This is a genomic window from Pseudomonas sp. NFACC45 (assembly GCF_900113505.1).
GTDB lineage: Bacteria > Pseudomonadota > Gammaproteobacteria > Pseudomonadales > Pseudomonadaceae > Aquipseudomonas > Aquipseudomonas tehranensis.
In genome coordinates this window covers 1-57671 of sequence record NZ_FOPO01000018.1, presented here as the reverse complement: position 1 = coordinate 57671, position 57671 = coordinate 1, and the positions used below count along the sequence as shown (strand labels likewise).

Sequence of the window (57671 nt, the reverse complement as noted above, 5' to 3'; positions counted from 1 at the left end):
TCTTGGAGATGGACGCCGGGTCGATGTCGATATGGATGATCTTGGCATTCGGGCAGAATTTCGCCGGGCCGTTGATGACACGGTCGTCAAAACGCGCGCCGACCGCCAGAATCACATCGGCATGGTGCATCGCCAGGTTGGCGGTGTAGCTGCCGTGCATGCCGAGCATGCCGATGAACTGACGATCAGTGCCCGGGTAGGCGCCCAAACCCATCAGCGTATTGGTGACCGGCAGGTTAAGCATTTTCGCCAGTTCGGTCAGCGGCGCGGAGCCACCACCGAGGATAACGCCACCACCTGAGTACAGCACCGGACGCTTGGCCGCCAGCAGCATTTCGGCTGCCTTGCGGATTTGCCCGGAGTGACCGCGCACAGCCGGGCTGTAGGAACGCAGCTTGGCTTTCTTGGGGAAAATGTATTCGAACTTCTCGGCCGGGTTGGTCATGTCTTTCGGGACATCGACCACAACCGGGCCCGGACGACCGGATTCAGCCAGGTAGAAAGCCTTCTTCATGACCTCCGGGATCTCCGAAGCGTGCTTGATCATGAAGCTGTGCTTCACGATCGGCCGGGAAATACCGATCATGTCGGTTTCCTGGAACGCGTCGGTGCCGACCATGGTGCTGGGCACCTGACCGGAGATGATCACCATCGGGATGGAGTCCATGTACGCCGTGGCGATACCGGTGATGGCGTTCGTGGCGCCAGGGCCGGAAGTCACCAGGACCACACCGGCTTTACCGGTGGCACGGGCATAACCGTCAGCCATATGGGTCGCCGCTTGCTCATGACGAACCAGGATGTGGGTCACTTCCGGTTCTTTGAACAGGGCATCATAGACATGAAGAAGAGCACCACCGGGGTACCCGTAGATATATTTGACGCCTTCGTCACGCAAAAAGCGGACGAGCATCTCACCGCCAGATAAAAGCTCCACGTTGTTCACCTCTAAAACGCCAGAATACCGGCCCACACAAAGGGACGGGTCTTAATAGGTTTACTTCTCGGCAGAGCATGAGCGACGGTGGTCGCCGACTACGTCAGCACTGACTGAGCAAGTATTGGGATCGTCCCAAGTGTTGCGGGCCTTTCCCACCCAGCGCGAGGTAACGCGTTGCGGGTGTAACAGGTCGGCGCGGATGTGCGCCTCATGATCTGCCGAGTGGGCCTGCTTCTGGCAGTCCCTCTACAGCGGACTTTGGATTCTTCTGTTTCGCCCTCTGCAAGTCAAGCCGTCAATGCGCTTTATTCGAAGTAAGCGCATGAGAACGCAAGAAAAAACCTTTAAACAGCAACTGTGTTAGCTTCAATTGCGCAACCCACGACAAGGAAACAGCATGCGAATGTTCTTCTTGACGGCCAGCCTGCTGGTTGGCCTGAGCCCGATGTGCATGGCCGGTCAGGTCTATAAATGGGTGGATGCCCAAGGGGTTACCCACTTTGGCTCTCAGCCACCGCCGGGAGGACAGGCCACGACGGTGATCAAGCCCTCCCCTTCCGCCGCCAAGCCAGCAGCCCCCCCGCCTGCCGGGGTCATTGGCGACCAGAAGGCGATTGACCAACAGGTCAAGCAACAGATTGCCGAGCAGCAAGCCCAGCTCAAGGCCTTCTGCGAACAGACTCGGACCAATCTGGCGCAACTGCAGAACAACCCGAGGGTACGCGAGGATGTGGAAGGGGAAATGCGCCGCCTCACAGAAGAGGAGCGGCGCCAGCGCATCGACGAAACCCGTAAGCAGATCGAGGAGCACTGCCAATAAATGGCAGTCAGTTGACGTCGCTGATCAATTGGTCGAACTGCGCCAACAGTCGCTGCAACTCGATACCCTGCCCCGGCCGCTGGGCATAGACCATTTCAGCCATCGCCAGGATGCCGGAGGCGTTGGGCAGCGGCAGGTCATTTTCCAGGATGGCTTTCATGCGTGGCAGGAAAATCCATTGCAGCCATTGCTCGAAGTCCAGCGTGTCGACCGCGAACGGCTCGACACTGGCCAACGCCTCGGCTGACGGCGAAACGCTGCTCCACCAGCCCTGGACCCGCAACTCCCGCTCAATCAGCAGCAACTGATCGGCGATCTTGGGAAAACGCGTATCCATCAGAGCGAAACCTTGGCCTTCTGACGGGCCAATGCCGCGCCGGCGGAGTCGCCTTGTTTCTCACGGGCCTGAGCGATCAATTCCCACAGGCTGGCCTGAAGCGCAGGACGACCGTTGGCGAATGTCAGGCCACGGCGGGCCAGCTGCTCGGCTTGCGGCGCATCGCCCTGGGCCATGCGTACCTGGGCCAGGCGATAGAGAACCTGGGGCTCGCGCGGCGCAACACGCTGGGCTCGCTCCAGGCTGGAGGACGCACCATTGAGATCACCACCGGCCTGTTGCTGTTGAGCGGTGGTGAGCAATGCCAGTACTGGACCGTCCAATTGTTCATCTGCGGACAGACCTCCCGAGCTGGTCGAGGGAATGCTGCTTGGCGCAGAAGGCATGCTGTAGCTGCCCTGGTCGATCGGTGAGGTATCGATAGGTCCTGGCGTAATCGGCCCCGGCGTGATCGGTGTGCTGCTGATCGGCGCCGACGTCGTGGCGCCGCCACCGGGCACCATCACCACGACACCGGTATCGCCCTGGGGAATCGCCTGGACCTGTCCCTGTCCCTGTACCGGCCGCTGCACCGTCGTTTGACGGAAACCGCCATTGGCCGAGACCCGCTCGCTATTGGAAACGGCAGTGCCGGAATCGACAACCGGAATCGACCCGCGCTGTACGGTAGAGCAACCGCTGAGCAATGCCACGGCCGTTACCGCTGGAATCAACCACTTGTTCACTTGAAACCCTCTTTGCTTAATTCATCCAGTCCTTGACCCAATCCATGACCGATTCGGCGGGATTTGGAATGCCACAGGCTGCACCGGGTGGTGGTTCGCTGCCGCGAATATACGGCATCTGCACCGCGCCCGGGCAACTGGCGTCGGAGCCTTGGCCGGTGCGCGAATCCACCCAGGCCTGAACGATATTGTCTGGTTGCGGCATGTCCAGCGGCAACGGATCGGCCTTGCGCATGAAACTGGTCCAGACCTGCAATGCACCGGTGGCGCCAGTGAACGGGGTCTTGCCATTGTCGTCACGGCCGAGCCAGACCACCGCCAGCAGATCCTGGCTGAAACCGGCAAACCAGCTGTCGCGCGAGTCGTTGCTGGTACCGGTCTTGCCCGCCAGGGTCAGGTTACGCGGTAGTACGTTATAAACCGAACTGCCAGTGCCTTCACGCATGACCCGTTGCATGGCGCTCTGGATCAGATAAATGGACGCTGGATCAAAACGCTGCTGGATCTGGAACGGATAGCGCTTGAGCGGCTCGCCGTCGGCGGTCAGCACGCTGCGAATGCCGCGCATCGGCGTATTGAAACCGCCGTTGGCCAGCGTCTGATACATGGCTGCCACTTCAATCGGCGTGAGACCACCGGCCCCCAGCAGCATCGATGGGAATGCCGGGAATTCGCGACTGACACCCAGGCGGGCCAGGGTTTTGAGGACGTTCGGCACGCCGATTTCAAGCCCGAGGCGAGCCGTCGACAGGTTGTAGGAATGCGCAAGGCCCTGGTACAGGAACACCGTACCGTGGGACCGGCGATCATAATTCTGCGGTTTCCACACCTGGCCATCCGCGCCCTTGACCGAGAACGCCTCGTCGGACAACCAACTGGTCAAGGTGTACTGGCTCGGCTTTTCCAGGGCGGTGAGGTAGACCGCCGGCTTGATCAGGGAGCCGATCGGGCGGACCGCATCGAGCGCCCGGTTGAAACCGGCAAAACTGGCCTGCCGACTGCCGATCATGGCCTGGACTTCCCCCGTTTCCGGGTTGGTCACCACCATCGCGGCTTCCACTTCATCAGAGCCCTTGCGCCCGGCCAGTCGCTTGAAGGTGTCATTGACCGATGCTTCGGCCTTCATCTGCAGGATCGGGTCGAAACTGGTGAAGATCCGCAGGCCTTCTTCGGTCAAGTCTTCATCGCGGTAGTCTTCACGCAGTTGACGCTTGACCAGGTCCATGAAACCCGGAAACGAGCTGTCTGCCAGACTGCCGCGCTTGGTCACGCCCAAAGGCATCTTCTTTGCTGCTTCGACTTGCTCGGCCGTCGCCACGCCTTGCTGTTGCAGCAAGTCGAGTACCAGATTGCGCCGCTCGAGGGCGCGCTCCGGATTACGCCGCGGGTTGTAGGAGGAAGGCCCTTTCACCATCCCCACCAGCAACGCCACCTGATGCAGTTTGAGCTCGGACAGCGGCTGGCTGAAGAAGAACTGGCTGGCCAGGCCGAAACCGTGAACCGCTCGCTGACCGTCCTGGCCGACGAAGACTTCGTTGAGATACGCCTCGAGAATCTCTCGCTTGTCGTAGTGCAGCTCCAACAACAGCGCCATCATGGCTTCGGTAAGCTTGCGGCTGAGGCTGCGCTCGTTGGTCAAATAGAAGTTCTTGACCAATTGCTGGGTCAGGGTACTGCCGCCCTGGCGCATACGGCCCGAGGATGTGTTGACCCAAATGGCTCGGGCAATCGACTTGGGCGAAACGCCGAAGTGATGATAGAAGTCGCGGTCCTCGACAGCGATCAGCGTATCGAGCAGGAACGGCGGCACCTGGTCGATCTTGATCAGGATCCGGTCTTCAAGGTTCTTGGGGTACAGGCCACCGATCAGCAGCGGTTCAAGGCGCACCACTGACAGCTTCGCATTGTTGGCACCGGTCAGCGCAGCGACGTAGTCGCCGGAGAAACGCACTCGCACCGCCTGCGCCTGCTCCATGCCCTCATAAAATTGGAAACCGCGGGTATTGAGGTCGACGGTATTGCCATTGACGGACGCAGCACCCGGGCCATTGGCAACGCTTTCACGGCGATAGCCCAGGGCATCGAGCTCGGTCAGGAAATCGTCCCGACTCAGCTTTTGTCCGACGAACAGCTCCAGGGGCCTGGCGTAGACCTTGGCCGGGATGGTCCAGCGCTTGCCGGAGAACTTCTCCTGGACCACGGCATCGAGATAGACCGCAAAGCCAGCGAGCACGACGAGGCCCACCAGGCTGAGTTTAAGGGCCCAGCCCAGCCAGGGCCGCAGGCGACTGGCGGGTGGTTTCTTGGGGGTACGGGGGGATCGGGTACGAGTCATGGCGGCGGATTATACGCACTTTGCCGCGGTTCAACATGACCACACAACGGGCCCTCCTGTTTGCGTTAACGCGGCTTGCCGCCATAATGACGGCCTTGAATTTTCCCAGTCTCTGAAGGATCGCCCGTGAGCCAGTCCCTGATCGCTGCCCTGCAAAACCCGGCCCTCTATCCGCATCCCGTCGAAGGGTTCCAGGTCATCGAGACCCACATTTCCTGGGTATTGCTCACTGGGCCATATGCCTACAAATTCAAAAAACCGGTCAATTTCGGCTTCCTTGATTTCACCAGCCTCGAGGCACGCAAGCATTTCTGCGGGGAAGAACTGCGCTTGAACCAGCGCCTGACCCAGGATCTGTACCTGGAAGTCATGCCGATTACCGGCACCGAGCAAGCGCCACAATTGGGTGGCGAAGGCCCGGCCATCGAATACGCCCTGAAGATGCGTCAGTTTCCCCAGAGCCAACTGCTCAGCACGCTACAGGCCAATGGTGAACTGACCACTGCGCACGTCGACGAAATGGCCGCGCAGATCGCCCGCTTCCATCTCTCCACGCCCACAGTGCCTGCCGAAAACGCCGCCGGCACCCCCGACAGCGTCATGGCGCCGGTGCGGCAGAACTTCGAACAGATTCGTCCGTTCCTCAGTGACAAGGCTGACCTGTTGCAGCTCGAAGCCCTGCAAGCCTGGGCCGAAAGCAGCTTCGAACGCCTCAAACCGCTGTTCAGTCAACGCAAAACCGAAGGTTTCATCCGCGAATGCCACGGTGACATCCACTTGGGCAACGCCACGGTGATCGATGGCAAGGTCGTGATTTTCGACTGCATCGAGTTCAACGAGCCCTTCCGCTTCACCGATGTCTATGCCGACACCGCTTTCCTGGCCATGGATCTGGAAGACCGGGGTCTGAAGTCCTTGGCGCGACGTTTCGTCAGCCAATACCTGGAGCTGACCGGCGACTATCAGGGGCTGGAGCTGCTGAACTTCTACAAAGCCTACCGCGCCCTGGTCCGCGCCAAGGTCGCGCTGTTCAGCATGCCGGCCGAAGCCGACCCAGTGCAGCGCGCCACAACCCTGCGTCAATACCGCAACTACGCGAACCTGGCCGAAAGCTACAGCACCATTCCCTCGCGCTTTCTGGCTATCACCCACGGCGTTTCGGCCGTTGGCAAAAGCCATGTCGCGATGCGCCTGGTGGAAGCCCTGGGCGCCATTCGCTTGCGCTCGGACGTTGAGCGCAAGCGTCTGTTTGGTGAGCAGCAAGTGCCCAATGATCCACAAGCTGGCATCTATAGCAGCGACGCCAGCGATGCCACTTATGCCCGCTTGCATGAAATCGCTGGTGTCATCCTGCATGCCGGGTTCCCAGCAGTGATCGACGCCACGTACCTCAAACACGATCAGCGCGATGCGGCGGCGAAAGTTGCCGAGGCCACCGGCGCTCCGTTCCTGATCCTCGATTGCAACGCGCCACAAGCGGTTATCGAAAGCAGACTTGCGCAACGTCAGGCCGATCAAACAGATCCCTCCGACGCAAATCTGGCCGTTATCGCCGCCCAACAGGCCAGCCGCGAAGCACTCACCCCGGCGGAAATCCTCTGCAGTAAACGGGTCCAAACCAATGAAAGCGGCACGCTCGACATCGTGGTCGCGCAGATTCGTCAACGCTTGCCAGGCTTGTAAAAAACTATTTCGGCCGTGGAGTCTGCGCACCCTTCACGGCCGCCAAACAGTGGCACTATACTGGCGTCATAAAACCAACAGGTGATATGAAATGAGCCACCCCAAGCCTCTTAGTACCCCGCTTTATGCTTTGCTTCGCAAGGACGACATTGCCGGTTTCAACAGCGAACGCCCTCAAGGGCCGGTCGATTTGAGTGGCGGCGACTTTCGCGGCCTGGACCTGCGCGAGCTCAATGCCGACGACGTGGATTTCACCGACGCTTACTTTCGCTCCGCGGATTTGCGCGGTATCGATTTTCGCAAGTCTTCCCTGGAAGGTGCCAGCCTGGCCCATGCGCAGATCTCAGGCGCCTATTTCCCCGCGGAGCTGTCTGCCGACGAGATTCTGATGTCGATGAACTTCGGCACCCGGCTGCGCTACCGCACCCGCTGAATCGGGCCGAATCTACCGTAGCCCCATTGATCTCCAGCGCCCCTGCCTGCGCTGGACGACGCATCCTGCCGCGCCTCCCCACCCTATCGTGCGTAATGCATTAGAAGCTTTTGCTTCAAATCCCACCAAAGAATCACGTTTTTCCTACTGACCGCTACACTGCTGAGAAGCTTGCCCACTGCACCAATCGGCCGTCGCAAGGAGGCTCGATGAATGATGAACTGCAACACCTGAAGAACCTGGGCAAGACATCCGCCCAGTGGCTGCATGCCGTGGGCATCCACAGCGCCTCGGATCTGCGCCGCCTCGGAGCGGTTGATGCCTATCGCGCGGTACGCACCCGCGGGTTCCGGGCTTCGAAGGTGTTGCTCTATGCCATTGAGGGCGCATTGATGGATGTGCACTGGAATGACATCCCCGCCGAACGCAAGGAAGCCTTGAACAAGCAGTTGGACGCTGTTTCGACGCGTCACAAAGCCTGACCATTCTCCTTGTTTGTCGCCACACGGCCTTCGCGTGAAAGTTATTTAGGCAAATTCCCAAAACAACGTTTGACATGGTAATGAGAATCGCTATGATTAGCGCATCCGGTCGCGAGACTGGTCGATATTTGAAAAGCCCTTGGTTCGGACTCTCAGATATCTCCTCATCAGGCTAATCACGGTTATTTGACCCGACTTTTGTCGGGTCTTTTTTTGTCTGAAAGAATGCACCCTTCTCCACATCGCCCCCTGTAGGAGCTGTCGAGTGCAACGAGGCTGCGATCTTTCCCAGACCTGACTCTCAAGCGAAAGATCAAAAGATCGCAGGCTTCGTCAGCGCCTACGGGGCTCGCATGTGTTCGCGCATCTGGGCACAGTAATCCTGCGGCGGCGTAGCCTTGGTGTACCACACGTAATCTGCCATGGCCGATGAAACCTCGCTGCCCTCCTCGGCCAGCATCAGCACGATCGGTGCCTCACTGGCCCCCAAATCCAGCACATGCAGCGGCACCCCGACGTCCTTTCGGCCATGCCAGGCACCGGCGAACAACAATGCAGGTGACGGCGCATCCAGCAGACGTTCGGCCATGCGTCGGTCACGTTGTTGCTGGACGGCCAGCATCGCCGGCATCTGTGATTCGGGCAGCAGGCCGCAATGGGATTGGCGGATCTGCTCCAGCAACTGATCCTTCACCCCGACTGCATTCGCACGGGCGCCTCGCAAGTCCGGTGCTTGCCGGTAGACGCGCTGGATCTCGGCGGCGTCCAGATTGGCGGCCAACAATGGATAGCGTTGCGCCAAAGCGAACTCGACGACCGGCCCATACAGGCTCCAGTCCCATCCCGGCGACCAATCCAGGGCTGCGGGCAGATCAGCGGGCAAGGCAGGTAACTGGCGGACCGCGTCAACCCGAGGCTGCTGGAGGGGCGTCAACATTTCCAGCAGAAGGCTGCCTTGGGTCCGTTGCGCGGCCAGGGCCTGAAGCAGCCATAGCTGCAGCGCGTGGTGATCGCGATTATCGTGCTGCTCGCCCACCACCACTCGCGGCGCCCGTGCCAGGCGCTCGATCAACGCTTGAGGCGTGACGGCCCGGCCATTGTGCAAATCAAGGATCTGCCCGTCGACCGGTGGCGGCGCGACACTCTGACACGCCGTCAGCACACTCAATGCCAGAATCAGGATCAGGCGCACGTCTACATCCTCAGGCAACCCTCAGCGGGCGATGATCAATGGATGTCCGCGCTCCGGGTGGGGTTGCACCAGCACTTCCAGGCCAAACACCGCTTTGAGCGGTTCCGGGCGCAGCACTTGCTGCGGCGTGTCCAGGGCCACCGGCCGGCCAGACGCGAGCAACAACAGGCGATCACAATAACGCGCCGCCAGGTTCAGGTCATGCAGGATCACCAATATAGCCGCGCCGCGATCGGCAAACTCACGCACCGCTTGCAGGATGGTGTGCTGGTGCAGTGGATCGAGCATTGAGGTCGGCTCGTCCAGCAGCAGGGTCTGCCCCGCTTCCCCTGGCCACAACTGTGCCAAGACCCGTGCCAGGTGCACCCGCTGACGCTCGCCTCCCGACAGCGCCAGGTAACTGCGGCCCTGCAGATGCGCCGCGTCTGCAGCGTGCAACGCCAAGGCAACAATTTGCTCGTCACGCACTCGACCACTCTGATGAGGCAGGCGCCCCATGCCGACTACTTCTTCGACGCGGAAGGCAAAATCCAGGGTCGATGACTGCGGCAATACCGCCAGGCAACGGGCACGCTCGGCCCCCTCCCACTGGGACAAAGGCCGATCATCGAGCCAGACCTGCCCCTGCGCGGGAGGCAATTGACCGCACAGCCCCGCCAGCAAAGTACTTTTACCTGCACCGTTGGGCCCGAGCACGCCCAGCACCTGGCCGGGATGAAGCTCAAGATTGATATCAGCCAACACGGTCTTGCGACCCCGCTGGATGTGCAAGTTCTGCGCTCGTAACATCAGGCGCGCCCTCGCAGCAATAAATAGAGGAAGAACGGCGCCCCGATGAATGCCGTGACGATACCGATCGGCAGCTCCGCCGGTGCCAGCGCCAGACGCGCCACCAGGTCGGCGAACAGCAGCAGGCTCGCCCCCGCCAGCACCGAAGCCGGCAACAGAACTCGATGATCGGGGCCGGCCATCAACCGTACCAGATGCGGTACCACCAGCCCGACAAACCCGATCATGCCCGCCGCTGCCACTGCCGCGCCAACCCCCAGGGCCGTGCAAAACACCAATTCACGCTTGAGCCCTTCGACATCAACGCCCAAATGGGCAGCTTCGGACTCACCCAGCAACAGAGCATTGAGCACCCGGGCCCGTCGTGGCAGCCAGAGTGCTACGCCAACGCTGACCAGCAACAGCGGCCACAACCGCGCATAACTGGCGCCATTCAGGCTCCCCAGGTTCCAGAACGTCAAGGTACGCAGGGTTGCGTCGTCCGCCAGATAAGTGAACAGGCCCACCGCCGAACCGGACAGCGCGGTCAGGGCGATACCGGCCAGGAGCATGGTCGCGACATGGGTCTGGCCGTTGCGCCGGCCGAGGCGATAAACCAATGCCGTGACCCCAAGCCCGCCGAGAAACGCACACAACGACAACACATAGGGACCGAACGCTTCGGGCAAGCCGCCCAGCGCCGAGCCGCCAACAATGGCGAACGCCGCGCCCAGCGCCGCACCGCTGGACACTCCCACCAGTCCCGGGTCGGCCAACGGGTTGCGGAACAGCCCCTGCATCGCCACCCCGGATAATGCCAATACCCCGCCCACCGCCAACCCCAGCAACGTGCGCGGCAGACGGATCTGACCGAGGATCAGTTCGGCCTGCTCCAGACCCTCGGCGGCCACTGGCAAGCCCATCAGACGCAACGCGGCGCGCAAGGTATCAAACAGGGGCAAACTCACCGGCCCCAGCGCCAGGGACAGCCAGATCGCCAGCAGACACAACACTCCGAGGCCAATGAACAAGGTGCGCGGCTTGACCAACGGGGTCATGGTGCCTTGGCCGGCTCGGCTGGGTAAAAACCGTTCGTCAGCTTCACCAGACTTTGCGGCAAGCGCGGACCCAGTCCGCCGACCAACAGCGTCGGGTCAAGCTCGATAACGCGCCCGGCCCTGGCGGCGCGGGTGGAGGAGAGAATCGGGTTTTCCCGGAACAACGCCGCACGTGCTTCCTCGCCACTTAACGCGCGATCAGCGAACACCAGGACTTCGGGATTCAGGCCGGCCAAAGTCTCCACCGAAAATGACTTGTAACCTTTGTGTGTCGCCAGGTTGTGACCACCGGCCTGCTGCACCAGCCAATCGGCGGAGGTGCCTAGGCCTGCGACCATCGGCTTGCCGCCGGCGCTCCCGATCAGCAGCAACACCCCGGGGGCCTTTTGCTTGAGCTGGATTTTACTCACCCGAGCTTTTTGTTGGCTGAGCTGCTGTTGATAACGGTCGAACAACTGCGCGGCTTGGTCCTCGGCGCCCAGCAGTTGACCCAGGTGTCGCAGATTGCCCTGGAGAGTCGGCAGGTCCGGCGTGGCCGAGAACAGTTCAACCTGTACCCCGGCGCTGCGGATCTGCGACAGCACCGGTGGTGGCCCCATTTCTTCGGTGCCTACGAGGATCTGCGGACGCAGGCTCAATATCCCCTCGGCCGACAGCTGTCGCTGATAACCGATACTGGGCAAGCCTCGCAAGGCTTCGGGATGCTGGCTGGTGGTGTCCACGCCCACCAGTTTCGACTCACCGCCCAGCGCGCTGACCCATTCGGACACTGCCCCGCCGGCACTGACCCAGCGCTGCGGCAATTGAGCCGCCACCAAGCCCTGGCTGGCCAACATGACGACACAGAGCGTGACAACACGGATATTCAGGCGCATCGGGCTGCTTCCTCGAAGAAATATTCACAGGGCCGGGCATGAACCCCTCAGGCAAAGTATCCTCAGCCCCCTGCGAAGGAGGCGCCATTTGATAATTGTTTTCATTTGACCGTCAAGCATGAACCTTTTGGTGTGACCTCTGTGGAAGCGAGCCTCCTCGCGATAGCGGTGTGTCGACTACATTGCTGCTCACTGATTGCTATCGCGAGCAGGCTCGCTCCCACATAAACTCGATCACTCATAACCATAGAGACCCACATGAAGTTTCTTTGTACCGGCGCCGAATTGCCCGACAACAGCAGTCGCGGTTTCGACATCAATGGGCGCAGGTTGCTGGCCGTGCGTCGCACAGGCCAGGTTTATGTTTATCTCAACCGCTGCCCGCACCGTGGTGTGCCGCTGGAATGGCGGCCCGACGAGTTTCTCGACGCCAGTGCCAGCCTGATCCAGTGCGCCACCCATGGCGCACTGTTCCTGATCGAAAACGGTGAGTGCGTGGCTGGTCCCTGCGCCGGACAGTTCCTGGCTGCGTTAGACAGTCGGGAGGACCAGCAGGGGATCTGGGCTGAGCTGTAGCGGTTCGAGCAACACCGGCAACGGGCGGTCCACCCACATCTGCTCGGGCGTCAGCGTCACCCCGTAGGCCAGCACTTCCACACCCGCGGCCACAGCGTCGCGCAAGGCCGCCGCGTACACCGGATCGATTTCCTGTGCCGGACGCACTGCGTCAACCCCGCTCAGGTTGACGCAATACAACTGCACCGCCCGCACGCCGTCCCGGGCCAAGTGAGCGAGTTCGCGCAGATGCCTGGCTCCCCGCTGGGTCACCGCATCGGGAAACGCCGCCACGCAGGTACCGTCAAAACCCAACGTGACACTTTTGACTTCGACCCAGGCGCAGCCTTCGTCATAGTCCAGTCGAAAATCGATACGACTGTTTTCCTGACCGTAGGCCACTTCACGCTTGAGCCCGGTAAAACCGTTCAGCTCGCTGATGACCCCGGCCCGTAGGGCCTCCTCGATTAACGGGTTGGCTCGCGCGGTATTGATGCAGGCCAACCGCCCCTGGGGGGTCTCGCCTATTTCCCAGGTGCCGGGCAATTTGCGCTTGGGGTCGCTGGAACGACTGAACCAGACTCGCGCACCTTCGGCCATGCAATTGAGCATCGACCCGGTGTTGGGGCAGTGAATCGTCAGCAGTTCGCCATGAACGGTCTCGATATCGGCAAGAAAACGCTTATAACGTCGAATCAGCCGACCTTCTTCCAGCGCAGGTGAAAAAAGCATCAGCCTTGCCAACTCCGCAGTCCGCGCTCGATTCGCTCCACCGCTTCCTGGAGCCGCGGCAGGCTCTGGGTGTAGGCGAAACGCACATGGTGCCCAGCCTGATGGCGGCCGAAATCCAGCCCGGGCGTGAACGCCACATGTTCGGTTTCCAGAAAGTGCTGGCAGAACGCAAAAGCATCGCCGCCGAATGCACGAATGTCGGCATACAGGTAAAACGCGCCTTCTGGCTCCACCGCAATGCCGAAACCCAACTCACGCAAGGCCGGCAGCAGAAAGTCGCGCCGCAGCGCGAACTCGGCACGACGCTGCTCGAATATCTCGATTGTCGCCGGTTCGAAACAGGCCAACGCCGCGTACTGGGCCATGCTCGGCGCACTGATGTAGAGGTTCTGCGCCAGCTTTTCCAGCTCACCGACAGCCGCCGAAGGGGCCACCAACCAACCCAGCCGCCAGCCGGTCATGCCGAAATACTTGGAAAAACTATTAAGGACGAAAGCTTCGTCATCGACTTCCAGCACGCTCGCGGCGTCGGTGCCATAAGTCAGGCCATGATAGATCTCATCTACCACCAGGTGACCGTTGTGGCCCTTGATTGCCTTGGACAGACCGGCCAGTTCGTCCCGGCTGAGAATCGTCCCGGTCGGGTTGGCCGGCGACGCGACCAGCGCCCCCACGCTGTTCTGGTCCCAGTAGCGGTTCACCAGGTCCGGGGTCAGTTGATAGCGAACGTCCGGGCCGACCGGCACCAATTGAGCCGCACCCTCCACCAGCCGCAGGAAGTGGCGATTGCAGGGGTAACCGGGATCCGCCAACAGCCAGTGCTTGCCCGGGTCCACCAGCAACGCGCTGGTCAGCAGCAACGCGCCGGATCCGCCAGGCGTGACCAGGATGCGCCGTGGGTCTATGTCCACACCGTAGCGCTGCCCATAGAAACCGGCGATGGCTTCGCGCAGCTCGGGGATGCCACGGGCCGCCGTGTAACGGGTCTTTCCCGCCGCCAGCGCGGCCTGGCCGGCCTGGATGATCGGCTCAGCCGTGGTGAAGTCCGGCTCGCCGATCTCCAAATGGATGACATCGTGCCCGGCGGCCTGCAGCTCATTGGCACGGGCCAGGAGCGCCATCACATGGAAAGGTTCGATGGCGCGGCTACGCGCACTGTAGGGCTGAGCCATTAGCCTTCCTTCTGGTAAAAAAGAACCGATTCTACCTAACTCTCCGGCCAACCCAGAAACAACTGCGCAAGCGAGCACGAACTCAGGGTTCGGCTGCCTGCAGCAAATGTCTCCTGCGATTGGCCCAGGCTTGACTAGAATCAAGCATTGAGCAGGTTTGTCACTCCACCGGACTGAACTTGACCACGCTTTGCAAGCCCCGGCCACCGCAGGCTCGACAACCGGGAGTAGCGCGGCCCGATTTGATCTGGTAAGTTCGCCCGCTTGCAGCCGCAGGGCCGGCAGGTGTCGGTGATGGAGCAATCCTGCGTAGTGGATTACAAGAGTAGAGGCGGTCCATTCATGCCCACCCAAGCAAAGCAGAATCAAAATCAGTCGCTCAGCGGGTTTGAGCCGTACGTCCCGCAAGCTGGCGAAGAGTACATGGGCGCCCCCATGCGCGCGCACTTCACCAAGATCCTGAACAAGTGGAAACAGGACTTGATGCAGGAAGTCGACCGCACCGTGGATCACATGAAAGACGACGCGGCGAACTTCCCCGACCCGGCCGACCGGGCCAGTCAGGAAGAAGAATTCAGCCTCGAACTGCGCGCCCGCGACCGTGAGCGCAAGCTCATCAAGAAAATCGACAAGACGTTGCAGCTGATCGAAGATGAAGAATACGGTTGGTGCGAGTCCTGCGGCGTCGAGATCGGCGTCAAGCGGCTGGAAGCACGTCCGACCGCCGACATGTGTGTCGACTGCAAGACCCTGGCGGAAATCAAGGAAAAACAGGTCGGCAAGTAATTGCCTGGGCTGTAACAAAAACGGAGCGTTCACACGCTCCGTTTTTTGTTTCTGAAACTTCCCACTCACCCGGTTCCCTTGTGGGAGCGAGCCTGCTCGCGATAGCGGTGGGTCAGCCACATCAATGCCCACTGATAAGACGCTATCGCGAGCAGGCTCGCTCCCACAGAGGGGTGGCTTCGTCAGCAGGATATGTATTCCAATAGCCCGGACCCAGTACCATTCGCCTTATGACCGCCACTGCCCCCTACATCGGCCGCTTCGCCCCCACGCCCAGTGGCCATCTGCACTTCGGCTCGCTGGTCGCCGCGCTGGCGTCCTATCTGGATGCCCGGGCCGCCGGCGGGCGCTGGTTGCTGCGCATGGAGGACCTTGACCCACCACGGGAAGAGCCTGGCGCACAAGCGGCCATTTTGCAGGCGCTGCAAAGCTACGGGTTTGAATGGGACGGCGAGATGGTCCGCCAGAGTGAACGCCATGAGGCCTACGACCAGGTCATCAATCGCCTGCTCAGCCAGGGTCTGGCCTATGCCTGCACCTGCTCGCGCAAACAACTGGAGCCGTACCAGGGCATTTATCCAGGCCTGTGCCGCAACGCCGGACACGACATCAAAGACGCGGCCATCCGCCTGCGCGTTCCTGAGCTGGCGTATCACTTCAGCGACCGCGTACAAGGCCAGTTCCGTCAACACCTGGGCCGTGAAGTCGGCGATTTCGTGATTCGCCGTCGCGACGGACTCTATGCTTATCAACTGGCGGTGGTGCTGGACGACGCCTGGCAGGGGGTCACCGATATCGTGCGCGGCGCCGACCTGCTGGACTCCACGCCACGTCAGCTGTACCTGCAAGAGCTGCTTGGCTTGCCACAACCGCGCTACCTGCATGTGCCGCTGATCACCCAGCCGGACGGGCATAAACTCGGCAAGTCCTATCGTTCGCCACCGCTGGCGGCCGATCAGGCCACGCCAATGTTGTTGCGGGCACTGCGCGCGCTGGGCCAACAGCCGGGCCCCGAACAGGTCGACGCCAGCCCCCGGGACCTGCTGGACTGGGGCATTCGCCATTGGGATGCCGGGAAGATCCCGCGCACGTTGACCCTGCCAGAGGCGCAAATACGTTGACGGCGCTTGCAGCTTGGCCGCCATCCGTTACCATCGCCGCACGTTTTCGGGCACGCGTTTAAAAAAGAGAGGCCGGGATGTACATCTATCGCTTGGTCCTGCTCCTGGTAGTGGGGATTTATCTGTTCTCCCCGGCCATCATGGATTGGTGGATAGACGCCACGGGTGCCTGGTATCGGCCCTATCTGCTTTGGCTGATCCTGATCGTCGTGACCTTCATCCTGCAGAGCCAAAAAGATGCCGATGAGCTTTAGCCTGACCCAGATGATCCTGATCAGCGCCGCCTACCTGGCAGTGCTGTTCGGCGTCGCCTGGATCAGCGAACGGGGCATGATCCCCCGGGCGATCATCCGCCACCCGTTGACTTACACCCTGTCGCTGGGCGTCTACGCCAGCGCATGGGCGTTCTATGGCACGGTCGGACTGGCCTATCAGTACGGCTACGGTTTTCTGTCCAGTTACCTGGGTGTATCGGGGGCATTCCTGCTGGCGCCGGTGTTGCTCTACCCGATCCTGAAAATCACCCGCACCTACCAGCTATCATCCCTGGCCGACCTGTTCGCCTTTCGCTTTCGCAGCACCTGGGCCGGCGCGCTGACCACGATTTTCATGCTGGTGGGCGTACTGCCGTTGCTGGCCCTGCAGATCCAGGCGGTGGCCGACTCCATCAGCATCCTCACCCGCGAACCGGTGCAGCACCGGGTCGCACTGAGTTTCTGCGCGCTGATCATTCTCTTCACGATTTTCTTCGGTTCCCGCCATATCGCCACCCGGGAGAAACACGAAGGCCTGGTGTTCGCCATCGCCTTCGAATCGGTGATCAAACTGATCGCCATCGGCGGCGTCGGCCTCTATGCCCTGTACGGCGTCTTCGATGGCCCGCAACAACTGGAGCTGTGGCTGCTGCAGAACCAGACCGCCCTCGCCGCCCTGCACACACCTCTGCAGGAAGGCCCGTGGCGCACGCTGTTGCTGGTGTTCTTCGCCTCAGCGATCGTCATGCCGCACATGTACCACATGACCTTTACCGAAAACCTCAACCCGCGCTCGCTGGTGAGCGCGAGTTGGGGGCTGCCGCTCTTCCTGCTGCTGATGAGCCTGGCGGTGCCACTGATCCTTTGGGCCGGACTGAAGCTGGGCGCCAGCACCAACCCTGAGTATTTCACCCTCGGCATCGGCATCGCCGCCAACAGCAAGGCCCTGGCATTGCTGGCCTACATCGGTGGCCTGTCGGCGGCCAGTGGCCTGATTATCGTCACCACGCTGGCACTGTCGGGCATGGCCCTCAACCATCTGGTGCTGCCGCTCTACCAGCCGCCGGCCGAGGGCAATATCTACCGCTGGCTGAAATGGACCCGCCGGGCACTGATCGTCGCCATCATCATGGCCGGCTACGGCTTTTACCTGATGCTGGGAGACGGACAGGACCTGGCCAACCTCGGCATTGTCGCGTTCGTCGCCACCTTGCAGTTTCTTCCCGGCGTACTGTCGGTGCTGTATTGGCCAACTGCCAACCGCCGTGGCTTTATCGCCGGTCTGCTCGCGGGGATTCTGGTGTGGCTGGTCGCCATGCTGTTGCCACTGCTGGGCAACATGCAGGGCTTCTATATCCCATTGCTGAACATGATCTACGTGCTCGACGACACCAGTTGGCACATGGCGGCCATCGCCTCGCTGGCGGCGAACGTGCTGATGTTCACCCTGATTTCACTGTTCACCAACGCCAGCAGCGAAGAGGCCAGCGCCGCCGAAGCCTGCGCGGTGGACAATGTCCGCCGCCCCCAGCGTCGGGAACTGCACGCCGCCTCGCCCCAGGAGTTCGCCACGCAACTGGCCAAGCCCCTGGGCGCCAAGGCCGCGCAAAAAGAAGTCGAGCAGGCGCTGCGCGACCTCTACCTGCCCTTCGATGAACGCCGTCCGTATGCCTTGCGTCGCCTGCGGGACCGGATCGAAGCCAACCTGTCCGGCCTGATGGGCCCCAGCGTGGCCCAGGACATGGTCGAGACGTTCCTGCCCTACAAGGCCGGCGGCGAGAACTATGTCACTGAAGACATCCACTTCATCGAGAGCCGTCTGGAAGACTACCACTCGCGCCTCACCGGCCTGGCCGCCGAACTCGACGCCTTGCGCCGCTACCACCGCCAGACGCTGCAGGAACTGCCGATGGGCGTGTGCTCCCTGGCCAAGGACCAGGAAATCCTGATGTGGAACAAGGCCATGGAAGAACTGACCGGAATCGCCGCCCAGCGTGTGGTCGGTTCGCGCCTGAGTACCTTGAGTGAGCCGTGGAAAGGCCTGCTTCAAGGCTTCATCGACCTGCCGGATGAGCATTTGCATAAGCAGCACCTGGCCCTTGACGGCCAGACGCGCTGGTTGAACCTGCACAAGGCGGCGATCGACGAGCCGCTGGCGCCGGGTAACAGTGGCCTGGTGTTGCTGGTGGAAGACCTCACCGATACTCAGATGCTCGAAGACAAGCTGGTCCACTCCGAACGGCTGGCAAGCATCGGTCGGCTGGCCGCCGGGGTCGCCCACGAAATCGGCAACCCGATCACCGGCATCGCCTGCCTGGCGCAAAACCTGCGCGAAGAGCGCGAGGACGACGGCGAACTGACGGAAATCAGCGGTCAGATCCTCGAACAGACCAAGCGTGTGTCGCGTATCGTCCAGTCGCTGATGAGCTTCGCCCATGCCGGCGGCCACCAGCACAACGATGAGCCCGTCTGTCTGGCCGAAGTGGCCCAGGACGCCATTGGTCTGCTGGCCCTTAACCGGCGCAATTTCGAGGTGCAATTCTTCAACCTGTGTGACCCGGACCATTGGGTCGACGGCGACCCCCAGCGGCTCGCCCAGGTACTGATCAACCTGCTGTCCAACGCCCGCGACGCCTCACCTGCGGGCAGCGCGGTGCGGGTCAAGAGCGAAGCCAGCGAGCACACGATCGACCTGATCGTCGAAGACGAAGGCAGCGGTATCCCACAGAACATCATGGACCGATTGTTCGAACCTTTCTTCACCACCAAGGACCCGGGCGAAGGCACCGGTCTGGGCCTTGCACTGGTCTATTCCATCGTTGAAGAGCATTATGGACAAATCACCATCGACAGCCCGGCCGATGTACAAAGCCAACGCGGCACCCGTATACGGGTGACCTTGCCGCGTCATGTCGAAGCGACGTCCGCTGTGAACTGAGACCGTCGAGAGAATCGAATCAATGCCGCACATTTTGATCGTCGAAGACGAAACAATTATCCGCTCCGCCTTGCGCCGCCTGCTGGAACGCAATCAGTACCAGGTCAGCGAAGCCGGTTCAGTGCAGGAAGCACAAGAACGTTTCAGCATCCCAACGTTTGACCTGATCGTCAGCGACCTGCGCTTGCCAGGCGCCCCCGGCACCGAACTGATCAAGCTCGGCCAGGGCACGCCGGTGCTGATCATGACCAGTTACGCCAGCCTGCGCTCGGCGGTAGACTCCATGAAAATGGGCGCAGTGGACTACATCGCCAAGCCGTTTGACCACGACGAGATGCTCCAGGCCGTGGCCCGCATCCTGCGCGATCGACAGACGGCGGCCAGCCATGCGCCGGAACCCGCGAGCAAGGCGACAGCCTCCGCCAAAGGTGGTGCCGGCAACCATAACGGCGAAATCGGCATCATCGGCTCCTGCCCGCCCATGCAGGACTTGTACAGCAAGATCCGCAAAGTGGCGCCCACCGACTCCAATGTCCTGGTCCAGGGCGAATCCGGCACCGGCAAGGAACTGGTCGCCCGAGCGCTGCATAACCTGTCCCGACGGGCCAAGGCCCCGATGATTTCGGTGAACTGCGCGGCGATTCCGGAAAGCCTGATCGAGTCCGAACTTTTCGGTCACGAAAAGGGCGCGTTCACCGGTGCCAGCGCCGGGCGCGCCGGGCTGGTGGAAGCGGCGGACGGCGGGACGCTGTTCCTCGATGAAATCGGTGAACTGCCCCTTGAAGCCCAGGCACGTTTGCTGCGGGTGCTTCAGGAAGGCGAGATCCGGCGGGTCGGGTCGGTGCAGTCGCAGAAAGTCGACGTGCGCCTGATCGCGGCCACGCACCGCGATCTCAAGAGCCTGGCGAAGATCGGCCAGTTCCGTGAAGACCTGTATTACCGTTTGCACGTCATCGCCTTGAAGTTGCCGGCCCTGCGCGAGCGTGGCGCTGACGTCAACGAAATCGCCAATGCTTTCCTTGCCCGCCAGAGCGCGCGGGTCAACCGCACCGATCTCAAGTTCGCCCCGGACGCTGAACAGGCCATTCGTCACTACGCCTGGCCGGGTAACGTTCGAGAGCTGGAAAACGCGGTAGAGCGAGCAGTGATCCTGTGCGAGAGCCCGGAGATCTCGGCCGACCTGCTGGGCATCGACATCGAGCTCAGTGACCTGGACGATGACGAGTTCATCGGCCTGGCCCCGCAACAGGGTGGCGCCAACAACTCCAGTCACGAGCCTACCGAAGACTTGTCCCTGGAAGATTACTTCCAGCATTTTGTCCTCGAACACCAGGACCACATGACTGAGACCGAACTGGCGCGCAAGCTGGGGGTTAGCCGCAAATGCCTGTGGGAACGCCGCCAGCGTCTGGGTATCCCACGCCGCAAGACCGGGGTCGCCAGCGAAAGCTGAGGTGCGCGGGTAACACCGCCCAATGTGAAAAAACTGTTACCTCAGCTTTTTCACGTAACAGAAGCCGGGGTTTACGGTAACGAAACCCCGGCTTTTTTTCGCCCCGAAAAAACCAGCAACCCCACCATTCCCCCGGTTTTGCTGGGCTTCGCAAAAGTTGGCACGCACCCTGCTATAGCTTTGGTACAAGAACAATAACAAGCCGTATAAACGACAATAAAAATAAGACGAATCGACTCACGCACAATAAAAACAAGACGGCGAGAGGCGCAGCTAACTGATTCTTTTGGAGAGGCGTTGTATTTGGGGCTCGCCCCACAACCAGGCCGAGAACAATAAAAACTGTCTCAAGACAGGTGCCTGAACTGGTTGGATCGATTGATCACTGCAACACAGCGACCAAAGCAATCCGTTTGCTCTTGACTCCCGAATGGGAGGGTCACGCAGGGAAAACCTCGTGGCGCGGGCACTCAACAAAAACAAGAAGCCCGAAATCAATAATAAAAACAGAGCACGCAACTAATTCTGGGGGAGCTTCGGCTCCCCCTGTGGTTTCCGGCATTCCCCTTCCTTGAAGCCTACAAGGCTTGTCGCTCAAGCTTGCAGCTCAAAACTGCTCCGTCCTACACCATCCCTCGACTAAATGCTAGAATCCCCGCCCATCATGCGGTCACTCTTCGTTTTTGGCCGAATATTCCTTCAAACAGTGCATCCCATGCTGAAGAAGCTGTTCCAGTCATTCCGTTCTCCCTTGCGTCGTACGCAACACATTCGCAGCACGCCTGAAGTGCTCAACAGTGGCCAGCACTCGTTGCAAAAGGCCCAGTTCAGCCGTTACGCGGTGAACATCGTCGAACGCCTGCAGAACGCCGGTTACCAGGCTTATCTGGTGGGCGGGTGTGTGCGTGACATGCTGCTCAACATCACACCCAAGGATTTCGACGTCGCCACCAGCGCCACGCCGGAACAGATCCGCGCCGAGTTTCGCAACGCTCGGATCATTGGCCGGCGCTTCAAGCTGGTCCACATCCACTTCGGCCGCGAAATCATCGAAGTGGCAACATTCCGCGCCAACCACCCGCAAAGCGATGAAGAAGAAGACAGCAACCAGTCTTCACGCAACGAGAGCGGGCGCATCCTGCGCGATAACGTCTACGGCACGCTGGAAGAAGACGCGCAGCGCCGCGACTTCACCATCAACGCCCTGTATTACGACCCGGTCAGCGAACGCATCCTAGACTACGCCAATGGCGTACACGACATCCGTAACCGCCTGATCCGCCTGATCGGCGACCCCAAACAGCGTTACCAGGAAGACCCGGTGCGCATGCTGCGAGCCGTGCGTTTCGCCGCCAAGCTGGATTTCGGCATCGAAAAACACAGCGCCACGCCGATTCGCGAACTGGCACCGATGCTGCGGGAGATCCCGTCGGCGCGCCTGTTCGAGGAAGTGCTCAAGCTGTTCCTGTCGGGCAACGCGGCGGACACCTTTGAAATGCTGGTGGACCTGCAACTGTTCGACCCGCTGTTCCCGGCCAGCGCCGAAGCGCTGGAGTACAACCCGACCTACACCCACACCCTGATCAGCGAAGCGTTGATCAACACCGATCTGCGCATCAAGCAGAACAAACCGGTGACCCCGGCCTTCCTGTTTGCCGCACTGCTCTGGCCTGCTCTCCCGGCCCGGGTGCTGCGCCTGCAGGAGCGCGGCATGCCGCCGATCCCCGCCATGCAGGAAGCCGCCCACGAGCTGATCAGCGAACAGTGCCAGCGCATCGCGATTCCGAAACGCTTCACGATGCCGATCCGCGAAATCTGGGACATGCAGGAACGCCTGCCACGGCGCAGCGGCAAACGTGCCGACCTGCTGCTGGACAATCCGCGTTTCCGGGCTGGCTACGACTTCCTGCTGCTGCGTGAAAGCGCCGGCGAACAAACCGATGGCCTCGGTGAATGGTGGACCGACTACCAGGACGCCAACGACAGCGAGCGCCGCGACATGATCCGCGAGCTCAGCGGCAAGGACGATGGCGCCAGCGGCCCGCGCAAGCGTCGTCGCAGCAGCGGCGCCAAGCGCAAACGTGCCGGTGTCCCGAGCGCTTCGGACGAGTAGTCGATGGAACACATCTATATCGGCATGGGCAGCAACCTCGCCGAGCCCGCCGAACAATTGCGCAGCGCTATCCAGGCGCTGGCGCAACTGCCCGATACACACCTGACGGGCGTGTCAGCGTTCTACCAGAGCGACTCCCTGCTGCCCGGCCAGCCACGCTACACCAATGCGGTCGCGGCGCTGGACAGTCGCCTGGCGCCGCTGGACCTGCTCGATGCGCTGCAAGCCATCGAAACCGGGCAAGGTCGCGAACGTCTGGAACGCTGGGGTCCGCGCACCCTGGACCTGGACATCCTCCTGTTCGGCGATCGCCTGATCGACGAACCCCGCCTGAAAGTCCCTCACTACCACATGCACGCCCGGGCCTTCGTCCTCTATCCCCTCGCAGAACTGGCACCCACCGACCTGCGCCTGGCCGACGGGCGTCTGCTCAAGGATTTGCTCGCAGCGTGCCCGTTTGTCGGCCTGGAACGCTTGCCCTCCCACTGACGTAGATAGCCTGTGGGAGCGAGCCTGCTCGCGATAGCGGTGATTCAGCCAATGCAAATGTCGACTGACACACCGCAATCGCGAGCAGGCTCGCTCCCACAAGACTCGGACCCTACAGTCACTTTCGAGACTCTCCCCCACGCTGAAACGCATCAGTAACCCCGGTAACACCCGGCGGTAACACATCCAATTGACTTCCCGGGTACTCCTCACGACTATAGGCGTCCCGTTGCCGCCAACGCGGCGCTAAAGGGCGCAATCCAGGCCTTACAAGCACCACGCATAGAAGGTGCGCCTGTATAAATGACCCATCATGCGCGTTACTCGCAGTAGATCACGAGCGCCTAATGAGGACTTTTTCATGCCAGCTATTACCCTGACCACGCTGCAAGGTCTCAAGCAAAAAGGTGAAAAAATCACCATGCTGACCTGCTATGACGCAACCTTCGCCCACGCCTGCAATGAGGCCGGTGTCGAAGTGCTGCTGGTGGGCGATTCCCTCGGCATGGTGCTGCAAGGTCACGACAGCACACTGCCGGTGACCACCTCCGAGATGGCCTACCATGTGGCCGCCGTCAAACGCGGTAACACCGATGCGCTGATCCTTGCCGACCTGCCATTCATGGCCTACGCCACCCTCGAACAAACCATGACCAACAGCGCCATGCTGATGCAGGCCGGCGCCCACATGGTGAAAATAGAAGGCGCGTTGTGGCTGGCCGATTCCATTCGCCTGCTGGCCGAACGCGGCATCCCGGTGTGCGCACACCTGGGCTTGACGCCCCAGGCGGTGAACATCCTCGGTGGCTACAAGGTTCAGGGCCGCAATGAAAACCAGGCCCGTCAGATGCGCGCCGATGCGATCGCGCTGGAGCAGGCGGGTGCCGCGATGTTGCTGCTCGAATGCGTGCCCAGCGAACTGGCGGAGGAAATCACCCAGGCGGTGAAGATCCCGGTCATCGGCATCGGCGCCGGCAGCGCCACCGACGGCCAGGTACTGGTGCTGCACGACATGCTCGGCTTGTCGATCACCGGTCGCGTACCCAAGTTCGTGAAGAACTTCATGACCGGGAAAACGACCATTCAGGCCGCCCTGGGCGCCTATGTTGCCGAAGTCAAGGCGGCGACTTTCCCTGGCGTCGAGCACGGATTTTCTGCATGAACACCGTCAAAACCGTACGCGAACTGCGGGCTGCCGTGGCCCGCGCCCGCAGCGAAGGCAAACGCATCGCTTTCGTGCCGACCATGGGCAACCTGCACAGCGGCCATATGGCGCTGGTCACCAAAGCGGCGCAGCGGGCCGACTTCGTGGTGGCAAGCATTTTCGTCAACCCGCTGCAGTTCGGTGCCGGCGAAGACCTGGACAAATACCCGCGCACCCTCGCCGCCGATCAGGAAAAGCTGCTCCAGGCCGGCTGCCATCTGCTGTTCGCGCCAACCGTCGAAGAAATGTACCCCGACGGCATGGCCGGGCAGACCCGGGTCAGCGTCCCGCAAGTGTCCGAAGGCCTGTGCGGCGCCAGCCGTCCGGGGCATTTCGAGGGCGTGGCGACGGTGGTCAGCAAGCTGTTCAACATGGTCCAGCCCGACCTTGCGGTGTTTGGCCAGAAGGACTTCCAGCAACTGGCGGTGATCCGCGCGCTGGTCCATGACCTGAACATGCCGATCCAGATCATCGGCGAGCCCACCGTTCGCGCCGAAGACGGCCTGGCGCTGTCGTCGCGCAACGGCTTCCTCAGCCCGGAACAACGCGCGGTGGCACCCGTGGTCTATCGCAGCCTGAGCCAGATTGCCGAGGCGATCAGGTTGGGCCGCCGGGATTTCCCGGCGCTGGTGGCCGAGCAGATCACGCAACTGAAAACTGCCGGCCTGCGTCCTGATTATCTGGAAATCCGCCACGCCCGTACCTTGCGTCCGGCCACGGCAGAGGATCGTGACCTGGTGATTCTGGTTGCCGCTTTCCTGGGCACCACCCGGTTGATCGATAACCTGCACCTGGACCTCGACACGCCCGCCTGAATACCACAAAACCCTGTGGGAACGGGCTTGCTCGCGAAAGCGGTGTATCTGTCACATCGATGTTGAATGTGCCGACGCCTTCGCGAGCAAGCCCGCTCCCACAAGGGTACTGCAGTGTTATTGCCGCTTCAGTAGCCTTCGGGCAAACTGCCCGCCGTTCGGACCCGACCAGAGGAAACATTCATGCACGCCATCATGCTCAAGGCCAAGCTGCACCGCGCCGAAGTCACTCACGCCGTGCTCGACTATGAAGGCTCCTGCGCCATTGATGGTGAGTGGCTGGACCTGTCGGGTATTGGCGAATACGAACAGATCCAGATCTACAACGTCGACAACGGTGAACGCTTCACCACCTACGCGATCCGTGGCGAAGAAGGCTCGCGAATGATTTCGGTCAACGGCGCTGCGGCGCACAAGGCCAAGGTGGGTGATCGGGTGATCATCTGCGCCTACGCCCATTACAGCGAAGCCGAACTGGTCAACTTCAAGCCCCGCATGTTGTACATGGCTCCAGGCAACGAATTGAGCCATACCAGCAATGCCATCCCGGTGCAGCTCGCCTGATCAATCTGATAAACCCCTGTGGGAGCGGGCTTGCTCGCGAAAGCGTCGGTACATTCAATATTGATGAGACTGACACTCCGCCTTCGCGAGCAAGCCCGCTCCCACAGCGAAAGCACCTCTTCGACTAGCCTCGCCGCACTTCCGTCTGTTGGACCAATCCCGCCCCTGTTGTATAAAAAAGTACCGGGCAACGGTCTGACAAAGCCAAGACAGATCGCGACGCGAGGTTTACTGTAGTCGCCCTGTGTCCATAGATCGTGTCGACGCAGTTGTCCGGCCGCCCACCTGAGGCCATGCCGGAATTTTTAGTGTACAAAAGGTCGTTCAAGTAAAAAGGAAACCCGCAGCGATGGCGTACTACCGAACCCCTCACGACGTGACCGCTCTGCCTGCCTGGCAAGCGCTGAATGACCACCGCAAAGCCATGCAGGATTTCAGCATGCGCGAAGCGTTCCATGCCGATCCGCAGCGTTTCAATCAATTCACCCTGTCGAGCTGCGGCCTGTTTCTCGACTACTCAAAGAACCTGATCAACGCCCAGACCCGTGACCTGCTAGTGTGCCTGGCCAATGAAGTCGACCTCAAGGGCGCGATCAAGGCGTTGTTCGAAGGCGAAATCGTCAATGCCTCCGAGAACCGCCCGGCCCTGCACACCGCGCTGCGCCGGCCGGTAGGCGATAAACTGCTGGTGAACGGCGTCGACGTCATGCCCGACGTACACAAGGTGTTGAACCAGATCACTGATCTGGTGGGCCGCATCCATGACGGCCTGTGGCGCGGCTACACCGAGAAACCGATTACCGACGTGGTGAACATCGGCATCGGTGGCTCTTTCCTCGGCCCGGAACTGGTCTCCGAAGCGCTGCTGTCTTACGCGCAAAAAGGCGTGCGCTGTCACTACCTGGCGAACATCGACGGCAGCGAGTTCCATGAACTGACCATGAAGTTGCGCGCCGAGACCACGCTGTTCATCGTCTCGTCGAAATCCTTCAACACCCTCGAAACCCTGAAGAACGCCCAGGCTGCCCGTGCCTGGTACCTGGCCCAGGGCGGTTCCGAAGCGGAGCTGTACCGCCACTTCATCGCCGTATCGAGCAATAACGCCGCCGCCGTGGCTTTCGGCATCCGCGAAGAAAACATCTTCCCGATGTGGGATTGGGTCGGCGGGCGCTACTCGCTATGGTCGGCCATCGGCTTACCGATCGCCTTGGCCATCGGCATGTCGAACTTCAAGGAATTGCTCTCCGGCGCCTATTCCATGGACCAGCATTTCCAGAGCGCGCCGTTCGAACAGAACATGCCGGTACTCCTGGCGCTGCTGGGCGTGTGGTACGGCAACTTCTGGGGCGCGCAAAGCCACGCGATCCTGCCGTACGACCACTACCTGCGCAACATCACCAAGCACTTGCAGCAACTGGACATGGAATCCAACGGCAAGAGCGTGCGCCAGGACGGCACGCCGGTGTCTACCGACACAGGGCCTGTGATCTGGGGCGGCGTCGGTTGCAATGGTCAGCACGCCTACCACCAGTTGCTGCATCAGGGCACCCAGTTGATCCCGGCAGACTTCATCGTGCCGATCGTCAGCTTCAACCCGGTTTCCGATCACCACCAATGGCTGTACGCCAACTGCCTGTCCCAGAGCCAGGCACTGATGCTGGGCAAGACCCGCGCCGAAGCCGAAGCTGAACTGCGTGACAAAGGCGCGAGTGAAGAAGACGTACAGAAACTGGCCTCCCACAAAGTGATCCCGGGCAACCGTCCGAGCAACACCCTGGTGGTCGAACGCATCAGCCCACGTCGCCTTGGCGCCTTGGTAGCGCTGTATGAACATAAAGTGTTCGTGCAAAGCGTGGTCTGGGGTATCAACGCTTTCGACCAATGGGGCGTGGAGCTGGGCAAGGAATTGGGCAAGGGCGTCTACAACCGTCTGGTGGGCAGCGAAGAAAGCGCGGCCGAAGACCCTTCGACCCAGGGTTTGATCAACTACTTCCGCGGGCGTCATCGCGGGTGATAGTCTGACAGGGCGGCTCACCCGCCCTGTCGCTTTTCGTTCAGGACAGTTCCTACGGCTCGGGTTACCCGCACACCGTGGGGTACACGGCACTGTAGGAGCTGCCGAAGGCTGCGATCTTTTGATCTTGATCCTCCACTTGGTATTCAAGTGTATTGAGAGAAAAGATCGCAGCCTTCGGCAGCTCCTACGAGGGTCGTGCCGCTCCCCTCTTGTCGCAAAAACAAGAATAAGGAACCGTCATGTTCGATATCAGCCAGTACCCCCAAGCCGATGCCGTCCGCCGGGCTGCGCAACTGAGTCAGGACGAGTACACGCGGCTCTACAAAGAATCCATCGAACACCCCAGCGCTTTCTGGGCCGAGCAGGCCACGCGCTTTCTCGACTGGATGACGCCTTGGCAAACCGTCCAGCGCTATGACCTCAAGATCGGCGACGCCACCTGGTTCGCCGGGGGCCAACTGAACGTCAGCGCCAATTGCATCGACCGCCATCTGGATACACGTGGCGACCAGACAGCGATCATCTGGGAAGGCGACAATCCCGCCGAATCGGCAGAAATCACCTACAGAAAACTTCATCACCATGTTTGCCGCCTGGCCAACGTGCTGAAAAGCCGCGGCGTGAAGAAAGGCGACCGTGTCTGCATCTACATGCCGATGATCCCGGAGGCGGCCTACGCCATGCTTGCCTGCACCCGCATTGGCGCCGTGCATTCGGTAGTGTTTGGCGGCTTTTCGCCGGATTCGCTGCGCGACCGGATTCTCGACGCCGATTGCCGCACCGTGATCACGGCCGACGAAGGCGTGCGCGGCGGACGATTCATACCGCTCAAGCGCAATGTCGATAAAGCCCTGGCAAGTTGCCCCAACGTCAGCACCGTGCTGGTGGTCGAGCGCACTCAGGGCGAAGTGGCCTGGGTCGAAGGCCGCGACCTGTGGTACCACCAGGCCATGCATGAGATGAGCGACGATTGCCCACCGGAACCGATGGATGCCGAGGACCCGCTGTTCATCCTCTACACCTCCGGCAGCACCGGCAAACCCAAAGGTGTGCTGCACACCACCGGCGGTTATCTGCTGCAAGCGGCGATGACGTTCAAGTACGTACTGGACTACCGCGACAACGAAGTGTTCTGGTGCACCGCCGATGTCGGCTGGGTCACCGGCCACAGCTATATCGTCTACGGACCGTTGGCCAACGGCGCCACCACGCTGATCTTCGAAGGCGTGCCGAGCTACCCCAGCAGTTCGCGTTTCTGGCAGGTGATCGACAAGCATCAAGTCAACATTTTCTACACCGCCCCGACCGCCCTGCGGGCGCTGATGCGCGAAGGTACCGGGCCGCTGCAGGAAACGTCGCGCAAAAGCCTGCGATTGCTCGGCAGCGTCGGTGAACCGATCAACCCGGAGGCGTGGGAATGGTACTTCAACGTGGTGGGCGAACAGCGCTGCCCGATTGTCGACACCTGGTGGCAGACCGAAACCGGCGGCATCATGCTCAGCCCGCTGGTGAGTGCGCCGCGGCTCAAGCCGGGCTGCGCCACCCGCCCCATGTTCGGCGTACAACCGGTATTGCTCGATGAAACCGGCAAGCAAATCAATGGTGCCGGCAGCGGTGTGCTGGCGATCAAGGCGAGCTGGCCGGGGCAGATTCGCAGCGTTTATGGCGATCATCAACGCATGGTCGACACCTACTTCAAGCCCTACCCTGGCTATTACTTCACCGGCGACGGCGCCCGTCGAGACGAAGATGGCGATTACTGGATCACCGGGCGCATCGACGATGTGATCAACGTCTCCGGGCACCGCATCGGCACTGCCGAAATAGAAAGTGCCTTGGTGCTGCACGACAACATCGCCGAAGCAGCAGTGGTCGGTTACCCCCATGACCTCAAAGGCCAGGGCATCTACGCCTTCGTCACGCCGATGGATGGAATCGAGGCCAACGACGCGTTGAAAAAAGAATTACTGGACCACGTCAGCAAGGAGATCGGCAGCTTCGCCAAACCGGAACTGATCCAGTGGGCGCCGGCACTGCCCAAGACCCGCTCGGGCAAGATCATGCGGCGCATCCTGCGCAAGATCGCCTGCAACGAGCTCGACAGCCTCGGCGACACCTCGACCCTGGCCGATCCGAGCGTGGTGGAGGGGCTGATCGATAAGCGCCTGAATCGCTGAGCCAGCAACACAAGAGTCTGTGGCGAGGGAGCTTGCTTGAGCTGGACCTGTAGGAGCTGCCGAAGGCTGCGATCTTGTTCTTACACTTGAATCTCAAGTGAAAGATCAAAAGATAGCAGCCTTCGGCAGCGCCTACAGTACAGCCCAGCGGGAGCAAGCTCCCTCGCCACAGGTCGGTGCCCAGCTTCAGATCCGTATGCAATCCCAACCCGAGTATCCATAACTGCTAAACTCCCGCGCCTCATTTCCTTAAGGCGCGCCCGGCATGTCTTCCTTGAATCAGGCGCTGCGCGCCGCCCTCGATCAGCGTCAGGACCTGCTCGGCCAATTGCACCAGCAAGGCACCGATTGCTATCGCTTGTTCCATGGCAGCCAGGAAGGCGCCCCCGGCCTGACGGTCGACCGCTACGGCCCGCAATTGCTGGTACAGAGTTTCCATCAGTCGCTGGAACGCGATGCCTTGCTGCAATTGCACGGTATCGTCAACGAGTACCTGGGCCTGGACACCCTGCTGGTCTACAACGATCGCGCCCGGGGCAATTCGCGCGTCGACCGCCAGGACACCGTTTACCAAGCTGACGAAGCCGCCCTGCAAGACCTTGTCGGCCGTGAATGGGGCTTGAACTACCGCGTGCGCGGGCGCCATGCCGGACAGGATCCGTTGCTGTTTCTCGACCTGCGCAACGCCCGTGGCTGGGTCAAGGAACACAGCCGCAACAAAAGCGTGCTGAACCTGTTCGCCTACACCTGCGGCGTCGGCCTGAGCGCCGCAGCCGGTGGCGCGCGCGAGGTGTGTAACCTGGACTTTGCCGAAGGCAACCTGGCGGTGGGGCGCGAGAACGGTCTGCTCAACCCTGATCTGCCGCCCATGGATTTCGTGCAATCGGATTACTTCCCGGCCATCCGCCAACTGGCCGGCCTGCCCATCAGTCAGCGGCGCGGGCAGAAACTGCCAGGTTATGTGCGCCTGGAGCAACGCCAGTACGACCTGGTGCTGCTCGACCCGCCCGCCTGGGCCAAGAGCGCGTTCGGCACTGTCGACCTGTTGCGCGATTACCAGAGCCTGCTCAAGCCGGCGCTGCTCACCACCGCTGAAAATGGCGTGCTGATCTGCTGCAACAACCTGGCAAAAGTCTCCATGAACGACTGGCGCGAGCAAGTGCTGCGCTGCGCGGAAAAGGCCGGCCGCCCGGTGCGCGAATGGAAAATACTGACACCCGGCAGCGATTTCCCCTCGCTGGACCAGCAGCCGCCACTCAAGACGTTGATCCTTCAGCTCTGAACCAGCGGTTCAACTCCTACGCCGAAAACGGATAAATCTGATAAATCACAGTGGCTTCGGAACCGTAAACGCATGCCATACTCCAAGGCACTCCGAATTCACACCAGATGAAGCCGCACATGCCCAAAGGATTGATTCGCGCTTTCGGCGCCCTGTTGACCGTACTGGCCCTCTACAGCCTGCTGGGTTTTCTGATATTACCCGGTGTCGCCTTGCGGATCGCCAATCAGCAACTGGCCGACCATGCAACGGTGCCAGCCCGGATTCAGCGTATCGAGCTCAATCCCTTCAGCCTCGAAGTCACGCTTTGGGGCCTGAATGTCGGCGAACCGGGCAAGGAGCAGGTCGCCTTCGAGCGGCTGTACACCAACCTGCAGCTCGACAGCCTTTGGTCCGGCGCCCTGCACCTGACCGATATCGAGCTGGACAAGCCCAAGACCGAGATCATGTTCGCCAAGGACGGTCAGCTGAACCTGCTGGGCCTGTTCAAGCTGCCGGCCAGCGAACCCACCCCGACCGACCCCGACGCCAAGCCGTTTCCCCTGCGAATCGACCGGATCAAACTGGCCGGTGGTTACCTGCATTTTCAGGACCTGCGTCCCAGCGAGCCCATCGAATTTCTGTACGACACCCTTGATTTCGAGCTCAAGAACCTCAGCACGCTGCCCGACGACAACGCCGACATGACCCTGGTGGCCGTCAGCCCTCAAGGCGGCCGGGTCGACTGGACCGGCAACTTCAGCCTCACGCCGATCGCCTCCGAGGGCAAGATCAAAGTCACCGACGGCCAGATGAAAGTCTGGTGGCCCTACGTACGCGACGCGGTACCGCTGGTGCTGGAAAACGGCGTGCTGAACCTGAGTACCGACTACAAGCTCAACCTGGCCAAGGGCACCGAACTGCTGCTCAACAACGTGGCCGTCAGCGTGGCCCCCTTCTCCATCAAGGCGCCGGATGGCCGTCCATTGGCGAAGCTCGAACGCCTGGATGTGAGTGAAACAACCGTCGACCTGGCCAAGCAACACGTCATCGTCGGCAAGATCCGCAGCCAGAAGCTGGAAACCTGGGCCGCGCGCGAGGCGGATGGGCAACTGGACTGGCAAAAACTCTTCGCCGGTCAGCCGGCTAAACCGCAGGTCAAGGTCGAACCGGCATCGGCCCCAGCAGCCGCCGATTCGCCCGAGCCTGAACCCCAAGCACCGAGCAAGCCCTGGCAGGTGCTGTTGAAGGACGTGCAACTGCGCAATTACCAGGTGCATCTGGCCGATCGTCAGGCGCAACCTGCCGTGGCCCTGGACCTGGGCCCGCTGAACCTCGACCTGCAGAACTACGACACCCTCAACGGTTCACCCTTTACCCTCAAGCTGGATACCGGGATAGGCAAACAGGGCAAGATCCTGGCTGACGGCGAGGTCAACCTGAACCCGGTCACCGCCCGGCTCAAGGTCAAGACCCAGGACATCGACCTACGCGTCGCCCAGGCGTACATCAACCCGTTCATTCGCCTGGAACTGCGCTCCGGGATGCTCGGCAGCGATCTGGCGGTGGACCTCAAGAGCACCGAGCCGCTGGCATTCGCCGTCACCGGTCGCGCCCAGGTCGATCAACTGCACACCCTCGATACCCTCAGGACCCGGGACTTCATCAAATGGAAACAGTTGGTGCTCGAAGGGCTCAACTATCAGCACGGCGATAGCCTGTCGATCGACAAGGTCAACCTGTACCAGCCTTACGCGCGATTCATGATCAACCGAGACCGCACCACCAACGTCGATGACCTGCTGATCCCGCAACCGGCCGACAGCGGTACGAACAACAGCCCGGCAAAACCGGCCTCCCAGGACAAACCGCTGGGCATCCACGTCGGCGGCATTGCCATCAATGACGGTTCAGCCAACTTCGCCGACTTCAGCCTGACACCGAACTTCGCCACGGCCATCCAACAGCTCAACGGCCAGATCGGCACCATCGACAGCCGCCAAGCCAAGCCGGCCAGCGTGGACATCAATGGCAAGGTCGACCGCTACGCGCCTGTCACCATCAAGGGCGCGGTCAATCCCTTCGACCCGATGGCCAGCCTCGACATCGCCACCAGTTTCAAACGGGTCGAGCTGACGACCCTGACGCCCTATTCCGGCAAATTCGCCGGCTATCGCATCCGCAAGGGCCGACTCAACCTCGACCTGCATTACCGGATCACCAAAGGCCAGTTGCAGGCCGACAACAAAGTGGTAGTCGAGCAACTGCAGCTGGGGGAAAAGGTCGACAGCCCGGACGCCGTGAGCCTGCCGCTCAAGCTGGCCGTCGCGCTGCTGAAGGATTCCGAAGGCAGGATTTCCATCGAGCTGCCGGTTTCCGGCGACCTCAATGACCCGCAATTCAGCGTGATGCCAATTGTCTGGCAAACCCTGCGCAACCTGGTGGTACGCGCGGCCCAGGCGCCATTCAAACTCATCGGTGGACTGGTGGCCGGGGGGGCCTCGCAAGACTTGGGCAGCGTGTCATTCGCCCCGGGCTCAAGCGAACTGAACCCGGACAACGAAGGCACGCTGCTCAAGTTGTCCGAAGCCCTCGGTAAACGTCCGGAGTTGCGCCTGGAGATCGAAGGCACCGCCGCCCAAAGCAGCGACGGTCCGCTGCTCGCCGCCCAGCGTCTGGAACGTGAATACCAGTACAACTACTACAAGATGCTGCAGCGCAGAGGCGACAAAGTCCCTGCCAAAGCCTCGCTGCTGGAGGTGCCCGAGGATGAAAAGGCACCGCTGCTCGAAGGCATCTATCGCACCCGTCTCAAGACCCAGCCACCGGTGGAATGGACGCAACTGGATAAAAAGGCACGCACGGAAAAACTGCGCGAAGGCGTGATCACGTTCTGGAGTGGCAACGAAGTGCTGTTGCGCCAGCTGGGACAGGAGCGTGCCAGCAGCATCAAGGACTTCCTGGTGGACAAAGGGCAATTGGCCGATGACCGTGTGTATTTCATCGACGCCAGCCTCGGTCAGGCCGAAAGTGACGGGCGCGTGATCACCCCTATGCATCTGGATGCCGAATAAGATGAAACGTCTGCACGGGCTTAGCCTGATCTTGCTGCTCGCCAGCGGCCACGTGTCGGCGGCCGATACATTGCGTTGTGGCAGCCAGTTGATCAGCGTCGGTGATCGCTCCAGCGAAGTGCTGCAAAAATGCGGGCAACCCGCGGCGCGGGATGACCTGGGCTACGAGCGCAGTGTCAATCGCCGGGAAGAATACCCGGTGGAAGAATGGACCTACGGACCCAACAACGGCATGTACCAGTATTTGCGCTTCAAAGGTAACCGGTTGGTGCAGATCACCAGCAAGCGGGGGAGCTGAGCGGGCCACTGCACAATCGGCAGGCATGTGGGTTAACGTGCCGCCGCCTTCGCGAGCAAGCCCGCTCCCACAGTGGACCGAGTTTCGTCAGGAAGAATACGATCCATTGTGGGAGCGGGCTTGCTCGCGAAAAGGGCCACTCGATTTCCCAGGCTGATCCCTGAATACTTTTCCGCCCCGCAATAGAACAGGCCCCCGGCACGAATGCCGGGGGCCTGTAATGGCCACCTCCGTGTGGCCTTTCGCATGAACTCCAAAGCAACGGCAAACGTATGTCTCAGCCCGCTTGCCGTGCCTTCTCCCGGTCCAGGCGAGAAGTCTTGAGTCTTACTCGGATTTCAGGCCGTCAGCCGAAACATCTTTGACGCCTTTGATGTTCTTGGTGATCATCACGGCACGCTCTTTTTGCGCGTCGGTCAGCACTGTAGTCGAGGACAGTGAAACAACACCTTTGTTGGTTTCGACCTTGATGTCGGTAGCAGGCATGCCAGCTTCGGTAGCCAGGTCAGCTTTGACCTTGGTAGTGATCCAGGTATCAGAAACGTCTTCCTTAACCTCTGTCACTTCACCAGCAGCCAGCATCATCGGAGCCTGAGTTGCTTGAGTGGTCTCGGCGAAAGCGCTAGCCATGGTCAGAGTCAGGGCGGTGGCAGCTGCGGCAGTGATAGCGAACTTCTTCATACGAGTAACTCCTGTTTTTCTCAAAAACTGCCGGCGGTGTTTCCCGGCAGGGTTAACAGGAGTAGTGCGAAGGTTGTGCCAGTTTTGCATCAGCAATTAATTCGTTTTAAATCAATCAGTTAAGCGAAACGGCAATTTTCACAATCATGCAAAATGCATGGCCTGCTGATTTTGGACATGCAAGTTGCGGGTTTTCGGCTCTCGCTAAGTTTATGAATTGTTAAGATTTTCCGTGACGAGGGGAAAGCCCCCTCGCCACAGGCTCAGCCAGACCCGAAATCAGGGTGCCGCTGCCCCCGTGCAACCGGCGGGCAAGAATTCCTGGACGGCCGTCGAACCGCAGGTCCAAACACCGGCCGCTGAACGGGAGAGGGTGATTGCCTTGCCGAGAACCGGAGCTGGCGCATTCAACAAGGTGCAGGCAATGGTTCCGGTTCCGTCCGCTGCAGTACCTGAAGCGGTCAGGGTGCAGTTGCTGGTGGGCGATGTTCCGCCGATGTTGGCTAACGTCGGGTTGGTCCCCTGGTTCATGACGTCCTCGAACGGCACCTTCAACGCGGAGACTTCCGCCAGCCCCGCCGTCGCTTTCGCCCGCGCTTGATACTTGGAATACTGCGGCAACGCAAACGTCGCCAGAATGCCGATGATCGCCACAACGATCAGCAACTCGATCAGCGTAAAACCCTTCTGCTTATTCATAGATATCTCCATAGCATGAGGTGGAGTCTCATGACCTGAAGGGACCTTTGCACGGCCTGTGCCAACCCTATCGCGCCCACTGGCAAGGGACTTCGACCCGCAGCGCCGCTAGGTCCTACCCCAACAACCGCACTATCTGACATTTTTTGTCACCCCGCACCGCTGGTTTGGTCTGGATGCTTGACTAGGCTATAAGTCATGAACTGTCCGCGTTCGGGATTCCCATGAATGACATCGCCTTAAGCGGTCTGGCCAAGCAATTGGTACTGGCCGAAATGATCACTGAGCAAAGTGCGCAGCAGGCGTACCTACAAGCCCAAAGCAGTCGCATGCCTCTGGTCAGTTACCTGGTGCAGAACAAACTGGTCCAGAGTCGCCAGGTGGCGGAAATTGCCTCGGAGCATTTCGGCGTGGCCCTGCTGGACCTCAACAGCCTGGACAAGGAAACCCAACCCACCGGCCTTGTCAGCGAAAAACTGGTGCGCCAGCATCACGCCCTGCCGCTGTGGCGACGTGGCAACAAACTGTTCGTGGGCATCTCCGACCCCACCAACCACCAGGCCATCAATGACATTCAGTTCAGCACCGGCCTGACCACCGAAGCCATCCTGGTGGAGGACGACAAGCTCAGCGACGCTATCGAAAAGTTTTTCGAGTCTTCCAGCACCGGTCTGGAAGGCATGGGCGATGTCGACCTCGATGGCCTGGACATCGAGTCGATCGATGATCACAAGCAGGACTCCATCGCCGGCCAGGACACCGACGACGCGCCGGTGGTGCGGTTCGTTAACAAGATGCTGCTGGACGCGATCAAGGGCGGCTCCTCTGACCTGCATTTTGAGCCCTATGAAAAAATCTACCGGGTACGGGTGCGTACCGACGGCATGCTGCGGGAAGTGGCCCGCCCGCCGATCCAGCTGGGCACCCGCATCGCCGCGCGCCTGAAGGTCATGGCCAGCCTCGATATTTCCGAGCGGCGCAAACCCCAGGACGGGCGTCTGAAAATGCGCCTGTCGAAAAACAAGTCCATTGACTTCCGGGTCAACACCCTGCCCACACTCTGGGGTGAAAAAGTGGTGATCCGGATCCTCGACCCCTCCAGTGCGCAGATGGGCATCGATGCCCTGGGCTACGAGCCGGATCAGAAAGAGTTGTACATGGCCGCTCTCAAACAACCACAAGGGTTGATTCTGGTCACCGGCCCCACCGGCTCTGGCAAAACCGTGTCGCTCTATACCGGGCTGAATATACTCAACACCGTGGACATCAATATTTCTACCGCTGAGGATCCGGTGGAAATCAACATGGAAGGCATCAACCAGGTCAACGTGAATCCACGCCAGGGTCTGGATTTCGCCCAGGCCCTGCGTTCGTTTCTGCGCCAGGACCCGGACGTGATCATGGTGGGCGAGATCCGCGACCTGGAGACCGCCGAAATTGCCATCAAGGCCGCGCAGACCGGACACCTGGTGCTTTCCACGCTGCACACCAACAGCGCCGCCGAAACCCTGATCCGTCTTCACAACATGGGCATTCCCGGCTTCAACATCGCCACCGCGGTACACCTGATCATTGCCCAGCGACTGGCGCGCAAGCTGTGCCCGCAGTGCAAAAGGGCCATCGAGATTCCCGAGGAAACCCTGCTCAAGGAAGGCTTCCCGCGGGAACGCATCGGCTCGTTCACGATCTATGAGCCGGTCGGTTGCGAACAGTGCAACAACGGCTACAAGGGGCGCGTGGGGGTTTACGAAGTGGTCAAGAATACGCCCGAGCTGCAACGGCTGATCATGGCCGAGGGCAACTCGTTGGAAATCGACCTGCAAATGCGTAAGGACGGTTTTAATGACCTGCGCGCCTCGGGACTGCTCAAAGTGATGCAAGGCATCACCAGCCTCGAAGAAATCAACCGGGTCACCAAGGATTGAACATGGCGGTCAAGGCAATAAAAACCGACGTTTACACGTGGGAAGGCAAAGACCGCAAGGGCGCAAAAATGACTGGGGAGCTGACCGGTCAGAGCCCGGCCCTGGTCAAGGCCCAGTTGCGCAAACAAGGCATCAACCCAGGCAAGGTACGCAAGAAGTCCACGTCGATATTCAGCAAGGGCAAGCGTATCAAGCCATTGGATATCGCCCTGTTCACTCGTCAGATGGCGACCATGCTCAAGGCCGGCGTGCCCTTGTTGCAGGCGTTCGACATCATTGGCGAAGGCTTCGACAACGCCAACATGCGCAAGCTGGTGGACGAGGTGAAACAGGAAGTCGCCGCCGGCAACAGCTTCGCCGCGTCGTTGCGCAAGAGCCCGCAATACTTCGACGAACTGTACTGCAACCTGGTGGACGCCGGTGAACAGGCCGGCGCCCTGGATACGCTGCTGGAGCGCGTCGCGACCTACAAGGAAAAAAGCGAAGCCCTCAAGGCCAAGATCAAGAAGGCCATGACCTACCCGGCCGCCGTGGTGCTCGTCGCCGCCGTCGTCACGGGGATTCTGCTGGTCAAGGTGGTGCCGCAGTTTGAATCGGTATTCTCCGGGTTCGGCGCCCAACTGCCGGCCTTCACGGTGATGGTCATCGGCCTGTCGGAGTTCATGCAGCAGTGGTGGTGGATGCTGCTGGGCGGCGCGGTGGCGGCGTTCTTCGGTGTCAAACATGCACTCAAGCGCTCCCAGGGCTTGCGTGACTGGCGCGATAAATGGCTGCTCAAACTGCCGCTGATTGGCACCCTGATGTACAAATCCGCCGTGGCCCGCTACGCCCGGACCCTGTCCACGACATTCGCGGCCGGCGTGCCGCTGGTGGAAGCCCTGGACTCGGTATCAGGCGCCACCGGCAACGTGGTGTTCAAACGTGCGGTACAACGCATCCGGCAGGATGTCTCGACCGGCATGCAGTTGAATTTTTCCATGCGTGCTTCAGGCATATTCCCGAACATGGCGATCCAGATGACCGCCATCGGCGAGGAGTCCGGCGCGCTGGACGACATGCTCGACAAAGTGGCGAGCTTTTATGAAGCCGAGGTGGACAATCTGGTGGACAATCTCACCAGCCTGATGGAACCGTTCATCATGGTGGTCCTGGGGGTGGTCGTCGGCGGCCTGGTGGTTGCCATGTACCTGCCCATCTTTCAACTCGGCTCTGCGATCTGACATGCCCCTGACTGAGTTTTTCGCGCTGTATCCCCTGGCCTTTGTGCTCGCCGCGTTATTGCTCGGACTGATCATCGGCAGTTTCCTCAACGTCCTGGTGTGGCGCCTGCCCAAGATGCTCTCGCGCGAATGGCGGCTGCAAGCCCATGACTTGCTGGGCCTGCCCGCCGAAGCCCCCGGCCCGGTCTACAACCTGATGCTGCCGCACTCCCAGTGCCCGCACTGCGGCCACCGCATCCGGGCCTGGGAAAACATTCCGCTATTGAGTTACCTGGCATTGCGCGGTCGTTGCTCCAGTTGTGCCGCGCCCATCGGCCGGCGTTACCCCCTGACCGAGTTGGCCTGCGGCATCCTGTCGGCGTTCGTCGCCTGGTATTTCGGCTTTGGCTGGCAGGCCGCAATGGTGATGGTGCTGACCTGGGGCCTGCTGGGCATGAGCCTGATCGATGCCGAGCACCAGTTGTTGCCCGATACCCTGGTGCTGCCGTTGTTGTGGCTGGGCTTGATCGTCAACAGCTTCGGGTTGTTCGTCCCCTTGAATCAGGCGATGTGGGGCGCCGTGGCCGGCTATCTGGCGCTGTGGTCGGTGTTCTGGGTGTTCAAGTTGATCACTGGCAAGGAAGGCATGGGCTACGGGGATTTCAAGCTGCTGGCGATGCTGGGCGCCTGGGGCGGCTGGCAGATCCTGCCCCTGACGTTGCTGTTGTCATCGCTGGTGGGCGCCGTTATCGGGGTCATTGTGCTGCGCCTGCGTGATGCACCGACATCGACGCAAATCCCCTTCGGGCCCTATCTGGCCATTGCCGGCTGGATTGCCTTGCTCTGGGGTGGTCAAATAACCGACTTCTATTGGCAGTCTGTCGGTTCCTAATGTCGATTTCAATGAATAGCCCCGCAGAAAAACCCTGGATTCTCGGCCTGACTGGCGGTATCGGCAGCGGCAAAAGCGCGGCGGCGCAGCACTTTATCGACCTGGGCGTGCACGTCGTCGACGCCGATCACGCGGCGCGCTGGGTGGTCGAACCCGGACGCCCGGCCTTGACTAAAATCGCCGAACATTTTGGCCCCGGCGTATTGCAGGCCGACGGCACACTGAACCGAGCGGCCCTGCGCCAACTGATTTTCGAAAATGCCGAGCAACGCCGCTGGCTCGAGGCGCTGCTGCATCCGTTGATCGCCGAGGAAATCGCTCATCATCTGGCCCAGGCACAATCACCCTACGCGATTCTGGTGTCGCCGCTGTTGATCGAGTCCGGCCAGTACGCCATGACCCAGCGGATCCTGGTGATCGATGTGCCGGAACAACTACAGATCGAACGCACCTTGCAGCGCGACAAGACCAGCGAGCAACAGGTCCAGGCGATCCTCAAGGCCCAGTCCAGCCGTCAGGATCGCTTGAGCCATGCCGACGACGTGGTGGTCAATGACCGCGACCTCGCCTGGCTGCACAGCGAGGTCGAGCGCCTGCATCACTTTTACCTTACTTTGCGTGGAGGCCAGTCATGAGCCAAACCCCAACCGTTGATTGCCCAACCTGTGGCGCCCCTGTGGAATGGAGTCCGGAAAACACCTTCCGGCCCTTCTGTTCCGACCGCTGCAAACTGATCGACCTGGGCGCCTGGGCGTCGGAAGAACACAAGATCCCGGTCAGCCCCGATGCCGAGGACGACCTGTTCAGCGAAGAGTTCGAGCCTCGCCACTAAGGCCTCATGAAACCGTAGTCCTGTTCATCGTCGAGGTTCTCCGCCAGGAAACTCAGCTCATCGGCCAGGTCTTCCACACTGCGCACCGCCTTGCTCTGCTGCACGATCGCACTGAGCAAGGCCCGCAGGCTAAGGCCCGGGTCGAAGCCGATTTCCACTGCCGCGTCCTGGCTGCGCCTGATCTCTTGTCTCGCCCACTCATAAACACTCATGGTTGTGCTCCTGGAATTTTTCCAGAGCATGAAGCGCGCCCGGCTGCTCAGCCTTGATGTGAATCAAGGCTTGTCGTCATCCTTCCAGGGAGCCGACAGGTAGCGCGTACGGTTAAAGGTCTCCAGCCATTCGGGGCTGAACACCACCAACGCACTGATCACCATGCCGTTGATAAACGCCTCGGGAAAGATGATCAGCCAGAGGTAGCCGATGAAATCTTCCAGCCAGTAAGGCATGGCGAACACCCCGTCGTACCACAGCAGGCCAAGCCCCACCAGCAGGCACAACAACGCCGAAAGCGCGGCGGCGAGAAATCCCGAACAGAAGATGTACACGAACAGATTGCGCGGTTGGGCGCGTTCCACCAGGATCGCGCAGCACTCAGTGACCAGCACCGGCAGCAAAATCAGCAACGCACCGTTGATACCCACCGCCGCCATGTCCTGACGCCCCAGCAGCACCAGGGCAAGCTGGGCGCAAAGGCCGCCGAGAATCGCCAGCGGCCAATCCAGCAGCAGTGTCACGGCGGTCATGCCGATGAAGTGATACGAGACGCCGGTATCGAAATCCCGTCGCACCAGCCACAACATGAACAGCGCCAGGACCGTGCCAAACAGCAAGTGCTGGCGACGGCTGTCGGTGAACAGCTCCACCCATGGCGCCCGCGCTACGGCCCAGGCCAGCACCGGCAGATAAATCAGCCAGCCGACCGTCAGCGTCTGCGCAGACAGCAGTTCGGCTCCGATCATGGCGCTACTCCTCTGGCTTGTCCTTGCATCAAAGACTCCATGATCACCTCAGGATTCAAGCCGGCAGTCTACACCCCACTCCTAACCGGCCATAAATCAATGCAACGCTTCCAGCTTGTCGCAATTGAACGCTAAGCTTGGGCTCATGGATGATTCCGATTATTTACGCCTGCTGACCATCGCGGCCGAGCAAGCCAACGCCTTTCTGTCCAATGCCCGCAAATGGGAGCGTGAGCGTTGGGTCTGCCAGCGTCTGCTGCAAGGGCTGAACGTACCCTATCGCGCCGACGAGTTCGCCCCTGCCGGAGAGCCGCCGGACGTATTGTTTCGCGATGCCAACTTCGAAGTGTTTTTTGTCCTCGACGAAGGCCGTCGCCTCAATGACGAATGGCGCGACGAGCTGCAACGCCGCCGTAGCGCTTTCTCCCTGAGCCAACTGGTGCGCCGCGAAGCCAAGCCCCGACGCATCCCGGCCAATGAGTTCCTGCTGCGCCTGGCCCCGACCCTGCGCAAGAAAGCCCACAACTACACCGAACGCGGCATGGACCTGGGGGAGCTGGACATCATCGCCTTCGCCAGCCTCAAGCGTGAAGTGCTGGATCTCAATAGCCATTTCCCGCCGCCGACCGAATACCTGCGCCAGGGTTGGCGCTCGCTGTCGCTGGTGGGGCCGACGTTTGCCCGGGTACTGTTCGCCCATCCCGATGCGCCGGATTTCCTGCGCAGCAATCTGGGGCGCAGCATCGTGTTCGATGTCGGGATCAGCCTGTGAGCCCACTGCAGGAACTGATTGCCGCTGTGCCCCAGCAAGGCCGCGTACGCTGGATAGGCGTGCGACCCCAGGGCCATGCGCCCATGATTGCACTGGACGCCGTGGAGGCACGCCTGGAAGCCGGCCTGACGGGCGACCATGCCCGTCCCGGCGTGCGCAATGCCCGGCAAGTCACCTTGATTCAGTGGGAACACCTGGCCGTGATCGGTTCGCTGATGGGCCGCCCAGTGGATCAGCCGGTGTTGCCGCAAGAGCTGCGCCGCAACCTGGTGGTCAGCGGTATCAATCTGTTCAGCCTCAAGGGCCGGCGCTTTCGCATCGGCCAGGCCATCTTCGAAACCACCGGCTGGTGCCAGCCGTGCGCGCGGCTGGAACGCAACCTCGGCGAAGGGACGTTCCAGGCCGTGCGCGGCCATGGCGGAATCACCGCACGGGTGTTAAAAAGTGGAATCATTCGCCTGGACGACAGCTTGAGTGTCGAACCTGTTCCGGCGAGCGGCTACGCTGCTTTCAATGCCGGATAGCCAGACGCTGTAGCGTCTATACCTTTCGAAACGTCTACCTGCCGAGGCCTTTATGACCAGCCGCCTGAACCCGGAAGACCAGAAGCATGTCGAAGAGTACCTGCAACTGTCCCAACACCGAGTCGAGCGCCGGCCTTTCCGGCCGTGGATGCTCCTGGTAGTGGTACTGGCCATCACCATCGGCCTGGGCCTGTTGAGCCGACTGATCAGTTACCTGACGCTATGAGTTGCGTGGCACTCGCGCGGGTAACGGCACCGATTTCCTTTAGCCTTGCGAGATATCCCCATGACTCATCGTATTGTCATCGTTGGCGGCGGCGCCGGCGGTCTGGAGTTGGCTACCCGTCTGGGTAAGACTCTGGGCAAGCGCGGCACGGCCAGTGTGATGCTGGTCGACGCGAACCTGACCCATATCTGGAAACCGCTGTTGCATGAAGTGGCTGCCGGTTCCCTGAACTCCTCCGAAGACGAACTCAACTACGTCGCCCAGGCTAAATGGAACCATTTCGGCTTCCAGCTGGGGCGCATGAGCGGCCTGGATCGGGAGCGCAAGAGCATCCAGCTAGCCGCCACCTATGACGAGGCGGGCCTGGAACTATTGCCGGCCCGTGAACTGGGTTACGACACTCTGGTAATCGCCGTCGGCAGCACCACCAATGACTTCGGCACCGAAGGCGCGGCGCAGCATTGCCTGTTCCTCGACACGCGCAAAGAGGCCGAGCGTTTCCATCAGCAATTGCTCAACCATTACCTGCGCGCCCATGCCGGGCAAACCGACGTGGTCGAACGCATCAGCGTCGCCATCGTCGGCGCCGGTGCGACGGGGGTTGAGCTGGCGGCCGAGCTGCACAACGCCGCCCATGAGCTGGCTGCCTATGGCTTGGACCGGATCAAACCGGAGAACATGCACATCACCCTGATCGAAGCCGGACCACGGGTCCTGCCGGCCTTGCCAGAACGCATCGGCGGACCTGTGCACAAGACCCTGGAGAAACTTGGGGTCAATGTCATGACCAACGCCGCTGTTGGCCAGGTGACAGCCGACAGCCTGATCACCGTCGATGGCAAGGTCATCAACGCGAGCCTGAAAGTCTGGGCCGCCGGGATTCGCGCCCCGGACTTCCTCAAGGAAATCGACGGGCTGGAGACCAACCGGATCAACCAGCTACAAGTACTGCCGACACTGCAAACCACCCGTGACGAGAACATCTTTGCCTTCGGCGACTGCGCCGCCTGCCCGCAACCGGGCACCGACCGCAACGTCCCACCCCGCGCCCAGGCCGCCCACCAGCAGGCCTCGCTGCTGGCCAAGTCCCTCAAGCTGAGGATCGAAGGCAAGGCGCTGCCCGAATACAAATACACCGACTACGGCTCGCTGATCTCGCTGTCGCGTTTCTCGGCGGTGGGCAACCTGATGGGCAACCTCACCGGTAGCGTGATGCTCGAAGGCTGGCTGGCGCGGATGTTCTATGTATCGCTCTACCGCATGCATCAGGTGGCGCTGTACGGCATGTTCCGTACGGCGATGTTGATGCTGGGCAGCAAGATCGGGCGCGGGACTGAGCCCAGGCTGAAGTTGCACTGAAGATAACCGGGAGCGACCGCTAGCGACTTCGCTCGATCAGCAACACCGCCATCGCGAGCAGGCTCGCTCCCACAGGGTGACCACAATCAACTGTGGAAGCGAGCCTGCTCGCGATGACTGCCGCCCAGGCAATCACGCGCTTGAGTTGAAATCCTTACTCCAGGCCGCGTCCCCAATCAAACCTGAAACCGCTGAACCATGGCGCGCAAGGCATTAGCCAGTTGCGACAACTCATGGCTGGACGCGCTGGTCTGGTCCGCACCGGTGGCCGAGCGCACGGACAAATCACGAATGTTCACCAGGTTGCGATCCACCTCGCGAGCCACTTGTGCCTGTTCTTCGGCGGCGCTGGCGATTACCAGATTGCGTTCGTGGATTTCATTGACCGACGTCGTGATGGTTTGTAGCGCCTCGCCCGCCCGCTCCGCCATCGCCAGGGTATTGGCGGCCCGACTGGAACTGGCCTGCATGGAATCCAGTGCCTGGGTAGCACCGCTGCGCATGCCTTGGACCATCTGTTCGATTTCCTGGGTCGATTGCTGCGTGCGATAAGCCAGCGCTCGCACCTCGTCCGCCACCACCGCAAAGCCGCGACCGCTTTCGCCTGCCCTGGCTGCCTCGATGGCGGCATTGAGGGCCAGCAGGTTGGTCTGCTCGGCGATGGCCCGGATCACATCCAGTACCTTGCCAATGTCCTGCGATTGGTTGGCCAGGGATTGCACCAGGCCGCCGGTGACCTGCACGTCGCTGGCGAGCGCACCGATGGCGTCAACGGTGTCGCTGACCCGCTCTTGGCCAAGGGTCGCCGATTCACTGGACTGGCGCGTGGCATCGGACGTGGAAACCGCGTTACGTGCAACTTCTTCCACGGCAGTGGTCATCTCAGTGACGGCAGTGGCGGCCTGTTCGATTTCGTTGTTCTGCTGTTGCAGGCTCTGGCTACTATCAAGGGTGACCGCGTTCAGCTCATCGGCGGCGGTTGCCAGTTGAGTGGCCGAGGCGCTGATACCTTGCAACGTCTCGCGCAGGTTCTGTTGCATGGTCGCCAGCGCCTTGAGCAAGCGGCTCACCTCGTCGTTGCCATGGGCTTCGATCGGCCGGGTCAAATCGCCCCGGGCCACGTTTTCAGCGGCATTCAACGCTTCGCCCAAGGGTTTGACGATACTGCGGGTGAGCAGCATCGCCAGTACAACCGTAGCCAGGGCAGCGAGCACAATGAACAGGCTGACGATCATCCGGGAGGTGGCGTAGTGCTCCTGGGACTTCTGACTTTCGATGGACACCTGTTTGGAGAACAGCAGCGCCAGGTCGTTGAGCTGTTTACCGGAACCGTCCACTACGGTCTTCATGTCTACCAGCAACAGCTTGATCAACTCGTCCCGACGGCCCTGCTCTGCCAGGGTGAAAGACTGAGCGATGCCCGCACGGTAGGCGGCGAAAGTTTGCTTGAACTGGTCATACAACGCCTTGCCTTCAGGTGTGACGACAAGCTTCTCGTAGCTGGCGATCATTTCGCTCAGTTCTTTATCACGAGTATCCATTTGCCCACGGTACACCGGGATGTTTTTCGGATCCTGGTCCAAGGCCATACGCAGGGAAATAGTGCGGATACGCAGCATCCACTCGCGGATCTCATCCCCGCCGCGAATGCTGGGGAGCCATCGGGTCTCCACCGCGACTTCGCTGTCGCGGATACTCGACATTTGCCCCAGCGCAAACACGCCGAGCAACGCCACCAGCACGGCGATCAAGGCGAAACCCAGTGCGGCACGAGGGGCGATATTCAGCTGACGAAGAAACATAACGAGGTGCCTTTTTTATTGTTGGCCTGAAGTAGGGCGGACGTCCGTGCCCCTGTCGGCGGGTTATCGGCTAGTTGTACGATGACTTGAACCAAGTCACTTTTTCGCAGGCAAAAAAAATCCCCGTATCTTTCGATACGAGGATTTTTAATATGGTCGGGGTAAGGGGATTCGAACTCCTGACATCCTGCTCCCAAAGCAGGCGCGCTACCGGACTGCGCTATACCCCGGTAAAAAAAAGGCGACCTTCGCAAGTCGCCTTCCTCGATCAGCGCTTTTGGCCTCTGATCTTAAGATTCGATTCCAGCGAACTGGTTTCAAAAATGGTGGGTCGTGTGGGATTCGAACCTACGACCAATTGGTTAAAAGCCAACTGCTCTACCAACTGAGCTAACGACCCAAAAATGGTCGGGGTAAGGGGATTCGAACTCCTGACATCCTGCTCCCAAAGCAGGCGCGCTACCGGACTGCGCTATACCCCGATTGAAATGGCTCCGTGACCAGGACTCGAACCTGGGACCCAATGATTAACAGTCATTTGCTCTACCGACTGAGCTATCACGGAACTGATATTTCAAGTTACTACTTTAAGCTGCTACGTTGAAGCCAGCTTCAACCTCTTCTACCCTAGCGCATCGCTGCGTTCGTGTGTCTGAGGCGCGCTATTCTACAATCTTAAAAACCTCTGTCAACCCCTTAAATTGCTTTCAAGACAATGATTTGCAACTTATTTTGGGTTCCTTCTCACAGAGAAGTGGCCCTCGGGGGTGACGTACTGCGGGGCGCACTTTACAAGCCTTTTCCTTTGAGTTCAACGGCCTGATGAAAAAAATGGCGCTTGGAAGCAAACACCCATAAATCAGGAAAAGATCGACGGTCGTGGCGAGGGAGCTTGCTCCCGCTGGGTCGCGTGACAGCCCTCAAAAAACGAGGAGTGCTTCGCCCTCCAGCGGGAGCAAGCTCCCTCACCACAAAAGACCAGACAATCGCCTCAGTTGAAAACGATTTCGTCGTTCTCCACGGTGCCTGTGACGGTTTCGCCTGGCATGAAGCGACCAGAGAGGATCAACTGTGCCAGCGGGTTCTCGATCCAGCGCTGGATCGCCCGTTTCAGCGGCCGCGCGCCATAGACCGGGTCGTAACCTACCGCGATCAGCTTATCCAGCGCCTCGTCACTCAATTGCAGCTTCAGCTCGCGCTCGGTGAGACGACTGCGCAGGCGACCAAGCTGGATCTCGGTGATGCCAGCGATCTGATCACGGGCCAGCGGCTCGAAGATCACCACTTCGTCCACCCGGTTGATGAACTCCGGCCGGAAGTGGGTGGAGATCGCGTCCATCACAGCGGCGCGTTGCGCCTCGCGATCACCGACCAATTCCTGGATCTGCGCCGAGCCCAGGTTGGAGGTCATCACGATCACGGTATTGCGAAAGTCCACCGTGCGTCCGTGGCTGTCGGTCAGACGACCATCCTCCAGCACTTGCAGCAGGATGTTGAACACATCCGGGTGGGCCTTCTCGACTTCATCGAGCAGGATCACCGAGTACGGCTTGCGTCGCACAGCCTCGGTCAGGTAACCGCCCTCTTCGTAGCCGACATAGCCCGGTGGTGCGCCGATCAGCCGCGCCACGGAATGTTTCTCCATGAACTCCGACATGTCGATGCGCACCATGGCCTCTTCGGTGTCGAAGAGAAACTCGGCCAGAGCCTTGCACAGCTCGGTTTTACCGACACCGGTCGGGCCGAGGAACATGAACGAGCCACTCGGCCGGTTAGGATCCGACAGCCCGGCTCGAGACCGGCGCACGGCGTTGGACACTGCCACCACCGCCTCTTCCTGACCAATCACGCGCTGGTGCAGCAGGCTTTCCATCTTCAGCAGTTTGTCACGCTCGCCTTCGAGCATCTTCGACACCGGAATGCCGGTCCACTTGGACACCACTTCGGCAATTTCTTCTTCGGTGACCTTGCTGCGCAGCAACTGGTTTTCGCTCTTGCCGTGCTGGTCGACCATTTGCAGGCTGCGCTCCAGATCCGGGATCACCCCATACTGCAGCTCGGCCATGCGGTTGAGGTCGCCTTTACGGCGGGCCGCTTCCAGTTCCTGACGGGACTGTTCGATCTTTTGCTGGATCTGCGCCGAGCCCCGGACTTCAGCTTTCTCCGAATTCCAGATCTCCTCGAGATCGGAATATTCGCGCTCATGGCGAACGATCTCTTCCTGCAACCTTTCCAGGCGTTTCTTCGCCGCTTCGTCGCTTTCTTTTTTCAAGGCCTGGGATTCGACCTTGAGTTGAATCAGGCGCCGCTCCAGCCGATCCAGCACTTCCGGCTTGGAGTCGATTTCCATGCGAATGCGGCTGGCGGCTTCGTCGATCAGATCGATGGCCTTGTCCGGCAACTGTCGATCCGTGATGTAGCGGTGGCTGAGCTTGGCCGCCGCGATGATCGCACCATCGGTAATCGCCACCTTGTGGTGAACTTCATAGCGTTCTTTAAGGCCGCGCAGGATGGCGATGGTGTCTTCTTCACTCGGTTCCTCCACCAGCACTTTCTGGAAACGCCGCTCCAGCGCCGCGTCCTTCTCTATGTATTGGCGGTATTCGTTGAGCGTTGTCGCGCCGACGCAGTGCAACTCGCCACGGGCCAGCGCAGGCTTGAGCATGTTGCCGGCGTCCATCGAACCTTCGCCCTTGCCCGCGCCGACCATGGTGTGCAATTCGTCGATGAACAGAATGATCTGCCCTTCCTGCTTGGACAATTCATTGAGCAAGGCTTTGAGCCGCTCTTCGAACTCGCCACGGTACTTGGCACCGGCGATCAGCGAACCCATGTCCAGGGACAACAGTCGCTTGCCCTTGAGGCCATCCGGCACTTCGCCATTGATGATGCGCTGGGCCAGGCCTTCGGCGATGGCGGTTTTACCCACGCCAGGCTCACCAATCAGCACCGGGTTGTTCTTGGTGCGGCGTTGCAGCACCTGGATTGTGCGGCGGATTTCGTCGTCACGGCCGATCACCGGGTCAAGTTTGCCTTCCTCGGCACGCTTGGTCAGGTCGACGGTGTATTTGTCCAGCGCCTGACGGGACTCCTCGTGGTTGGCGTCGTTGACCGCTTCGCCGCCACGCAGGTTGTTGATGGCATTCTCCAAGGCTTTCTTGCTCACGCCCTGGCCGAGCAACAGCTTGCCCAGCTTGCTGTTCTCATCCATGGCGGCGAGCAGCACCAGCTCACTGGAGATGAACTGATCACCCTTTTGCTGGGCCAGGCGGTCGGCTTGGTTGAGCAGTCGCGCCAGATCCTGGGACATGTTCACGTCCCCTGTCGGATTCTGGATCTTGGGTAGCTGGTCGAGTTCTTTGGCCAGCTCTTTACGCAGGCTGCTCACGTCAAAGCCCACCTGCATCAGCAGTGGCTTGATGGAGCCGCCCTGCTGCTCGAGCATGGCTTGCATCAGATGCGCCGGCTCGATGCCGGGATGGTCCAGGCCGACGGCCAACGACTGGGCATCGGACAGGGCCAATTGCAACTTACTGGTTAAACGGTCAATACGCATGGGTCACCTTCCTTTTGAGCAGGCCGGACCTGAAAAACATCCTGAATGAAGAAACCTGCCAGATACCGCTATAGATGTGGACGATTCTGGAAGATTCAAGCAGTGCGCTATTGATACAGATCAGAGAAGTCTAGCGCTCGAGCCAGATCAGGGAGGCGAAGCGACCGGTACGCGGGTTGCGCCGGTAGGAAAAGAACCGTGGGTCGGTCACCGTGCATTGGCCGCCCCCATAGACCGCCGTAACACCGCGCGCCGCCAGCCGCAGACGAGCCAGGGCATAGATGTCGGCCAGCAATTTGCCGGTGTTGTGGCTCGGGACGAAGGCTTGCGCCGCCTGTGGCAACTGCGCGACGAAGGCTTCCCGCACCTCGGGCCCGACTTCGAAGGCTTGCGGGCCGATGGCCGGGCCGAGCCAGGCGAGGATTTCATCGGCGGGCACTTCCAGACTGTCCAGCGTAGCTTCCAGTACGCCGTTCGCCAGCCCGCGCCAACCGGCATGGGCTGCCGCGACGCGGGTGCCGGCACGGTTGCAGAACAGCACCGGCAGGCAGTCCGCCGTCATCGCCGTGCAGGCGATACCCGGTGTGGCTGTCCAGCTGGCATCGGCGGTGGCCACCCGAGCCGGATCAGCCTCGACCACGGTAATACCGTGGACCTGCTGCAACCAGGCCGGACGGATGGCCAATCGATCGGTGAGGCGGCGACGGTTCTCAGCGACGGCCGCAGGCTCATCGCCCACATGGTCGCCCAGGTTGAGGCTGTCGAACGGCGCCAGGCTGACGCCGCCGGTACGGGTAGTGACGCAGGCCTTTACCCAGGCCGGTGCGGGCCAGTCGGGTATCAGCCAGTCACTCATCCGATGAACGCCTCGCGGTCTTGCTTGAGCAACGTCAGCAGCCAGACAAAATCATCCGGCAGCGGCGATTCCCAGCTCATGCGCTTGCCGGTAGTCGGATGATCCAGTTCCAGGAAACGCGCATGCAGCGCCTGACGCGGGAAACTCTTCAGCGATTCGACCATGGTCTGGCTGGCAGCCGGTGGAATGCGGAAGCGACCGCCGTAAGCCGGGTCGCCCACCAACGGGAAGTTGATGTGGGCCATGTGCACGCGGATCTGGTGGGTACGGCCGGTTTCCAGCTTGACCCGCACGTGCGTGTGGGAACGGAAACGCTCCAGCACGCGATAGTGGCTGACCGCCTGCTTGCCGCCTTCCATCACGGCCATACGCTGGCGCTGCTGGCCGTGACGGCCAATGGGGGCGTTGATCTTGCCACCGGCGGTGACCACACCGATCACGATGCACTCATAAATGCGGCTGACGCTGCGGCTTTGCAGCTGTGTGACCAGTTGTGTCTGCGCCTGAATGGTCTTGGCCACCACCATCAGACCGGTGGTGTCCTTGTCCAGGCGGTGCACGATGCCGGCACGGGGCACGTTGACGATGTCCGGCACGTGGTGCAGCAAGGCGTTGAGCAGGGTGCCATCGGCATGACCGGCGGCCGGATGCACCACCAGGCCCGCAGGCTTGTTGATCACCAGGATGTCGTCGTCTTCATAGACGATGTCCAGGGCAATGTCCTGGGCGACCCATTCTCCCTGGGCCTCCTGTTCGGCAGTCAGTTCGAGGATAGCGCCGCCATGGACGATGTCGCGCGGGCGGATCACCGCCCCATCCACAGTCAGGCGGCCGTCCTTGATCCAGGCGGAAAGGCGCGAGCGCGAGTGCTCGGCGAAGAGTTGTGCGGCGACTTGATCGAGGCGTTGGCCGCCCAATTCGGACGGCACCTCTGCGCGAAGTTCTATTTTATCGGACATGCTCGGACTAGGCGTCGGCACAGCCTTTGGTTTCGGCTGCGCGCTTGTGGTTAAATACGGCGTCTTTTGCCCCGAGGCTTCTCAACGGGGCGCTCATCATAACAGGACGGCCCCGCCCAAGACAGCGGCCGTCATAGGGACGCAAGCCGCCATGCAAGTGAAACACCTGCTGCTGATCGCCATCCTCGCATTGACTGCTGCTTGCTCGTCGAAGGAAGTCGTAGACGAAAACCTGAGCGAAGTCGAACTGTACCAACAGGCGCAGACCGACCTGGACAACAACAGCTATACCAGCGCCACGGCCAAGCTCAAGGCCCTGGAGTCGCGGTATCCGTTTGGTCGCTATGCCGATCAGGCCCAGCTGGAGCTGATCTACGCCAACTACAAGAACGCCGAGCCGGAAGCTGCGAAATCCGCCGCCGAGCGCTTCATTCGTCTGCACCCGCAGCACCCGAACGTCGATTACGCTTACTACCTCAAGGGCCTGACCTCCTTCGACCAGGACGTCGGCCTGCTGGCGCGCTTCCTGCCGCTGGACATGACCAAGCGGGACCCGGGCGCCGCGCGCGACTCCTACAACGAGTTCGCCCAGCTGACCAGCCGCTTCCCCAACAGCCGTTATTCGCCGGACGCCAAGCAGCGCATGATCTACCTGCGCAACCTGCTGGCGGCCTACGAAATCCACGTGGCTGACTACTACCTGACCCGTCAGGCCTACGTCGCCGCTGCAAACCGTGGCCGCTACGTGGTGGAAAACTTTCAGGAAACCCCATCGGTGGGCGACGGCCTGGCGGTGATGACCGAGGCTTACCAGCGCCTGCACCTGGACGATCTGGCGGCCACCAGCCTGGAAACCCTCAAGCTAAACTACCCGGATCACCCGTCCCTGGAGGATGGTCAGTTCACCCCGCGTGTTGCCGAAGCCGACAACCGTTCGTGGCTGAGCAAGGCGACCCTGGGCCTGATCGAATCCCGTCCTCCCCTGCCGCCGGGCGAAACCCGCGCCAACCAGGACGTGCAGCGTCAGTTCCAGGATGCCAAGGAAGCCATTCCCAACGAGCTCAAGCCCAAGGACGCCGATGGCAACGTGATCGAGGAAGAAGAGCCCGAGAACGAATCCAGCGATCGCTCCTGGTTCAGCTACATGACCTTTGGTCTGTTCGACTGAGGCCAGGCACCCGTAAAAAGGGAGACCCACGGGTCTCCCTTTTTTGTGCCTGGATTTTATAGCGCTGTGCGCCGTTCCTGTCCTTGGCTAAACTGCCTGATCATTAGCCAAAAAGCCGCCCATCATGCTTCGTTTACTGTTCTGGATCGCCCTGATTGCCGCCGCGATATGGTTGTGGCGCAAGTTCAAGGGCGCCTCTGCCGCGCCGCGTTCCCCTCGGGAACAGGACGCACCGCCCATGGTCCGTTGCGCCCATTGCGGTGTGCACCTGCCACGAGATCGGGCACTGGCCCTCGAACAACAGTGGTATTGCAGCCAGGCTCACCTCGAGCAAGGCCCGGGCACTCGTGACCGCTGAGCAAGCCTCAAGTCCTCGCGTCAAACAGGCGCAGCGCCTGCTGCGTCTCTATCACCTGTACCGTCTAAGCATCGGCATCACCTTGGTGCTGCTGATCTCCAGCAACATGGACAACCGCTTGCTGGAGTTCGCCAACAACGATTTGCTGCGCAGCGGCAGTTGGTTGTACCTGGTGCTGAACATCCTGTTGGTGGTGTTTCTTGAAAATACCCGCCGCCCAGCCCGGCTGTTCGGCCTGGCTCTGACCGACGTGCTGTTGTTGTCGTGGCTGTTCTACGCGGCCGGCGGCGCCCCCAGCGCCATCGGTAACCTGCTCATCGTCTCGGTGGCCATCGGCAATACGCTGTTGCGAGGCCGAATTGGCCTGTTGATTGCCGCTGTCGCCACGCTGGGCATCGTCGGATCAAGCTTCTTCCTCGACCTCAGCGATTCGAGCCGTCCCAGCAGTTATCTGCAGGCCGGCACCCTGGGAGCCTTGTGTTTTGCCGCCGCGCTGCTGGTGCAAGGCCTGACCCGACGCCTGGAAGCCAGTGAAATCCTGGCCGAACAACGGGCCAGCGAAGTGGTTGGCCTGGAGGCGCTCAACGCACTGATCCTGCAACGCATGCGCACCGGCATCCTGGTGCTCGATCGCCAGCGTCGGGTGCAATTGGCCAATGAAAGCGCGTTGAATCTGTTGGGCATGCACGATCTGGTCGGCCAGCGGCTCGACGATTGCTCAGGCGCCCTGGTGGAGCGCCTGCAACTGTGGTTGAACAACCCCAGCCTGCGTCCGCAAAGCCTGACCATTAACGGCACCGGCCTTACCTTGCAACCGAGTTTCATTGCGCTGGGACATCACGATCAGCATCAGATCCTGGTCTTCCTCGAAGACCTGGCCCAAGTGGCCCAGCACGCCCAGCAGCTGAAACTCGCCTCCCTGGGGCGCCTCACCGCCGGTATCGCCCATGAAATCCGCAATCCGTTGGGGGCAATCAGCCATGCGGCGCAATTGCTGCGCGAGTCCGAGGAACTGAACGACGCAGATCGGCGTCTGACGCAGATCATCCAGGATCACTCCCAACGAATGAACCGCGTCATTGAAAACGTCCTGCAACTGTCTCGTCGCCAGCAAACCACGCCGCAACGCCTGGATCTACGGATCTGGCTCGACCAGTTCGTCCGACAAGCCCGGGAAAACGCGGCTGGGCATCAGCACTTGCACCTGAGCATCGACCCGGGCGACTACATCACGCTGATGGACCCCGATCAGTTGACCCAGGTGCTCGACAACCTGCTGCGCAACGCCTGGCGTCACAGCGCGATGGCCCATGAAGAGGCCGAGGTCTGGCTCAAGCTGTTCATCGATCCCCACAGCCAGCTGTCCACGCTGGACATTATCGACAACGGCCCCGGCGTGACGCCGGACCAGCAAGCGCATTTGTTCGAACCCTTTTTCACTACCAGCAGCCAGGGCACCGGCCTTGGGCTCTATCTGTCCCGTGAGCTGTGCGAAAGCAACCAGGCCCGCCTAGACTTCAAACCACGCCAAGGCGGCGGCTGCTTTCGCATCACTTTTGCTCACGGACGGAAACAGATTTGACTACACGCTCACGGCAACGAATCCTGATCGTCGATGACGAACCGGACATCCGCGAACTCCTGGACATTACCCTGGGCCGGATGAAACTCGACACCCGCAGCGCCGAAAACCTTGCCCAGGCCCAGGCCCTGCTGGCTGAAGACACCTTTGACCTATGCCTGACCGACATGCGCCTGCCCGACGGCACTGGCCTGGAACTGGTGCAACATATCCAGCAACGCTACCCGCAATTGCCCGTGGCAATGATCACCGCCTACGGGAGCCTGGAAACCGCCATCGACGCCCTCAAGGCCGGCGCCTTCGACTTTCTGACCAAACCGGTCGACCTGGGTCGGCTGCGGGAGCTGGTCACCAGCGCACTACGCCTGCCGTCAGTCGCCATCCCGGCGGCGTCCATCGAGCGCTGTCTGCTGGGCGACTCCCCGCCGATGCACAACGTCCGCAAACAGATCGAAAAACTCGCTCGCAGTCAGGCGCCGGTCTACATCAGCGGGGAATCGGGTTGCGGCAAAGAGCTGGTCGCCCGATTGATCCATGAGCAAGGCCCGCGTTCCGCCCAGCGTTTTGTGCCGGTCAACTGTGGGGCGATTCCCACGGAACTGATGGAAAGCGAGTTTTTCGGCCATCGAAAAGGCAGCTTCAGCGGCGCCATCGAAGACAAACCCGGACTGTTCCAGGCCGCCCACGGCGGGACCTTGTTCCTTGACGAAGTGGCCGACCTGCCCCTGGCGATGCAAGTCAAATTGCTGCGGGCCATCCAGGAAAAGGCTGTGCGTGCCGTTGGCGGACAGCAGGAAGAAGTGGTTGATGTACGAATTCTTTGCGCCACCCACAAGGACCTGGACGCCGAAGTCAGCGCCGGGCGCTTTCGCCAGGACCTGTACTATCGACTCAACGTCATCGAACTGCGCGTCCCGCCGCTGCGCGAACGCCGCGAAGACATCGAACCGCTCGCCAATCACACCCTCCAGCGCCTGGCCGCCAACACCGGCAGCCCCGCGGTCAAGCTCCATCCCCAAGCGCTGGACGCCCTTCGAAACTACCGCTTCCCGGGCAATGTTCGGGAACTGGAAAACATGCTCGAACGCGCCTACACCCTTTGCGAGCACCAGTTGATCGAAGCCCATGACCTGCGTTTGGCCGAGGGCATCAGCACCGCCGACGCCGGCAGCCCCGATCTGATGCGGGTCGATAATCTGGAAGACTATCTGGAGGACGTCGAACGCAAACTCATCCTCCAGGCTTTGGAGGAAACCCGCTGGAACCGCACGGCGGCGGCGCAGCGGTTGAAGTTGTCGTTTCGGTCGATGCGGTATCGGTTGAAGAAGTTGGGGTTGGATTGAGCCCCGGCTTTCAAGCCCACGCTGCCCCCGTGGCGAGGGAGCTTGCTCCCGCTGGGCTGCCGTAGGAGCTGTCGAGTGCAACGAGGCTGCGATCTTTCCCCAAACGCTTGAGTCTCAAGCGAAAGATCAAAAACTCGTCCGAACGCGGCCCGAGCCCTCGGCAGCGCCTACCGCAGCCCAGCGGGAGCAAGCTCCCTCGCCACAGGTTCTGTGTTCGCCTTGGCTGCTTTTCTAGCCCTTCGCCACGGGTACCTGCTCGTCCAGCACGCGATTGGCCAATAACTCACTCAGCTCGATCAGTTGTTGCACTCCCAATGCAACATGCCGTCGCGAGCCTTCGAGTTCGAAGGCCAGGTCGCTGACGGTTGCGTTGGCTGAGGCCAGGGTTTCGCTGAGGTTGGCGAGCAGGCATTCGGTGTCGATGCCTTCCACGACGGTGAATAGCTGGTTTGAGGGTGGTTTCTTTTTGGCTTCGGGCTTTGGGGCTAGGTAATAGTCGAGGGCGCGTTGGGCGGCTTCGTCGAGCTTTTTGGGGTTAAGGCTGGCGTTGGGAGAAGCGTTATTGGTTTCTGAAGGTGATGGAGGTTTGTTACACATTGCGGTACTCCAAAGGGGGAATGGATTACCAAGTTTTCGGGCCGCGACGCCCGGACGCTGAATTGGCAGCGACGGGAAAAAGGTTAGCCAGAGTTCTTCCCACCCGGCAACCGCCGGAACTCGTCGGAAAATTCGGCTCGAATTAGGGGCTTTGTCCGACCCTTCCCACAAATTCTGGTTGGTTGTCAGGCTGCCTTCGTGAGTGTGTATATCCGTTTCTGCGGTAACGGCCACTTATGGTTCCGCTCTTACAGCGGGTCACTTTTGGAAGAGCCGGGTGCCGGACCAGCCAAAAGTAACCAAAAACGCTCTGCCCCACCACTCGGCACCTCGCTTAGGCTCGGTGTGCCCTCACTCCGGCATTGCTCCGTGGGCCCGCCGCGAAGGGCCATCCATGGCCCAGCGCGGCTACCTCGGCATCCATGCCGAGGTAGCCACTGCGCAACGCCTGCGTTCGGCCAGCGTGGTTAACGGGGCGCCGAGATCAACGTCCTCCGCGAGGCGGCCTGACAGCCGGCCTGGTTTTGTGCGGACGCGTTTCTCCTGTGGGAGCGAGCCTGCTCGCGATAGCGGTACCTCGGTCACATCGAGGATGGATGGGCTCCCACACGGGGATAGGGATACGACCGGGAGAAACAGGTCGGCTATCAGGCCGCCTCGCGAGCAAGCTTTGCTCCCACTGGTCCAACCCAAACAAGTCCGATTGGT

General features: G+C 60.9%; 52 protein-coding genes, 4 tRNA genes and 1 pseudogene (1 of these 57 running past the window's edge). 33 read left to right on the top strand and 24 right to left on the bottom strand.

The genetic code is table 11. The features are described 5' to 3' along the window. Positions 1-937: the 5' portion of an acetolactate synthase 3 large subunit gene (locus BM132_RS26785; RefSeq protein WP_047229879.1), read on the bottom strand. The gene continues 788 nt to the left of window position 1, outside the view; the window shows 937 of its 1725 coding nt (coding positions 1-937); its start codon is at positions 935-937; its stop codon lies off the left edge, out of view. Positions 938-1337: 400 nt separating this feature from the next. Between BM132_RS26785 and BM132_RS26780 the strand changes: the two genes are divergently transcribed. Continuing rightward, a complete protein-coding gene (locus BM132_RS26780; RefSeq protein WP_371264165.1) occupies positions 1338-1760 on the top strand; it encodes a DUF4124 domain-containing protein in 423 nt (140 codons plus the stop codon). Positions 1761-1767: 7 nt separating this feature from the next. Here the strand turns inward: BM132_RS26780 and BM132_RS26775 are convergent, their stop codons facing one another. The 3 genes from BM132_RS26775 to mrcB are packed head-to-tail and all read right to left on the bottom strand — an operon-like array spanning position 1768 to position 5157. After that, positions 1768-2097: a YqcC family protein gene (locus BM132_RS26775; protein ID WP_092403051.1), complete on the bottom strand. Its 330-nt coding sequence runs from the start codon at positions 2095-2097 to the stop codon at positions 1768-1770. After that, the gene (locus tag BM132_RS26770; protein WP_092459871.1) at positions 2097-2822 is read right to left on the bottom strand and encodes a tetratricopeptide repeat protein; all 726 of its coding nucleotides are present in this window, start codon (positions 2820-2822) and stop codon (positions 2097-2099) included. The genes BM132_RS26775 and BM132_RS26770 overlap by 1 nt, the downstream gene beginning before the upstream one ends. A 16-nt stretch (positions 2823-2838) precedes the next feature. Beyond that, positions 2839-5157 (bottom strand): penicillin-binding protein 1B, encoded by a 2319-nt coding sequence (gene mrcB / locus BM132_RS26765; RefSeq protein ID WP_047229834.1) that lies wholly within the window; start codon positions 5155-5157, stop codon positions 2839-2841. 126 nt (positions 5158-5283) lie between these two features. On the opposite strand from mrcB, the gene BM132_RS26760 reads away from it, so the two are divergent. The 3 genes from BM132_RS26760 to BM132_RS26750 all read left to right on the top strand — a co-directional run bounded on the left by BM132_RS26760 (position 5284) and on the right by BM132_RS26750 (position 7755). After that, complete coding sequence (locus BM132_RS26760; RefSeq protein ID WP_092459868.1) at positions 5284-6840, top strand: bifunctional aminoglycoside phosphotransferase/ATP-binding protein; 1557 nt, start codon at positions 5284-5286, stop codon at positions 6838-6840. 91 nt (positions 6841-6931) lie between these two features. Continuing rightward, a complete protein-coding gene (locus tag BM132_RS26755) occupies positions 6932-7273 on the top strand; it encodes a pentapeptide repeat-containing protein (protein ID WP_092459866.1) in 342 nt (113 codons plus the stop codon). 209 nt (positions 7274-7482) lie between these two features. After that, the gene (locus tag BM132_RS26750; RefSeq protein WP_047229837.1) at positions 7483-7755 is read left to right on the top strand and encodes a TfoX/Sxy family protein; all 273 of its coding nucleotides are present in this window, start codon (positions 7483-7485) and stop codon (positions 7753-7755) included. Positions 7756-8095: 340 nt separating this feature from the next. On the opposite strand, the gene BM132_RS26745 is transcribed toward BM132_RS26750, so the two are convergent. Genes BM132_RS26745 through BM132_RS26730 form a run of 4 tightly spaced genes read right to left on the bottom strand, consistent with a single transcriptional unit; the run spans position 8096 to position 11648 of the window. Further along, positions 8096-8947: a ChaN family lipoprotein gene (locus tag BM132_RS26745; protein WP_092459864.1), complete on the bottom strand. Its 852-nt coding sequence runs from the start codon at positions 8945-8947 to the stop codon at positions 8096-8098. Positions 8948-8968: 21 nt separating this feature from the next. After that, complete coding sequence (locus tag BM132_RS26740) at positions 8969-9736, bottom strand: heme ABC transporter ATP-binding protein (RefSeq protein WP_092403041.1); 768 nt, start codon at positions 9734-9736, stop codon at positions 8969-8971. Then, positions 9736-10719: a FecCD family ABC transporter permease gene (locus tag BM132_RS26735; protein ID WP_177218224.1), complete on the bottom strand. Its 984-nt coding sequence runs from the start codon at positions 10717-10719 to the stop codon at positions 9736-9738. Before BM132_RS26735 ends, BM132_RS26740 begins: the two co-directional genes overlap by 1 nt. A 50-nt stretch (positions 10720-10769) precedes the next feature. Next, on the bottom strand, positions 10770-11648 hold the full coding sequence (locus BM132_RS26730) for a heme/hemin ABC transporter substrate-binding protein (protein WP_092459860.1): 879 nt from the start codon (positions 11646-11648) through the stop codon (positions 10770-10772). 258 nt (positions 11649-11906) lie between these two features. On the opposite strand from BM132_RS26730, the gene BM132_RS26725 reads away from it, so the two are divergent. Continuing rightward, positions 11907-12224, top strand: a complete 318-nt coding sequence (locus tag BM132_RS26725; RefSeq protein WP_092459858.1) for a Rieske (2Fe-2S) protein — start codon at positions 11907-11909, stop codon at positions 12222-12224. Here BM132_RS26725 and sfsA read toward each other — a convergent pair. Next, a complete protein-coding gene (sfsA, locus tag BM132_RS26720) occupies positions 12180-12935 on the bottom strand; it encodes a DNA/RNA nuclease SfsA (RefSeq protein WP_092459856.1) in 756 nt (251 codons plus the stop codon). The two genes, BM132_RS26725 and sfsA, sit on opposite strands and share 45 nt — an antisense overlap. After that, complete coding sequence (locus BM132_RS26715) at positions 12935-14107, bottom strand: pyridoxal phosphate-dependent aminotransferase (RefSeq protein ID WP_092403031.1); 1173 nt, start codon at positions 14105-14107, stop codon at positions 12935-12937. The genes sfsA and BM132_RS26715 overlap by 1 nt, the downstream gene beginning before the upstream one ends. Positions 14108-14449: 342 nt before the next feature. On the opposite strand from BM132_RS26715, the gene dksA reads away from it, so the two are divergent. From dksA to BM132_RS26635, 15 genes are all read left to right on the top strand, one after another. Next, positions 14450-14893, top strand: coding sequence for an RNA polymerase-binding protein DksA (dksA, locus tag BM132_RS26710; RefSeq protein ID WP_018609331.1), 444 nt, complete (start codon positions 14450-14452; stop codon positions 14891-14893). Between the two features lie 230 nt (positions 14894-15123). Next, on the top strand, positions 15124-16014 hold the full coding sequence (gene gluQRS / locus BM132_RS26705; RefSeq protein ID WP_092459854.1) for a tRNA glutamyl-Q(34) synthetase GluQRS: 891 nt from the start codon (positions 15124-15126) through the stop codon (positions 16012-16014). A gap of 77 nt (positions 16015-16091) precedes the next feature. Continuing rightward, the gene (locus BM132_RS26700; RefSeq protein ID WP_003176118.1) at positions 16092-16268 is read left to right on the top strand and encodes a hypothetical protein; all 177 of its coding nucleotides are present in this window, start codon (positions 16092-16094) and stop codon (positions 16266-16268) included. Beyond that, the gene (locus tag BM132_RS26695; protein WP_160893587.1) at positions 16252-19206 is read left to right on the top strand and encodes a sensor histidine kinase; all 2955 of its coding nucleotides are present in this window, start codon (positions 16252-16254) and stop codon (positions 19204-19206) included. Before BM132_RS26700 ends, BM132_RS26695 begins: the two co-directional genes overlap by 17 nt. A 22-nt stretch (positions 19207-19228) precedes the next feature. Further along, positions 19229-20659, top strand: a complete 1431-nt coding sequence (locus BM132_RS26690; RefSeq protein WP_047229846.1) for a sigma-54-dependent transcriptional regulator — start codon at positions 19229-19231, stop codon at positions 20657-20659. A gap of 715 nt (positions 20660-21374) precedes the next feature. Beyond that, the gene (locus BM132_RS26680) at positions 21375-22772 is read left to right on the top strand and encodes a polynucleotide adenylyltransferase PcnB (RefSeq protein WP_177193395.1); all 1398 of its coding nucleotides are present in this window, start codon (positions 21375-21377) and stop codon (positions 22770-22772) included. Between the two features lie 3 nt (positions 22773-22775). After that, positions 22776-23261 carry a 2-amino-4-hydroxy-6-hydroxymethyldihydropteridine diphosphokinase gene (gene folK, locus BM132_RS26675; protein WP_092459852.1) on the top strand — a complete coding sequence of 162 codons (486 nt, stop codon included), beginning with the start codon at positions 22776-22778 and terminating at the stop codon, positions 23259-23261. Positions 23262-23622: 361 nt separating this feature from the next. Then, on the top strand, positions 23623-24423 hold the full coding sequence (gene panB / locus BM132_RS26670) for a 3-methyl-2-oxobutanoate hydroxymethyltransferase (RefSeq protein WP_092459850.1): 801 nt from the start codon (positions 23623-23625) through the stop codon (positions 24421-24423). Next, positions 24420-25280: a pantoate--beta-alanine ligase gene (gene panC / locus BM132_RS26665; RefSeq protein ID WP_092459848.1), complete on the top strand. Its 861-nt coding sequence runs from the start codon at positions 24420-24422 to the stop codon at positions 25278-25280. The genes panB and panC overlap by 4 nt, the downstream gene beginning before the upstream one ends. Positions 25281-25463: 183 nt before the next feature. Then, on the top strand, positions 25464-25844 hold the full coding sequence (panD, locus tag BM132_RS26660; RefSeq protein ID WP_092403019.1) for an aspartate 1-decarboxylase: 381 nt from the start codon (positions 25464-25466) through the stop codon (positions 25842-25844). A 349-nt stretch (positions 25845-26193) separates the two neighbouring features. Next, positions 26194-27858 (top strand): glucose-6-phosphate isomerase, encoded by a 1665-nt coding sequence (pgi, locus tag BM132_RS26655; protein ID WP_092403017.1) that lies wholly within the window; start codon positions 26194-26196, stop codon positions 27856-27858. Between the two features lie 242 nt (positions 27859-28100). After that, positions 28101-30038, top strand: coding sequence for an acetate--CoA ligase (gene acs / locus BM132_RS26650; RefSeq protein ID WP_092459846.1), 1938 nt, complete (start codon positions 28101-28103; stop codon positions 30036-30038). Positions 30039-30303: 265 nt separating this feature from the next. Further along, complete coding sequence (locus BM132_RS26645; protein WP_092459845.1) at positions 30304-31320, top strand: class I SAM-dependent rRNA methyltransferase; 1017 nt, start codon at positions 30304-30306, stop codon at positions 31318-31320. A gap of 119 nt (positions 31321-31439) precedes the next feature. Next, entirely contained in the window at positions 31440-34373 is a 2934-nt protein-coding gene (locus BM132_RS26640) for a DUF748 domain-containing protein (RefSeq protein WP_177218223.1), read from the top strand. Between the two features lies 1 nt (position 34374). Next, the gene (locus BM132_RS26635) at positions 34375-34671 is read left to right on the top strand and encodes a DUF2845 domain-containing protein (RefSeq protein WP_092459841.1); all 297 of its coding nucleotides are present in this window, start codon (positions 34375-34377) and stop codon (positions 34669-34671) included. A 327-nt stretch (positions 34672-34998) separates the two neighbouring features. Here BM132_RS26635 and BM132_RS26630 read toward each other — a convergent pair whose 3' ends face one another. Next, on the bottom strand, positions 34999-35352 hold the full coding sequence (locus BM132_RS26630; protein WP_092403007.1) for a BON domain-containing protein: 354 nt from the start codon (positions 35350-35352) through the stop codon (positions 34999-35001). 279 nt (positions 35353-35631) lie between these two features. Beyond that, the gene (locus BM132_RS26625) at positions 35632-36051 is read right to left on the bottom strand and encodes a pilin (RefSeq protein ID WP_092403005.1); all 420 of its coding nucleotides are present in this window, start codon (positions 36049-36051) and stop codon (positions 35632-35634) included. A 224-nt stretch (positions 36052-36275) separates the two neighbouring features. Here BM132_RS26625 and pilB point away from each other — a divergent pair, with 224 nt between their 5' ends. From pilB to yacG, 5 genes are read left to right on the top strand one after another with little or no spacing between them, the layout of a single operon-like run. After that, positions 36276-37976: a type IV-A pilus assembly ATPase PilB gene (gene pilB / locus BM132_RS26620; protein ID WP_092459839.1), complete on the top strand. Its 1701-nt coding sequence runs from the start codon at positions 36276-36278 to the stop codon at positions 37974-37976. A gap of 2 nt (positions 37977-37978) precedes the next feature. Next, positions 37979-39196, top strand: coding sequence for a type II secretion system F family protein (locus BM132_RS26615; RefSeq protein ID WP_092459837.1), 1218 nt, complete (start codon positions 37979-37981; stop codon positions 39194-39196). 1 nt (position 39197) lies between these two features. Continuing rightward, positions 39198-40067 carry a prepilin peptidase gene (locus BM132_RS26610; protein ID WP_047229861.1) on the top strand — a complete coding sequence of 290 codons (870 nt, stop codon included), beginning with the start codon at positions 39198-39200 and terminating at the stop codon, positions 40065-40067. Between the two features lie 11 nt (positions 40068-40078). After that, complete coding sequence (gene coaE / locus BM132_RS26605) at positions 40079-40702, top strand: dephospho-CoA kinase (protein WP_092459835.1); 624 nt, start codon at positions 40079-40081, stop codon at positions 40700-40702. Further along, the gene (yacG, locus tag BM132_RS26600; protein ID WP_047229863.1) at positions 40699-40899 is read left to right on the top strand and encodes a DNA gyrase inhibitor YacG; all 201 of its coding nucleotides are present in this window, start codon (positions 40699-40701) and stop codon (positions 40897-40899) included. The genes coaE and yacG overlap by 4 nt, the downstream gene beginning before the upstream one ends. Here yacG and BM132_RS26595 read toward each other — a convergent pair. Beyond that, on the bottom strand, positions 40896-41111 hold the full coding sequence (locus BM132_RS26595) for a hypothetical protein (protein WP_092402997.1): 216 nt from the start codon (positions 41109-41111) through the stop codon (positions 40896-40898). The genes yacG and BM132_RS26595 overlap by 4 nt on opposite strands. Positions 41112-41174: 63 nt before the next feature. Next, complete coding sequence (locus BM132_RS26590; protein WP_092459833.1) at positions 41175-41861, bottom strand: energy-coupling factor ABC transporter permease; 687 nt, start codon at positions 41859-41861, stop codon at positions 41175-41177. 145 nt (positions 41862-42006) lie between these two features. On the opposite strand from BM132_RS26590, the gene BM132_RS26585 reads away from it, so the two are divergent. Genes BM132_RS26585 through BM132_RS26570 form a run of 4 tightly spaced genes read left to right on the top strand, consistent with a single transcriptional unit; the run spans position 42007 to position 44742 of the window. After that, positions 42007-42633, top strand: a complete 627-nt coding sequence (locus BM132_RS26585; protein WP_047229866.1) for a DUF1780 domain-containing protein — start codon at positions 42007-42009, stop codon at positions 42631-42633. Then, positions 42630-43157: an MOSC domain-containing protein gene (locus BM132_RS26580; RefSeq protein WP_047229867.1), complete on the top strand. Its 528-nt coding sequence runs from the start codon at positions 42630-42632 to the stop codon at positions 43155-43157. The genes BM132_RS26585 and BM132_RS26580 overlap by 4 nt, the downstream gene beginning before the upstream one ends. Positions 43158-43209: 52 nt before the next feature. Next, positions 43210-43383: a DUF3094 family protein gene (locus BM132_RS26575; RefSeq protein WP_076386361.1), complete on the top strand. Its 174-nt coding sequence runs from the start codon at positions 43210-43212 to the stop codon at positions 43381-43383. 60 nt (positions 43384-43443) lie between these two features. Next, positions 43444-44742, top strand: coding sequence for an NAD(P)/FAD-dependent oxidoreductase (locus tag BM132_RS26570; RefSeq protein ID WP_092459831.1), 1299 nt, complete (start codon positions 43444-43446; stop codon positions 44740-44742). A 176-nt stretch (positions 44743-44918) separates the two neighbouring features. Here BM132_RS26570 and BM132_RS29040 read toward each other — a convergent pair whose 3' ends face one another. From BM132_RS29040 to rluD, 9 genes and pseudogenes are all read right to left on the bottom strand, one after another. Further along, positions 44919-45782, bottom strand: a complete 864-nt coding sequence (locus tag BM132_RS29040) for a methyl-accepting chemotaxis protein (protein WP_371264166.1) — start codon at positions 45780-45782, stop codon at positions 44919-44921. Then, positions 45774-46544 (bottom strand): annotated as a pseudogene (locus BM132_RS29035) (MCP four helix bundle domain-containing protein); the annotation flags it as partial. The gene BM132_RS29040 and the pseudogene BM132_RS29035, both read right to left, overlap by 9 nt. Before the next feature lie 153 nt (positions 46545-46697). After that, positions 46698-46774 (bottom strand) — tRNA-Pro (locus BM132_RS26560). Positions 46775-46868: 94 nt separating this feature from the next. Further along, positions 46869-46944 (bottom strand) — tRNA-Lys (locus tag BM132_RS26555). Between the two features lie 5 nt (positions 46945-46949). Next, positions 46950-47026 (bottom strand) — tRNA-Pro (locus tag BM132_RS26550). A 7-nt stretch (positions 47027-47033) separates the two neighbouring features. Next, positions 47034-47109: transfer RNA gene (locus BM132_RS26545), tRNA-Asn, on the bottom strand. A 426-nt stretch (positions 47110-47535) separates the two neighbouring features. Further along, a complete protein-coding gene (clpB, locus tag BM132_RS26540; RefSeq protein ID WP_092459827.1) occupies positions 47536-50100 on the bottom strand; it encodes an ATP-dependent chaperone ClpB in 2565 nt (854 codons plus the stop codon). Positions 50101-50230: 130 nt separating this feature from the next. Continuing rightward, positions 50231-50956: a peptidoglycan editing factor PgeF gene (pgeF, locus tag BM132_RS26535; protein ID WP_092459825.1), complete on the bottom strand. Its 726-nt coding sequence runs from the start codon at positions 50954-50956 to the stop codon at positions 50231-50233. Beyond that, complete coding sequence (gene rluD / locus BM132_RS26530) at positions 50953-51915, bottom strand: 23S rRNA pseudouridine(1911/1915/1917) synthase RluD (protein ID WP_092402987.1); 963 nt, start codon at positions 51913-51915, stop codon at positions 50953-50955. The genes pgeF and rluD overlap by 4 nt, the downstream gene beginning before the upstream one ends. Before the next feature lie 151 nt (positions 51916-52066). Here rluD and BM132_RS26525 point away from each other — a divergent pair, with 151 nt between their 5' ends. The 4 genes from BM132_RS26525 to BM132_RS26510 all read left to right on the top strand — a co-directional run bounded on the left by BM132_RS26525 (position 52067) and on the right by BM132_RS26510 (position 56366). Continuing rightward, complete coding sequence (locus BM132_RS26525; protein WP_092459823.1) at positions 52067-53083, top strand: outer membrane protein assembly factor BamD; 1017 nt, start codon at positions 52067-52069, stop codon at positions 53081-53083. A gap of 124 nt (positions 53084-53207) precedes the next feature. Continuing rightward, entirely contained in the window at positions 53208-53441 is a 234-nt protein-coding gene (locus BM132_RS26520) for a PP0621 family protein (protein WP_092459821.1), read from the top strand. Next, positions 53431-55023, top strand: coding sequence for a two-component system sensor histidine kinase NtrB (locus tag BM132_RS26515; protein ID WP_092459819.1), 1593 nt, complete (start codon positions 53431-53433; stop codon positions 55021-55023). Before BM132_RS26520 ends, BM132_RS26515 begins: the two co-directional genes overlap by 11 nt. Then, complete coding sequence (locus BM132_RS26510; RefSeq protein ID WP_092459817.1) at positions 55020-56366, top strand: sigma-54-dependent transcriptional regulator; 1347 nt, start codon at positions 55020-55022, stop codon at positions 56364-56366. The genes BM132_RS26515 and BM132_RS26510 overlap by 4 nt, the downstream gene beginning before the upstream one ends. Before the next feature lie 231 nt (positions 56367-56597). Here BM132_RS26510 and BM132_RS26505 read toward each other — a convergent pair whose 3' ends face one another. Further along, a complete protein-coding gene (locus BM132_RS26505; RefSeq protein WP_092459815.1) occupies positions 56598-56963 on the bottom strand; it encodes a DUF6124 family protein in 366 nt (121 codons plus the stop codon). Between the last annotated feature and the right edge of the window lie 708 nt (positions 56964-57671).

Coding starts and splice junctions, on each gene's coding strand:
- BM132_RS26780 (WP_371264165.1), top strand. CDS start 1,338: ATGCGAATGTTCTTCTTGACGGCCAGCCTGCTGGTTGGCCTGAGCCCG.
- BM132_RS26775 (WP_092403051.1), bottom strand. CDS start 2,097: ATGGATACGCGTTTTCCCAAGATCGCCGATCAGTTGCTGCTGATTGAG.
- mrcB (WP_047229834.1), bottom strand. CDS start 5,157: ATGACTCGTACCCGATCCCCCCGTACCCCCAAGAAACCACCCGCCAGT.
- BM132_RS26755 (WP_092459866.1), top strand. CDS start 6,932: ATGAGCCACCCCAAGCCTCTTAGTACCCCGCTTTATGCTTTGCTTCGC.
- BM132_RS26750 (WP_047229837.1), top strand. CDS start 7,483: ATGAATGATGAACTGCAACACCTGAAGAACCTGGGCAAGACATCCGCC.
- BM132_RS26740 (WP_092403041.1), bottom strand. CDS start 9,736: ATGTTACGAGCGCAGAACTTGCACATCCAGCGGGGTCGCAAGACCGTG.
- BM132_RS26730 (WP_092459860.1), bottom strand. CDS start 11,648: ATGCGCCTGAATATCCGTGTTGTCACGCTCTGTGTCGTCATGTTGGCC.
- BM132_RS26725 (WP_092459858.1), top strand. CDS start 11,907: ATGAAGTTTCTTTGTACCGGCGCCGAATTGCCCGACAACAGCAGTCGC.
- sfsA (WP_092459856.1), bottom strand. CDS start 12,935: ATGCTTTTTTCACCTGCGCTGGAAGAAGGTCGGCTGATTCGACGTTAT.
- BM132_RS26715 (WP_092403031.1), bottom strand. CDS start 14,107: ATGGCTCAGCCCTACAGTGCGCGTAGCCGCGCCATCGAACCTTTCCAT.
- dksA (WP_018609331.1), top strand. CDS start 14,450: ATGCCCACCCAAGCAAAGCAGAATCAAAATCAGTCGCTCAGCGGGTTT.
- gluQRS (WP_092459854.1), top strand. CDS start 15,124: ATGACCGCCACTGCCCCCTACATCGGCCGCTTCGCCCCCACGCCCAGT.
- BM132_RS26700 (WP_003176118.1), top strand. CDS start 16,092: ATGTACATCTATCGCTTGGTCCTGCTCCTGGTAGTGGGGATTTATCTG.
- BM132_RS26695 (WP_160893587.1), top strand. CDS start 16,252: ATGCCGATGAGCTTTAGCCTGACCCAGATGATCCTGATCAGCGCCGCC.
- BM132_RS26690 (WP_047229846.1), top strand. CDS start 19,229: ATGCCGCACATTTTGATCGTCGAAGACGAAACAATTATCCGCTCCGCC.
- BM132_RS26680 (WP_177193395.1), top strand. CDS start 21,375: ATGCTGAAGAAGCTGTTCCAGTCATTCCGTTCTCCCTTGCGTCGTACG.
- folK (WP_092459852.1), top strand. CDS start 22,776: ATGGAACACATCTATATCGGCATGGGCAGCAACCTCGCCGAGCCCGCC.
- panB (WP_092459850.1), top strand. CDS start 23,623: ATGCCAGCTATTACCCTGACCACGCTGCAAGGTCTCAAGCAAAAAGGT.
- panC (WP_092459848.1), top strand. CDS start 24,420: ATGAACACCGTCAAAACCGTACGCGAACTGCGGGCTGCCGTGGCCCGC.
- panD (WP_092403019.1), top strand. CDS start 25,464: ATGCACGCCATCATGCTCAAGGCCAAGCTGCACCGCGCCGAAGTCACT.
- pgi (WP_092403017.1), top strand. CDS start 26,194: ATGGCGTACTACCGAACCCCTCACGACGTGACCGCTCTGCCTGCCTGG.
- acs (WP_092459846.1), top strand. CDS start 28,101: ATGTTCGATATCAGCCAGTACCCCCAAGCCGATGCCGTCCGCCGGGCT.
- BM132_RS26645 (WP_092459845.1), top strand. CDS start 30,304: ATGTCTTCCTTGAATCAGGCGCTGCGCGCCGCCCTCGATCAGCGTCAG.
- BM132_RS26640 (WP_177218223.1), top strand. CDS start 31,440: ATGCCCAAAGGATTGATTCGCGCTTTCGGCGCCCTGTTGACCGTACTG.
- BM132_RS26635 (WP_092459841.1), top strand. CDS start 34,375: ATGAAACGTCTGCACGGGCTTAGCCTGATCTTGCTGCTCGCCAGCGGC.
- BM132_RS26630 (WP_092403007.1), bottom strand. CDS start 35,352: ATGAAGAAGTTCGCTATCACTGCCGCAGCTGCCACCGCCCTGACTCTG.
- BM132_RS26625 (WP_092403005.1), bottom strand. CDS start 36,051: ATGAATAAGCAGAAGGGTTTTACGCTGATCGAGTTGCTGATCGTTGTG.
- pilB (WP_092459839.1), top strand. CDS start 36,276: ATGAATGACATCGCCTTAAGCGGTCTGGCCAAGCAATTGGTACTGGCC.
- BM132_RS26615 (WP_092459837.1), top strand. CDS start 37,979: ATGGCGGTCAAGGCAATAAAAACCGACGTTTACACGTGGGAAGGCAAA.
- BM132_RS26610 (WP_047229861.1), top strand. CDS start 39,198: ATGCCCCTGACTGAGTTTTTCGCGCTGTATCCCCTGGCCTTTGTGCTC.
- coaE (WP_092459835.1), top strand. CDS start 40,079: ATGAATAGCCCCGCAGAAAAACCCTGGATTCTCGGCCTGACTGGCGGT.
- yacG (WP_047229863.1), top strand. CDS start 40,699: ATGAGCCAAACCCCAACCGTTGATTGCCCAACCTGTGGCGCCCCTGTG.
- BM132_RS26595 (WP_092402997.1), bottom strand. CDS start 41,111: ATGAGTGTTTATGAGTGGGCGAGACAAGAGATCAGGCGCAGCCAGGAC.
- BM132_RS26590 (WP_092459833.1), bottom strand. CDS start 41,861: ATGATCGGAGCCGAACTGCTGTCTGCGCAGACGCTGACGGTCGGCTGG.
- BM132_RS26585 (WP_047229866.1), top strand. CDS start 42,007: ATGGATGATTCCGATTATTTACGCCTGCTGACCATCGCGGCCGAGCAA.
- BM132_RS26575 (WP_076386361.1), top strand. CDS start 43,210: ATGACCAGCCGCCTGAACCCGGAAGACCAGAAGCATGTCGAAGAGTAC.
- BM132_RS26570 (WP_092459831.1), top strand. CDS start 43,444: ATGACTCATCGTATTGTCATCGTTGGCGGCGGCGCCGGCGGTCTGGAG.
- BM132_RS29040 (WP_371264166.1), bottom strand. CDS start 45,782: ATGCAACAGAACCTGCGCGAGACGTTGCAAGGTATCAGCGCCTCGGCC.
- clpB (WP_092459827.1), bottom strand. CDS start 50,100: ATGCGTATTGACCGTTTAACCAGTAAGTTGCAATTGGCCCTGTCCGAT.
- pgeF (WP_092459825.1), bottom strand. CDS start 50,956: ATGAGTGACTGGCTGATACCCGACTGGCCCGCACCGGCCTGGGTAAAG.
- rluD (WP_092402987.1), bottom strand. CDS start 51,915: ATGTCCGATAAAATAGAACTTCGCGCAGAGGTGCCGTCCGAATTGGGC.
- BM132_RS26525 (WP_092459823.1), top strand. CDS start 52,067: ATGCAAGTGAAACACCTGCTGCTGATCGCCATCCTCGCATTGACTGCT.
- BM132_RS26520 (WP_092459821.1), top strand. CDS start 53,208: ATGCTTCGTTTACTGTTCTGGATCGCCCTGATTGCCGCCGCGATATGG.
- BM132_RS26505 (WP_092459815.1), bottom strand. CDS start 56,963: ATGTGTAACAAACCTCCATCACCTTCAGAAACCAATAACGCTTCTCCC.